This window comes from Blastococcus sp. VKM Ac-2987 (assembly GCF_026967805.1).
Lineage (GTDB): Bacteria > Actinomycetota > Actinomycetes > Mycobacteriales > Geodermatophilaceae > Blastococcus.
This window is the reverse complement of sequence record NZ_JAPVBG010000001.1, coordinates 1692958-1749202: the sequence shown is the minus strand read 5'-3', so window position 1 is coordinate 1749202 and position 56245 is coordinate 1692958. Positions and strand designations below refer to the sequence as shown.

53 protein-coding genes (2 of these 53 running past the window's edge) are annotated in these 56245 nt (G+C 75.2%); 23 read left to right on the top strand and 30 right to left on the bottom strand.

The window, feature by feature from the left end:
- A protein-coding gene (locus O2W17_RS08595; protein WP_269191980.1) for an FAD-binding oxidoreductase crosses the window boundary here: on the bottom strand, positions 1-199 show its beginning. 1454 nt of this gene lie to the left of the window's left edge; only the first 199 of its 1653 coding nucleotides appear in the window; its start codon is at positions 197-199; its stop codon lies off the left edge, out of view.
- A 38-nt stretch (positions 200-237) separates the two neighbouring features.
- On the opposite strand from O2W17_RS08595, the gene O2W17_RS08590 reads away from it, so the two are divergent.
- Positions 238-1743, top strand: a complete 1506-nt coding sequence (locus O2W17_RS08590; protein ID WP_269191979.1) for a glycerol-3-phosphate dehydrogenase/oxidase — start codon at positions 238-240, stop codon at positions 1741-1743.
- A gap of 149 nt (positions 1744-1892) precedes the next feature.
- Positions 1893-2687, top strand: coding sequence for a methyltransferase domain-containing protein (locus O2W17_RS08585; protein WP_269191978.1), 795 nt, complete (start codon positions 1893-1895; stop codon positions 2685-2687).
- A 3-nt stretch (positions 2688-2690) separates the two neighbouring features.
- Here O2W17_RS08585 and O2W17_RS08580 read toward each other — a convergent pair whose 3' ends face one another.
- Positions 2691-3773, bottom strand: coding sequence for an FUSC family protein (locus O2W17_RS08580; protein ID WP_269191977.1), 1083 nt, complete (start codon positions 3771-3773; stop codon positions 2691-2693).
- 266 nt (positions 3774-4039) lie between these two features.
- On the opposite strand from O2W17_RS08580, the gene O2W17_RS08575 reads away from it, so the two are divergent.
- From O2W17_RS08575 to O2W17_RS08560, 4 genes are read left to right on the top strand one after another with little or no spacing between them, the layout of a single operon-like run.
- Positions 4040-4669 carry an ABC transporter permease gene (locus tag O2W17_RS08575; protein ID WP_269191976.1) on the top strand — a complete coding sequence of 210 codons (630 nt, stop codon included), beginning with the start codon at positions 4040-4042 and terminating at the stop codon, positions 4667-4669.
- Positions 4662-5849: an ABC transporter ATP-binding protein gene (locus tag O2W17_RS08570; protein WP_269191975.1), complete on the top strand. Its 1188-nt coding sequence runs from the start codon at positions 4662-4664 to the stop codon at positions 5847-5849. Before O2W17_RS08575 ends, O2W17_RS08570 begins: the two co-directional genes overlap by 8 nt.
- On the top strand, positions 5846-6658 hold the full coding sequence (locus O2W17_RS08565; RefSeq protein WP_269191974.1) for an ABC transporter permease: 813 nt from the start codon (positions 5846-5848) through the stop codon (positions 6656-6658). The genes O2W17_RS08570 and O2W17_RS08565 overlap by 4 nt, the downstream gene beginning before the upstream one ends.
- Positions 6658-7635: a glycine betaine ABC transporter substrate-binding protein gene (locus O2W17_RS08560; RefSeq protein ID WP_269191973.1), complete on the top strand. Its 978-nt coding sequence runs from the start codon at positions 6658-6660 to the stop codon at positions 7633-7635. Before O2W17_RS08565 ends, O2W17_RS08560 begins: the two co-directional genes overlap by 1 nt.
- 84 nt (positions 7636-7719) lie before the next feature.
- On the opposite strand, the gene O2W17_RS08555 is transcribed toward O2W17_RS08560, so the two are convergent.
- The 3 genes from O2W17_RS08555 to O2W17_RS08545 all read right to left on the bottom strand — a co-directional run bounded on the left by O2W17_RS08555 (position 7720) and on the right by O2W17_RS08545 (position 9384).
- Positions 7720-8484, bottom strand: a complete 765-nt coding sequence (locus O2W17_RS08555; protein WP_269191972.1) for a MerR family transcriptional regulator — start codon at positions 8482-8484, stop codon at positions 7720-7722.
- A gap of 65 nt (positions 8485-8549) precedes the next feature.
- Positions 8550-8996 carry a YdeI/OmpD-associated family protein gene (locus O2W17_RS08550; protein WP_269191971.1) on the bottom strand — a complete coding sequence of 149 codons (447 nt, stop codon included), beginning with the start codon at positions 8994-8996 and terminating at the stop codon, positions 8550-8552.
- A 10-nt stretch (positions 8997-9006) separates the two neighbouring features.
- Positions 9007-9384: a hypothetical protein gene (locus O2W17_RS08545; RefSeq protein WP_269191970.1), complete on the bottom strand. Its 378-nt coding sequence runs from the start codon at positions 9382-9384 to the stop codon at positions 9007-9009.
- A 76-nt stretch (positions 9385-9460) separates the two neighbouring features.
- Between O2W17_RS08545 and O2W17_RS08540 the strand changes: the two genes are divergently transcribed.
- Both O2W17_RS08540 and O2W17_RS08535 read left to right on the top strand, forming a co-directional pair.
- Positions 9461-10030 carry a TetR/AcrR family transcriptional regulator gene (locus O2W17_RS08540; RefSeq protein WP_269191969.1) on the top strand — a complete coding sequence of 190 codons (570 nt, stop codon included), beginning with the start codon at positions 9461-9463 and terminating at the stop codon, positions 10028-10030.
- A gap of 61 nt (positions 10031-10091) precedes the next feature.
- Positions 10092-10979: a haloalkane dehalogenase gene (locus tag O2W17_RS08535; protein ID WP_269191968.1), complete on the top strand. Its 888-nt coding sequence runs from the start codon at positions 10092-10094 to the stop codon at positions 10977-10979.
- Positions 10980-10995: 16 nt separating this feature from the next.
- Here O2W17_RS08535 and O2W17_RS08530 read toward each other — a convergent pair whose 3' ends face one another.
- Entirely contained in the window at positions 10996-11592 is a 597-nt protein-coding gene (locus O2W17_RS08530; protein ID WP_269191967.1) for a TMEM165/GDT1 family protein, read from the bottom strand.
- A 106-nt stretch (positions 11593-11698) separates the two neighbouring features.
- Positions 11699-13111 carry a diguanylate cyclase domain-containing protein gene (locus O2W17_RS08525; RefSeq protein WP_269191966.1) on the bottom strand — a complete coding sequence of 471 codons (1413 nt, stop codon included), beginning with the start codon at positions 13109-13111 and terminating at the stop codon, positions 11699-11701.
- A gap of 313 nt (positions 13112-13424) precedes the next feature.
- Here O2W17_RS08525 and O2W17_RS08520 point away from each other — a divergent pair, with 313 nt between their 5' ends.
- Complete coding sequence (locus O2W17_RS08520; protein ID WP_269191965.1) at positions 13425-14549, top strand: MFS transporter; 1125 nt, start codon at positions 13425-13427, stop codon at positions 14547-14549.
- Here the strand turns inward: O2W17_RS08520 and O2W17_RS08515 are convergent.
- Positions 14513-15373 carry a helix-turn-helix domain-containing protein gene (locus O2W17_RS08515; protein WP_269191964.1) on the bottom strand — a complete coding sequence of 287 codons (861 nt, stop codon included), beginning with the start codon at positions 15371-15373 and terminating at the stop codon, positions 14513-14515. The genes O2W17_RS08520 and O2W17_RS08515 overlap by 37 nt on opposite strands.
- A gap of 27 nt (positions 15374-15400) precedes the next feature.
- Between O2W17_RS08515 and O2W17_RS08510 the strand changes: the two genes are divergently transcribed.
- Positions 15401-15871, top strand: a complete 471-nt coding sequence (locus O2W17_RS08510) for a VOC family protein (RefSeq protein ID WP_269191963.1) — start codon at positions 15401-15403, stop codon at positions 15869-15871.
- Between the two features lie 21 nt (positions 15872-15892).
- On the opposite strand, the gene O2W17_RS08505 is transcribed toward O2W17_RS08510, so the two are convergent.
- On the bottom strand, positions 15893-18574 hold the full coding sequence (locus O2W17_RS08505; RefSeq protein WP_269191962.1) for a diguanylate cyclase domain-containing protein: 2682 nt from the start codon (positions 18572-18574) through the stop codon (positions 15893-15895).
- Positions 18575-18675: 101 nt separating this feature from the next.
- On the bottom strand, positions 18676-20352 hold the full coding sequence (locus tag O2W17_RS08500; RefSeq protein WP_269191961.1) for a GGDEF domain-containing protein: 1677 nt from the start codon (positions 20350-20352) through the stop codon (positions 18676-18678).
- Between the two features lie 119 nt (positions 20353-20471).
- Here O2W17_RS08500 and pheA point away from each other — a divergent pair, with 119 nt between their 5' ends.
- Together pheA and O2W17_RS08490 are read left to right on the top strand one after the other, a co-directional pair.
- The gene (gene pheA, locus O2W17_RS08495; protein WP_269191960.1) at positions 20472-21410 is read left to right on the top strand and encodes a prephenate dehydratase; all 939 of its coding nucleotides are present in this window, start codon (positions 20472-20474) and stop codon (positions 21408-21410) included.
- A gap of 63 nt (positions 21411-21473) precedes the next feature.
- Complete coding sequence (locus O2W17_RS08490; RefSeq protein ID WP_269191959.1) at positions 21474-21752, top strand: hypothetical protein; 279 nt, start codon at positions 21474-21476, stop codon at positions 21750-21752.
- 6 nt (positions 21753-21758) lie between these two features.
- Here O2W17_RS08490 and O2W17_RS08485 read toward each other — a convergent pair whose 3' ends face one another.
- Both O2W17_RS08485 and O2W17_RS08480 read right to left on the bottom strand, forming a co-directional pair.
- Positions 21759-22628: a ketopantoate reductase family protein gene (locus O2W17_RS08485; RefSeq protein WP_269192057.1), complete on the bottom strand. Its 870-nt coding sequence runs from the start codon at positions 22626-22628 to the stop codon at positions 21759-21761.
- Between the two features lie 37 nt (positions 22629-22665).
- Positions 22666-24786, bottom strand: a complete 2121-nt coding sequence (locus O2W17_RS08480; RefSeq protein WP_269191958.1) for an MMPL family transporter — start codon at positions 24784-24786, stop codon at positions 22666-22668.
- 78 nt (positions 24787-24864) lie between these two features.
- Between O2W17_RS08480 and O2W17_RS08475 the strand changes: the two genes are divergently transcribed.
- Positions 24865-25338, top strand: a complete 474-nt coding sequence (locus tag O2W17_RS08475) for a MarR family winged helix-turn-helix transcriptional regulator (RefSeq protein ID WP_269191957.1) — start codon at positions 24865-24867, stop codon at positions 25336-25338.
- A gap of 84 nt (positions 25339-25422) precedes the next feature.
- Here the strand turns inward: O2W17_RS08475 and O2W17_RS08470 are convergent, their stop codons facing one another.
- The 6 genes from O2W17_RS08470 to O2W17_RS08445 all read right to left on the bottom strand — a co-directional run bounded on the left by O2W17_RS08470 (position 25423) and on the right by O2W17_RS08445 (position 30638).
- On the bottom strand, positions 25423-25776 hold the full coding sequence (locus tag O2W17_RS08470) for a GroES family chaperonin (protein ID WP_269191956.1): 354 nt from the start codon (positions 25774-25776) through the stop codon (positions 25423-25425).
- Between the two features lie 119 nt (positions 25777-25895).
- Positions 25896-26243 carry a metallopeptidase family protein gene (locus O2W17_RS08465; protein ID WP_269191955.1) on the bottom strand — a complete coding sequence of 116 codons (348 nt, stop codon included), beginning with the start codon at positions 26241-26243 and terminating at the stop codon, positions 25896-25898.
- Positions 26240-27664: a GuaB1 family IMP dehydrogenase-related protein gene (locus O2W17_RS08460; RefSeq protein WP_269191954.1), complete on the bottom strand. Its 1425-nt coding sequence runs from the start codon at positions 27662-27664 to the stop codon at positions 26240-26242. Before O2W17_RS08460 ends, O2W17_RS08465 begins: the two co-directional genes overlap by 4 nt.
- A gap of 54 nt (positions 27665-27718) precedes the next feature.
- Positions 27719-29179, bottom strand: coding sequence for a glycosyltransferase family 2 protein (locus O2W17_RS08455; protein WP_269191953.1), 1461 nt, complete (start codon positions 29177-29179; stop codon positions 27719-27721).
- Positions 29176-30255 carry a HEAT repeat domain-containing protein gene (locus O2W17_RS08450; protein ID WP_269191952.1) on the bottom strand — a complete coding sequence of 360 codons (1080 nt, stop codon included), beginning with the start codon at positions 30253-30255 and terminating at the stop codon, positions 29176-29178. Before O2W17_RS08450 ends, O2W17_RS08455 begins: the two co-directional genes overlap by 4 nt.
- Entirely contained in the window at positions 30252-30638 is a 387-nt protein-coding gene (locus O2W17_RS08445) for a response regulator transcription factor (RefSeq protein ID WP_269191951.1), read from the bottom strand. Before O2W17_RS08445 ends, O2W17_RS08450 begins: the two co-directional genes overlap by 4 nt.
- A gap of 133 nt (positions 30639-30771) precedes the next feature.
- Between O2W17_RS08445 and O2W17_RS08440 the strand changes: the two genes are divergently transcribed.
- The 5 genes from O2W17_RS08440 to O2W17_RS08420 all read left to right on the top strand — a co-directional run bounded on the left by O2W17_RS08440 (position 30772) and on the right by O2W17_RS08420 (position 38495).
- Positions 30772-33615 (top strand): hybrid sensor histidine kinase/response regulator, encoded by a 2844-nt coding sequence (locus O2W17_RS08440; RefSeq protein ID WP_269191950.1) that lies wholly within the window; start codon positions 30772-30774, stop codon positions 33613-33615.
- A complete protein-coding gene (gene serS, locus O2W17_RS08435; RefSeq protein ID WP_269191949.1) occupies positions 33612-34913 on the top strand; it encodes a serine--tRNA ligase in 1302 nt (433 codons plus the stop codon). Before O2W17_RS08440 ends, serS begins: the two co-directional genes overlap by 4 nt.
- Positions 34914-34992: 79 nt before the next feature.
- Positions 34993-35901 carry an HAD family hydrolase gene (locus O2W17_RS08430; protein WP_269191948.1) on the top strand — a complete coding sequence of 303 codons (909 nt, stop codon included), beginning with the start codon at positions 34993-34995 and terminating at the stop codon, positions 35899-35901.
- Between the two features lie 11 nt (positions 35902-35912).
- Positions 35913-36716 (top strand): HAD family hydrolase, encoded by an 804-nt coding sequence (locus tag O2W17_RS08425; RefSeq protein WP_269191947.1) that lies wholly within the window; start codon positions 35913-35915, stop codon positions 36714-36716.
- Positions 36717-36851: 135 nt separating this feature from the next.
- On the top strand, positions 36852-38495 hold the full coding sequence (locus O2W17_RS08420; RefSeq protein ID WP_269191946.1) for a methyl-accepting chemotaxis protein: 1644 nt from the start codon (positions 36852-36854) through the stop codon (positions 38493-38495).
- Positions 38496-38581: 86 nt separating this feature from the next.
- Here O2W17_RS08420 and O2W17_RS08415 read toward each other — a convergent pair whose 3' ends face one another.
- Both O2W17_RS08415 and O2W17_RS08410 read right to left on the bottom strand, forming a co-directional pair.
- A complete protein-coding gene (locus O2W17_RS08415; protein ID WP_269191945.1) occupies positions 38582-38854 on the bottom strand; it encodes a hypothetical protein in 273 nt (90 codons plus the stop codon).
- Between the two features lie 118 nt (positions 38855-38972).
- Complete coding sequence (locus O2W17_RS08410; RefSeq protein WP_331254276.1) at positions 38973-39521, bottom strand: bacterial proteasome activator family protein; 549 nt, start codon at positions 39519-39521, stop codon at positions 38973-38975.
- Positions 39522-39631: 110 nt separating this feature from the next.
- Between O2W17_RS08410 and O2W17_RS08405 the strand changes: the two genes are divergently transcribed.
- On the top strand, positions 39632-40855 hold the full coding sequence (locus O2W17_RS08405) for a cysteine desulfurase-like protein (RefSeq protein WP_269191944.1): 1224 nt from the start codon (positions 39632-39634) through the stop codon (positions 40853-40855).
- Between the two features lie 16 nt (positions 40856-40871).
- On the opposite strand, the gene O2W17_RS08400 is transcribed toward O2W17_RS08405, so the two are convergent.
- The 4 genes from O2W17_RS08400 to folP form a co-directional block, all read right to left on the bottom strand.
- Positions 40872-41864, bottom strand: a complete 993-nt coding sequence (locus tag O2W17_RS08400) for an NAD(P)H-quinone oxidoreductase (RefSeq protein ID WP_269191943.1) — start codon at positions 41862-41864, stop codon at positions 40872-40874.
- Between the two features lie 96 nt (positions 41865-41960).
- Entirely contained in the window at positions 41961-43556 is a 1596-nt protein-coding gene (locus tag O2W17_RS08395; protein WP_269191942.1) for a 4-coumarate--CoA ligase family protein, read from the bottom strand.
- Between the two features lie 87 nt (positions 43557-43643).
- Complete coding sequence (locus O2W17_RS08390; protein WP_269191941.1) at positions 43644-44069, bottom strand: PaaI family thioesterase; 426 nt, start codon at positions 44067-44069, stop codon at positions 43644-43646.
- Between the two features lie 165 nt (positions 44070-44234).
- Positions 44235-45071, bottom strand: coding sequence for a dihydropteroate synthase (gene folP / locus O2W17_RS08385; RefSeq protein WP_269191940.1), 837 nt, complete (start codon positions 45069-45071; stop codon positions 44235-44237).
- A gap of 52 nt (positions 45072-45123) precedes the next feature.
- Here folP and O2W17_RS08380 point away from each other — a divergent pair, with 52 nt between their 5' ends.
- Positions 45124-45627 carry a MaoC family dehydratase gene (locus tag O2W17_RS08380; RefSeq protein ID WP_442864529.1) on the top strand — a complete coding sequence of 168 codons (504 nt, stop codon included), beginning with the start codon at positions 45124-45126 and terminating at the stop codon, positions 45625-45627.
- Between the two features lie 86 nt (positions 45628-45713).
- Here O2W17_RS08380 and O2W17_RS08375 read toward each other — a convergent pair whose 3' ends face one another.
- The 4 genes from O2W17_RS08375 to O2W17_RS08360 form a co-directional block, all read right to left on the bottom strand.
- Positions 45714-46970 carry a serine hydrolase domain-containing protein gene (locus O2W17_RS08375; RefSeq protein ID WP_269191939.1) on the bottom strand — a complete coding sequence of 419 codons (1257 nt, stop codon included), beginning with the start codon at positions 46968-46970 and terminating at the stop codon, positions 45714-45716.
- Between the two features lie 127 nt (positions 46971-47097).
- Positions 47098-47382: an HU family DNA-binding protein gene (locus O2W17_RS08370; protein ID WP_269191938.1), complete on the bottom strand. Its 285-nt coding sequence runs from the start codon at positions 47380-47382 to the stop codon at positions 47098-47100.
- A 330-nt stretch (positions 47383-47712) separates the two neighbouring features.
- Complete coding sequence (locus tag O2W17_RS08365; protein ID WP_269191937.1) at positions 47713-47886, bottom strand: DUF1059 domain-containing protein; 174 nt, start codon at positions 47884-47886, stop codon at positions 47713-47715.
- Between the two features lie 63 nt (positions 47887-47949).
- Complete coding sequence (locus tag O2W17_RS08360; protein ID WP_269191936.1) at positions 47950-49047, bottom strand: EAL domain-containing protein; 1098 nt, start codon at positions 49045-49047, stop codon at positions 47950-47952.
- A 183-nt stretch (positions 49048-49230) separates the two neighbouring features.
- On the opposite strand from O2W17_RS08360, the gene O2W17_RS08355 reads away from it, so the two are divergent.
- Positions 49231-51987 carry a SpoIIE family protein phosphatase gene (locus tag O2W17_RS08355; protein WP_269191935.1) on the top strand — a complete coding sequence of 919 codons (2757 nt, stop codon included), beginning with the start codon at positions 49231-49233 and terminating at the stop codon, positions 51985-51987.
- An 18-nt stretch (positions 51988-52005) separates the two neighbouring features.
- On the opposite strand, the gene O2W17_RS08350 is transcribed toward O2W17_RS08355, so the two are convergent.
- Positions 52006-54057, bottom strand: a complete 2052-nt coding sequence (locus O2W17_RS08350; RefSeq protein ID WP_269191934.1) for an acyl-CoA dehydrogenase family protein — start codon at positions 54055-54057, stop codon at positions 52006-52008.
- Complete coding sequence (locus O2W17_RS08345) at positions 54054-54809, bottom strand: TetR/AcrR family transcriptional regulator (RefSeq protein WP_269191933.1); 756 nt, start codon at positions 54807-54809, stop codon at positions 54054-54056. The genes O2W17_RS08350 and O2W17_RS08345 overlap by 4 nt, the downstream gene beginning before the upstream one ends.
- Before the next feature lie 61 nt (positions 54810-54870).
- Between O2W17_RS08345 and O2W17_RS08340 the strand changes: the two genes are divergently transcribed.
- The gene (locus O2W17_RS08340; protein WP_269191932.1) at positions 54871-56163 is read left to right on the top strand and encodes an acetyl-CoA C-acetyltransferase; all 1293 of its coding nucleotides are present in this window, start codon (positions 54871-54873) and stop codon (positions 56161-56163) included.
- 79 nt (positions 56164-56242) lie between these two features.
- A protein-coding gene (locus tag O2W17_RS08335; protein ID WP_269191931.1) for a 3-oxoacyl-ACP reductase crosses the window boundary here: on the top strand, positions 56243-56245 show its start. It continues 1353 nt past the right edge of the window; the window shows 3 of its 1356 coding nt (coding positions 1-3); the start codon lies at positions 56243-56245; its stop codon lies off the right edge, out of view.

The window sequence follows — 56245 nt, the reverse complement described above, 5'->3', positions numbered from 1 at the left end:
GCGACTCCTCGGGCAGCCGGCAGGGGGGCAGGGCGATCTCGTCGACCGGTGCGGGCGGCGTGGACCGCGGTTCCCAGCCCAGCTCGCGGCCGAGGTACCGGCGGGCGGCCTTGGGCAGGGCGCCGTCGAGGCCCTCGTCCCCGGGGGAGGTGGGGCGCGGACCCCAGCCCTGGATCGTCAGTTCCGGCTGCTCGGGCACGGCTACAGTCTGCCGGTGCCGCAGCGCCGGGGGACCAGGTGATCGGCTCGCTGTCGCCCGCGCGCCGCGCCCGCGACCTGGCGGAGGCCGCCGCCTCGGCCGTCGACGTCGTGGTGGTCGGCGGTGGGGTAACCGGTGCCGGGGTGGCCCTGGACGCCGCGTCGCGCGGCCTCTCGGTGCTGCTCTGCGAGCGGACCGACCTGGCGGCCGGCACCAGCCGGTGGTCGTCGAAGCTGGTGCACGGCGGCCTGCGCTACCTGGCCCGCGGGGAGATCGGGCTGGCGCGGGAGAGCGCCCGCGAGCGCGCCGTCCTGATGGGGGCGACGGCGCCGCACCTGGTGCGCCCGCTGCCGTTCCTGGTGCCCGACGCGGCCGGCCGCGACGTCACCGCGCTGGCCGGGCTGGGGGGCCGGCTCGGCGACGCGGTGCGCGCCTCGGTGCCCGGCGGGCGCCGGTCGCTGCCCTCGACCCGGCGGGTGACGGCGTCCGACGTCGGGCGGCTGACCCCGGGGGTGCGGCCCGGCCGCGGCGGCGTCGTGTTCTGGGACGGGCAGCTGACCGACGACGCGCGGCTCGTCGTCGCCCTGGCCCGCACCGCGGCCGCGCACGGGGCGCGGGTGCTGACCGGCGCGACGGTGACCGGCGTCGACGGCGCCGAGGTGCACGTGACCACCGCCGAGGGGCCGCTGACCGTGCGGGCCGGGGCGGTGGTGAACGCGACCGGGGTGTGGGCGCAGCGGCTGGCCCCGGGGATCCGGCTGGTGCCCTCCCGCGGCTCGCACCTGGTGCTGCCGGGCGTGCGGCTGGGCTCGCCGTCGGCGGCGCTGACCGTGCCGTTGCCCGGCTCGCGGTCCCGGTACGTCTTCGCGCTGCCGCAGCCCGGCGGGCTGGTCCACCTCGGGCTGACCGACGAGCCGGTGGAGGGCCCGGTGCCCGACGACGACGCCGCGCCGTCCGACGCCGAGGTGCAGCAGCTGCTCGGCACGGTGAACCAGGTGCTCGCGGAGCCGCTGACCGGCGCGGACCTGGTCGGCGCCTACGCCGGCTACCGGCCGCTGGTGCTGCCCGGGTCGGCTGGGACCGGACCGGGCGACGCCACGGCCGACCTCTCCCGCAAGCACCTGCTGAGGTGGGACGGACCGGTCCTCTCCGTCGTCGGCGGGAAGCTGACCACCTACCGCGCGATGGCGGAGGAGGCGGGAGACGCCGTGGTCGCCCGGCTCGGCCGGGGCGCGGCGCGGTCGGTCACCGCGCGGCTGCCGCTGGTCGGGGCGGCGCCGCACCTCGCGCTGGTCCGGGTGCCGGCGCCCGCGCGGCTGGTCGCCCGCTACGGCACCGAGGCGCCGGCGGTCGAGGCGCTGGGCCCGGCGGCGGTGGTGGCCGGCCGCCCCGAGACGGTGGGCGAGCTGCGGTTCGCCGTCCGGCACGAGGGAGCGCGCACCGTCGCGGACCTGCTGGACCGGCGCACCCGCATCGGCCTGGTCCCCGGCGACCGCGAGCGCGCGGTGCCGGTGGCCGAGCAGGTGCTCGCCGAGAAGGGCTGACCGGCTCTCCTGCGCTCCCGGAGTGCTGCTCGCGCTCTGCGGGTCCTGCAGGCCCCGGGGAGGGCGAACTCGACCCCCGGAGTGGCCGTCCATCCCAACAAGTGGGAACACTGTTCCGAAGAGTGGGACGGCGGAGTAGGACTGTCGCCGTGGACACCTACACGCACGGCCACGCCGAGCCGGTGCTGCAGTCGCACCGCTGGCGCACCGCGGAGAACTCCGCGGCCCACCTGCTCCCGTCGCTGCGGCCCGGGCTGGACCTGCTCGACGTCGGGTGCGGCCCCGGGACGATCACCGCAGACCTCGCCGCGCGGGTGGCGCCCGGCCGGGTGCTGGGCCTCGACGTCTCCCCGGACCCGCTCGACGAGGCCCGGGCGTCCGCCGCCCGCGCCGGCGTCGCGGCGACCTTCGCCGTCGGCGACTGCTACGCCCTCGACCTGCCGGACGCCTCGTTCGACGTCGTGCACGCCCACCAGGTGCTGCAGCACCTCACCGACCCGGTCGCCGCGCTGCGCGAGATGGCGCGGGTCTGCCGGCCGGGCGGGCTGATCGCGGTGCGCGACGTCGACTACGCGGCCACCACCTGGTTCCCGGCCGACGCCGGGCTCGACCGCTGGCTGGCGCTGTACGGCCGGGTGGCCCGCCGGAACGGCGCCGAGCCCGACGCCGGCCGCCGGCTGCTCGCCTGGGCGCACGCGGCCGGGCTGCGCGACACGAGGGCGTCGGCCGGCACCTACTGCTACGCGACGCCGGACGAGCGGCGGTGGTGGGGGCGGTCGTGGGCCGGCCGGGCCACGGCGTCGGCCTTCGCCGAGCAGGCGCTGGCGGCCGGCCTGGCGACGCCGGCGGAGCTGCGGGGCATCGCCGACGCCTGGCTGCGCTGGGCCGACGCCGACGACGGCTGGCTCGGCATGCTGCACGGCGAGCTGCTCATCCGCGTCTGAGGCTCACGCCGCGGCCCGCAGGCCCTCCTGGGCGCCGAGCGCGGCCAGGCTGCGGCGGACCCCGACAGCCACCGCGCCGAGGGCGAAGAAACCCTCGTCGTCGGAGACCGTGCTGGTCCGGACGAGACCGACCAGCCGGTGCAGCGCGTCGACGGCGCGGGCGATCCGGGCGTCGCGCTCGCCGGGCGCCGTCCCCTCCCCGGCGCCCAGCACGCCGGCGAGCCCGTCCAGGGTCTCCGCGAGCACCCAGCCGGTCCCGGCGTCGGCGTGGTCGATGCCGCGCCGGTGCGGGTGGAACTCGACGACCAGCGACGTGAGGTCGTCGACGAGGACGGCGACGCGGTCGACCGCGCGGGACTCGTCCCGGATGCCCTCGGCGCGCCCCTTCCAGCGGCGGGCCCGCGGATTGGCCAGGCGGGCGCGCTCGACCTGGTGCTCGGCGGCGCGCATCCGGTCCAGCGCGCGGTCCAGCCGGCGGTTGCGCTCGGTCCACTCGGCCGGGTCGGGCACCTGCCCGTCGCGCAGGGTCCCGGCCATGTCCCGCAGGTGCTCGGCGAGGAGGGCGCGGGTGCCGGCTATCCGGTCGACGGCCTGGGTGAGCTGCAGCGGCGGGAAGAGCACGGCGGTGACCAGGACGCCGATGGCCGCCCCGATCAGGGTCAGGCCGGCGTACCGCAGCACGTAGGGCCCCGGCTGCCCCGCCCCCACGGTGATCATGAGGACCGCGGCGAAGCTGACCCAGGCCGCCTGGTCCCGCAGCAGGCGCCGCCACTGCTCGACCCCGATGGCCAGGGCGACGATGAGCGCGATCGTCAGGGCGTCCGGGACCGCGGGCGTCAGCTCGTAGACGGCGTAGGCCAGGGCGAAGCCCATCAGCATCGCGAGGACGCTCCGCCACGCCGCGCTCGCCGAGTCGGCGATCGTCGGGTGGACGGCGATGACCGCGCCGAGCGGGGCGTAGTAGGCGTACTCCGACAGCAGCGGCGGCAGCATCACGGCCACCTGCCAGGCCAGCCCCGCGGCGACGGCGGCGCGGACCCCCCGCTGTGCGGCCGGGCGGTGCAGCCACACCCATATGGCCCTCACCCGTCCCAGGATGACCGGTGCCGCCTCTCCCGTGCGCGCCGGGTCCCGAGCCGGACGCACCGCCGCCGGATGCGAGGACCGCCCGCCTCTCCGGGCGCCCCCGGGAGCCGCAGCCGCTACCGTGGTCAGGTCCAACCGGCCGCCGGTGCGCGTCCGCCACCGTGCGGTGCTCCACCCGGCGCACGATCCGTGGCCCGGACGACGAACGACGACGAGACCCCGACGACGGCGTCGGGTGGGAAGGCGTTGCCGCGATGTGGGAGTACGTGACCGAACGTGCCGATCTCATCGCCTTCCAGGCCGTCCAGCACGTCAGCCTCGTCGTCCAGTGCGTCCTGCTGGGCTCGCTGATCGGCGTCGCGGTGGCCGTGCTGGTGTACCGCAGCCCGAAGGCGACCTCCCTGGCCAACGGCCTGTCGGCGGTGGGGCTCACCATCCCCGCCTTCGCCCTGCTGGGCATCCTGCTGGCGCCGTTCGGGTTCGGCATCACGCCCGCGGTCATCGCCGTGACCTTCTACGCGGCGCTGCCCGTCCTGCGGAACGCGGTGGTGGGCCTCGCGGGAGTGGACCGGGCCACCGTGGAGTCGGCACGGGGCATCGGCATGACCCGCGCGGCGACGCTGATGCGGGTGGAGCTGCCGCTGGCCTGGCCGGTCATCCTCGCCGGGGTCCGAGTCTCCACGCAGATGGTCATGGGCATCGCCGCCATCGCCGCCTACGTGCTCGGGCCCGGGCTCGGCGGCTTCATCTTCTCCGGGCTGTCCCGGCTGGGCGGCGCCAACGCCCTCAACTCCGCGCTCACCGGGACGATCGCGATCGTCCTGCTCGCGCTCGTCCTCGACCTGCTGCTCGTGCTGGCGGGTCGGCTCACCACCCCCAGGGGGATCCGTGTCTGACACAGCATCCGCACCTCCGGCCGGAGCGGTGGGCGACGACGGCCGGCACATCAGCGGGGTGGCGATCCGGCTGGAGGGCGTCACCAAGCGCTACCCCGGGCAGGACCAGCCGGCCGTCGACGACGTCTCCCTGGAGATCGCGGCGGGGGAGACGGTGATGTTCGTCGGCCCGTCCGGCTGCGGGAAGACCACGCTGCTGAAGATGCTCAACCGGCTGATCGAGCCCAGCGGCGGGCGGATCCACCTGGGCGACGAGGACGTCACCGACCAGGACGCCGACCAGCTGCGCCGGCGGATCGGCTACGTGATCCAGGCGGGCGGGCTGTTCCCGCACATGACCGTCGGGACGAACGTCGGGATGGTCCCCCGGATGCTGAAGTGGGACAAGGAGCGCACCGCCGCCCGGATCGACGAGCTGCTGGAGCTGGTGGGGCTGGACCCGGCCGTCTACCGCGACCGCTACCCGCGGGAGCTCTCCGGCGGCCAGCAGCAGCGCGTCGGGGTGGCCCGCGCCCTGGCCGCGGACCCGCCGGTGCTCCTGATGGACGAGCCGTTCGGCGCCGTCGACCCGATCACCCGCCAGCGCCTGCAGGACGAGCTGCTGCGGATCCAGGAGGAGCTGGGTAAGACGATCGTCTTCGTCACCCACGACTTCGACGAGGCGGTGAAGCTCGGCGACAAGATCGTCGTCTTCGACGCCGGTGCGCGGGTGGTGCAGTACGACACCCCCGAGCGGATCCTGGCCGAGCCGGCCGAGGAGTACGTGGCCGACTTCGTCGGCGCGGGCGCCACGCTCAAGCAGCTCACCCTCACCCGCGTCGGCGACGTCGACCTCGTGCAGGTGACGACGGCGGTCGCGGGCTCGCCGTCGGCCGAGGCGGTGGCCGCGGCGCAGGCCGCCGGCGACGGCTTCGTCGTGGTGGTGGACGACCGCGGCCGGCCGATCAGCTGGCCGACCGTGGCGGAGCTCGCCCGGACGGCGACGGTGCCGCACGCGGTCGACGAGCGGCTCCCGGTCGTCGACCTGCGGTCCACCCTCAACGACGCGCTGGACACCATGCTGGCGGCCAGCCAGGGTGGGGTCGTGGTCACCGGCCGGCGCGAGGCCCTGGCCGGGGTGATGGCGGTGGAGACGGTGATGGCCGCCATCCAGCGGACCCGCACGGCGGCCGCCGGATGACCGCCGCCACCGAGGTGCGCGCCGACGGCGCGCCGGAGGGCCCCCCGGAGGAGACCGCCCGGCAGGCCGACGCATCCGCGTCCGGGGACGCCGGCTGGCGCGCGCTGCTGCTGCAGCCGGCGCTGGTGCTCCTCGGCGTCGTCGCCTTCCTCGTCTGGCGGTTCACCGCCGACCTCAGCGACACCGAGGCGCGGCAGCTCGGCGGGGAGGTGCTCGGGAACAGCATCCGCGAGCACCTGCTGCTGACCGTCGTCGCGGCGGTGATCGTGCTGCTGATCGCGATCCCGCTGGGCATCGCGCTGACCCGGCCGAGGCTGCGCCGGCTCAGCCCGCTGGTCATCGGGATCGCCAACACCGGGCAGGCCGCCCCCGCGATCGGGCTGCTGGTCCTGCTGGCCACCTGGCTGGGGTTCGGTTTCGGCACGACCGTCGTCGGGCTGGTGATCTACGCGGCGCTGCCGGTGCTGCGCAACACCATCGTCGGCATCCAGGGCGTCGACGCGCGCCTGGTCGAGGCCGGGCGCGGCATGGGGATGAGCGGCCGGGCGGTGCTGCTGCGCGTGGAGCTGCCGCTGGCCGTGCCCGTGCTGCTCGCCGGGGTGCGCACCGCCCTCGTGCTGCTCGTCGGCACCGCGACGCTGGCCACCTTCATCGACGGCGGCGGGCTGGGCGTGCTGATCAACACCGGGATCACCCTGTCGCTGGACTCGCTGCTCATCAGCGGGGCGGTGCTCGTGGCGCTGCTGGCGCTGGCCGTCGACTGGCTCGGCCGGGTCGTCGAGCACGTCGCCCGGCCGAAGGGGCTGTGATGCGCACACCGTTCGCCGCTGCGGCGGTCCTGGTGTCCACCGCGCTGGTGGCCGGCTGCGGCCTGGAGAGCGCCAACACGTTCACGCCGGAGGCGGAGCCGGGCGCGATCGAGCCGATCGCCGACGAGGGCGCCGAGGTCGTCGTCGGCACCAAGAACTTCACCGAGGCGCTGATCCTCGGCAAGATCGCCGTGATCGCCCTGCAGGTCGCCGGCTACGACGTCGTCGACCGCAGCGGCATCCCTGGTGCCGCGCCGGCCCGGGCCGCGATGCTCGGCGGCGAGGTCGAGGTGCAGTGGGAGTACACCGGCACCGGGTGGCTGAACTACCTGGGGATGCCCGAGGGCATCCCCGACCGGGAGGAGCAGTACGAGGCGGTGCGGGATGCCGACGCGGCCAACGGGCTCACCTGGCTGCCGCCGGCGCCGCTGAACAACACGTACGCCTTCGCGGTCCGCTCCGAGGCGGTCGCCGAGCTGGGCGGGGTCGACAGCCTCTCGGACATCGCCGCCCTGCCGGTGGAGGAGCGGACGTTCTGCGTGGAGTCGGAGTTCGCCACCCGGGGCGACGGGTTCGAGCCGATGCTCGAGCTGTACGGCATCCCGCTGGGTGATCCCCAGGGCGTGCCACGGGACAACGTCAGCGTCCTGGACACCGGTGCGGTGTACACGGCGACCGACGACGGGGCGTGCAACTTCGGCGAGGTCTTCACCACCGACGGGCGGATCGCGGCGCTGGACCTCACCGTGCTGGAGGACGACCTGGGCTACTTCCCGGCCTACAACGCCGCCCCGGTGGTGCTGACCGACGTCCTCGAGGCGAACCCGGGGATCGCAGACGTCTTCGCGCAGATCAGCCCGCGGCTCACCGACGAGGTGATGATCGAGCTCAACAGCCGCGTCGACGTCGGCGGCGAGCAGCCGGCCGACGTCGCGCTGGACTGGCTGGTGTCCGAGGGCCTGGTCACCCGCGGCTGACCTGCCGCGACCTGCTCCCGGGGTGTTCCTCCCGCCCCGCCGGTGCGGCAGGACCGGCAGAGCAGGAGGAACACCCCCGGAGCATCAGCCCTGGCGGGCCGCGTTGGCCTGGACGGCGGTGCTCACGTACTGCGCCAGGCCGGGCGCGATCCGCTCGTAGTACGCGGTGAAGCGCTCGTCCTCCACGTACATCCGCCCGAGGCCGGCGTGCATCTCCGGCGAGCAGTCGTAAAAGTTCCGGCTGATCTGCTGCCGGTGCTCCTCGGCGAGGTCCATCGCCTGCTCCGACGCGGGCGCGACGCCCGCGGCCAGCGCCCCGGCGAACCGGCGCTCGACGTCGTCGCCCTCGGCCTTGACCCGCAGCCAGTCCTCTTTCGTCATGGCGCGGGTCCGCTGCTGGGACTGCGCCCAGGCGTCGGTCCCGCCCCACTTCTCCTCGGCCTCGGCCGCGTACTCCTCGGGCAGCCAGTCGCCGAACACCTCGAACCGCTCCTCCGGGGTCAGTGAGATCCCCATGGCTCGTGCCTCCATCTCCTTCTCGACGGCCGCGACCATCGCCTGCGTCCGCTCCAGCCGGTCCCGCAGCAGCCGGTGCTGCCGGCGCAGGTGCTCGGCGGGATCGGCGGACGCGTCGTCCAGCAGGGTCGCGACCTCCTCGAGGGGGAACCCGAGCTCGCGGTAGAGCAGCACCTGGTGCAGCCGCTCCAGGTCGGCCGGCGCGTACTGCCGGTAGCCGGCGGCCGTCCGCCCGGACGGCGACAGCAGGCCGATCCGGTCGTAGTGGTGCAGCGTGCGCACCGTGACGCCGGCCAGCGCGGCGGTGTCGCCGACGCTCATCCCACCGTTCACCGGGTCCTCCCCTCCTCTGACAGGGAGAAGGCAACAGCCTGACGTCGCGTCAGGGTCAAGCGCCTTCACCGGGTCTTCTTCCCGGCGCGCAGCGACTCGACGGTCTTCTCGATCCGCGCCGCCCGGGTCCCGGGCTTCTTCGCCTCCTCCACCCAGCGCACCCACTCCTTCCGGTGGCTGGGCGCGAGGCCGGCGAAGAACGACCGAGCGGCGTCGTCCATCGCGGCGGAGAGGTCGTCGGGCAGCGTCACCTCGCGCGGGGCGGTATCGGGCTCGACGACGACGGTCACCTCGTCGCCGGCCGCGACGCCGGCGGCCGTCCGGTGCTCGGCGGACAGCGGGATCCAGGAGGCCCCGCCCATCGGCGCCACCGTGGTCCGGTAGGTGTGCCCGCCGACCGTCACCACCACCGGTGGTCGCCGGCCCGCATCGAGGGCCGCGACGACGTCGTCGGGCACCTGCAGGCCGGTCGCCGTCTTCCCGCTGAGCGTGACCGTCGTCCGGAACTCCATGCCGCGGAACCTAGGGCGTCGCGGGGGACCGGTCCACGGTCGGCACCTCGCCGGCGACCCCGGCCTGCTCGGCGTACCCGAACCCGACCAGGGCCGGCCGCCACCGGCGCATGGCCGAGCGGTGCGGCTCCGCGACGGCGAAGGCCCGGACGGCGGCCTCGTCGTCCCACCAGGAGACGGTGGTGAAGCGCCGGGCCAGCGGCTCCGCCCGCAGCACCAGCGAGCGTGCGCCGGTGCTGTGGATCGTCTGCGAGCGGATGGCCATCGAGGCGCGGAAGAACGCGGGCACGTCGCGCAGCCGGCGCAGGTGCAGGGACGTGGTGACGACGACGCCGGGACCGTCGCCGATGCGGTCGGCGGTCCAGGGCAGGTCGGGGATCAGCGGCACGGTGTCCTCCGGATCGAGTGCTTTACAGGCGTTAAGCAGCGTAGGCCCGCCGGTTAACACATGTAAAGTAGATTGCGTGCCCGCCCGAGACCTCCGCGCCGAGCTGATCGCCGCCGCCGCCCGGCTCGTCGAGCGGGCCGGCTCGCCGGACGGGGTGAGCCTGCGCGCCGTCGCACGGGAGGCGGGCGTGAGCGCCCCGGCGGTCTACGGCCACTTCGCCGATCTGGGCGCGCTGGTCGACGCCGTCCTCGACGAGGGGTTCGCGGCGCTGGGGGCAGCCGTCACCGAGGCCGTCGACCGGGAGACCGACCCCGCCGCCCGGCTGGTCGCCGGGTGCCGGGCCTACGTGCGCGCCGGACTGGCCGCCCCCGGCCGCTACCGGGCGATGTTCGGGCCCAGGCGGGTGGCCGGCGGCGCGCGGGCGTTCGGGCTGCTGGTCGAGGGCGTCGGCGCCTGCGTCGCCGCCGGCCGCTCGGGCAGCCGGGACCCGCAGGCGGACGCGAACCTGCTGTGGACGGCGCTGCACGGGATGGTGACCCTCCGGGCGGCCGCCCCGGACGTGCCGTGGCCGGCCTTCGACACCCAGCTCGCGCAGCTGGTCGGGCGGTTGGCCCTGCTGACCGGCCCCGACGCCGCCCCGGCCTGACACCGCCCCGGGCCGGTCCGCCGCCGGGCGGCGCCCGGCGGCCCCGTGGAAGGATCGCGGCATGGCCGACGACGTCTCCCCCGAGGACCCGTTCGCCCGCCGGCGCGTGCCGGTGGAGGGCGTCGAGATGGCCTACGTGGAGGTCGGCGAGGGGGATCCGATCGTCTTCCTGCACGGCAACCCGACGTCGTCCTACCTGTGGCGCAACGTCATCCCGCACGTCCAGCACCTCGGGCGCTGCCTGGCCCCCGACCTGATCGGCATGGGGGAGTCGGACAAGCTGCCCGATCCCGGCGCGGGCACCTACGACTTCGCCACGCACGCCACGTACCTGGAGGCGTTCCTCGCGGCGGTGGGGGTCACCGACCGCGTCACGCTGGTGCTGCACGACTGGGGCTCCGGCCTCGGCTTCGACTGGGCCGCCCGCCACCCCGACGCGGTCCGCGGCATCGCGTTCACCGAGGCGATCGTGGCGCCGGTGACCTGGGACGACTGGCCGCCGGGCGCCCGCAACATCTTCCAGCTCATGCGCGGGCCCGACGGCGAGGCCGCGGTGCTGGACAAGAACGTCTTCGTCGAGAAGATCCTGCCGGCGTCCGTGGCCCGCGGGCTCACGCCCGAGGCGCACGACCGCTACCGCGCCCCCTTCGCCCGGCGCGAGGACCGCTGGCCGACCCTCGAGTGGCCGCGCCAGCTCCCGATCGAGGGCGAGCCCGCGGCCGTGGTGCAGCGGGTGGAGCGGTACGGGGCCTGGCTGGCGGGCAGCGACGTCCCGAAGTTGTTCATCGACGCCGACCCCGGGTCGATCCTGATCGGCCGCCAGCGGGAGCTGGTGCGGGGCTGGCCGGCGCTCACCGAGGTCACCGTCGCGGGCAGCCACTTCGTCCCGGAGGACTCGCCCCACGAGATCGGCCGCGCGCTGGCCGACTGGATCCCGGCGCTGCGCTGACCCCGGGCCGACGGCCTCAGCCGAGCGCGCGCACGGTCTCCACGACCGCCACGACGGCGAAGACGAGGAACAGCCCGGCGGCGACCCGCCGGATCAGCGGGATCGGCAGCCGGTCGGCGAGCTTCTTGCCGAGGAACACCGCCAGCCCCGAGACGACGAGCAGCGCGGCCCAGGACCCGACGAACACCGACAGCGGGGCGTCGTAACGGGCTGCCAGCCCGGCCGTCGCGAGCTGGGAGAGGTCACCCCACTCGGCGGCGAAGAGCACGCCGAAGGAGATGGCGGCGGCGCGCAGGAACGACGTCTGCTCGCGGGTGTCGGCGGCCTCGCCGCCGTCTTCCGCGCCGCTGGTCGCGCTGCGCCACAGGATGATCGCCCCGACCAGGAACAGCAGCGCCACCACGCCGGTGACCAGGGCCTGGGGCAGCAGCGAGAGCAGCGAGCCGGCGGTGACGGCGATCGCCACCTGGAGGCCGAACGCCGTGCCGACGCCGACGAAGACCGGCAGCGGCGGGAACCGGGTGGCGAGCACGAGGCTGGCGAACAGCGTCTTGTCGGGCAGCTCCACCGGCAGCACCAGGACGAACGCGGTCAGGACGACCGACCAGATCACGGATGGCACTCCTCGCTCGGCACTGCCGGGCGGGGCTCGGGCAGTCGCTGTCGACGGGCAACGGTAGCGACCGCCGCCGGGGTGCCCGCACGCGGCGGTGGAGAGCTCAGCCGCAGCCGACGTCGGAGGTGGCCGCCGTCTCACCCGGGGCGCGGGGGCCGGGCACCCGGCCGCTGCGGCGGGCGGCCTTGACCCGGTACATCGCGGCGTCGGCGGCGGCCAGTGCGGAGTCGGCGGTGTCCTCCGGGCTGCACATCGTGATCCCGATGCTGATGCCCACCTGGTGCTCGTCGCCGGACGACCGCCGCAGCGGGGCGCCGAAGGCTCCGGCGATCCGGTCGGCGATCACCTGCGCGGCGCGCTCGGACCCGACCTCCGGGCAGAGGACGACGAACTCGTCGCCGCCGATCCGCGCCACGGTGTCGCCCGGCCGCACGGAGGCCGCCAGCCGCCGGGCGGCGTCGACCAGCACCTCGTCGCCGGCGGCGTGGCCGGCCGTGTCGTTGACCGGCTTGAACCCGTCCAGGTCGCAGTAGAGCACCGCCATGGCCTGCCGCGCGCGACCCGCGGCCGCGAGCGTCTGCTCCAGCCGGTCGAGCAGCAGGTTGCGGTTGGGCAGCCCGGTCAGCGGGTCGTGCAGGGCTGCCTCGCGCAACGCGTCCTCCAGCGCCCGCTGCGCGGTGACGTCGGAGAGGGTCACGACCGCCCCGAGCAGCTCGCCGGCGTCGTCGCGCACCTGCACGCCCGACGAGGCGACCCGCCGCAGCCCCTCCGGTCCGTCGATGCCTATCTCGACGTCGTCGATCCGGCCCTCGGCGTGGACGCGGGTCAGCGGCACCTCGGAGGGGAGCAGCGTGCGGCCGTCGGGGTCGGTGAGCCGGAAGGAGGCGGGGAAGTCCGCCGGGGCGATCGCCGGGTCGGCGTCGATGCCGTGCCACCGGCGGCTGGCCGCGTTGAACAGCGCCACCCGCCCGTCGCGGTCGCCGCCGACGACCCCGACCGGGAGCACCTCGAGCAACGCGCGGGTGAAGGCCGCGGACCGGGCCAGCTCCTGGTGCGCGATCTGGGTGGCGGCGGCGAGGTCGGCCAGCTCGCGGGCCTGCCGCCGCGCGCGGAACAGCGAGGCGACCAGCGCCGCTAGGTCGGCGAGCCGGTCGCGCTCGTCGGCGGTGAACCGGTGCGGTTCGTCGTCGAAGACGACCAGCGCTGCCACGGTGGCGCCGTCCTGCACCACCGGTGCGTACGCGAAGCCCCGCAGACGGGCACGGCTGCCGTCCACCCAGGCGCTGAAGGCGAACTCCGGTTCGGCCGACAGGTCGTCGACGGTGTGCACGCCGGGGCCGCGGGCGGCCAGCACCGCGCTCACCGAGGCGTCCCGGGGCCAGGAGACCGGGCTGCGGCCGTGGAGGGAGATCGCCCGGAGGACCGGGCTGTCCATGGTGATCACCGTTGCGTACCGCAGGCCCGGGATGGCGGCCGCCACCCGGACCAGGCCGTCGAGCTCCGGGTCGGCGTCCATGCCGGGGAGGGGTGATCCGGGCGCCGGCAGATCCGGTCGGGGTCCCGCAGGACCCAGTTCGGTCGTGCCGGTCATCGGTGCGTCCTTCCGGGGTGGACGGGCCAGGCTGGTCCGACCAGATCCGCAACGGCCGGATGCCCCGCCGCATTGAGACGTACCGGAACAGGTTCCCCCTCACGGGTCAAGAGACCCCGGCGTCGACCCGCCGGGAAACCCGCTGCGGACGGCGCCCGGCACCGGTACCGTCCCGGCCATGCGCCGACATTGATCCCGCTCCGTACCGCCCCCGGCCCGGGCCCTGGCCCGGCTGGCCGTGGGATGGGCCGCGCTCTCGGAGCTGGTGCCGCTCTACCCGCTCTACGCGCTGCTCTTCCTCGACACCGGGCTCTCCGACGCCCAGCTGTCGCTGCTGTTCGCCGCCTGGTCCCTGACGGCGCTGCTGGCCGAGGTGCCTGCCGGCCTGCTGGCCGACATGTGGTCGCGCCGGGGGTCGCTCGTGCTGGGCGGGTGCCTGCAGGCCGCGGCGTTCGCGCTCTGGACGGCGCTGCCCTCCTTCGGTGCGTTCCTGGCCGGCTTCGTGATCTGGGGCGTGGGCGGGGCCTGCACCTCGGGCGCCGCCGAGGCGCTGGTCCACGACGGGCTGGCCGACGTCGGGGCGGCGGAGAGCTTCGCCCGGGTCAACGGCGCCATGACGGCGGCCGAGCTGCTGGTGCAGGTGCCGACGGCGCTCGCGGCGACCGGCCTGTACGCCCTCGGCGGCTACCGGCTCGTCGGCTGGGTCAGCGTCCTCGCCTGCCTGGCCGCCGCCGCGCTGGCGCTGCGCTTCCCCGAGCCGCGGCCCGCCGGCGAGCCCGAGGAGGGCTCGCTGCGCACCGGGCTGGTCCTGGCGGTGCGCCGTCCGGCCCTGCTCGTCGCCGTCGTGGCCGTGGCGCTGGTGGGCGGGCTGGACGGGATGGAGGAGTTCTTCCCGGTGCTGGCCGTCGAGCGCGGGGTGCCTCCGGCCGCCGTCCCGGCAGCCGTGCTCGCCGTCGCGCTCGCGGGGGCGGCCGGCGCCGCGCTCGGCGGCCGGGTGGACCGGCCGCGGGCGGGCACCCTGGCCGTGCTGCTGGCGGCCTCGGGCGCCGGCCTGCTGCTCATCCGAGGAGCGCCGCCGGGGGTGGCGCTGGCCCTGCTGGCCGCGGCGTACGGGCTGTACCTGGCCGTGCTGGTGGCCGCCGAGGCGGAGCTGCAGCGGCGGATCAGCGGCCCGTACCGGGCGACCGTCACCTCGGTGGCCGGCGCCGGCACGGAGCTGGCCTCGCTGCTGGTCTTCCTCGCCTGGGCGGTGGACGGGATCTTCGCGGTGGCCCTCCTGGTGCTGGCCGTCGCGCCGGTGGTGGTCGGCGGCCTGGGCGCGGGCGCTCAGCGCTGGCCGGCAGCGCGGGCACGCCGCAGGTAGGCCGACGGGGTCTGGCCGACGACGGCGGAGAACTCGCGGCTGAAGTGCGCCTGGTCGAACCAGCCGAGCGAGGCGGCGAGCCCGGCGAGGTCGTCCACCGCCCCGGCGTCGATCAGCGCCGCGGCGTCCTGCAGCCGGTACCGGGCGAGGACGGCCTTCGGGCTCAGCCCCACGTAGCGGGCGAACAGCCGCTGCAGCGAACGGACGCCGGTCCCGGCGAGCGCCGCCACCTGCTCCACCCGGACCAGCTCGCGGTCGGTGACCATGCGGTCGATCAGCGCCCGCAGGTCCAGGTAGGCCCGATCCGGCTCGGGGGCGTGCGCGGCGAGCGCCGCGTCGAGCAGCGCGTTCCGGGCGGCGTCGTCCTCCTCGGCGAGCACGTCGCGCACCAGCCGCCCGGGGGCGGCCCCGAGCTCCTCCCCCAGCGGCGCCACGGCGTCCCGGGCGGGCAGCGCGCCGGTGAAGGCGGTGAACCCGCCGGGCCGGAACTTCACCGCCGTCACCCGGCCCACCCCGGACAGCTCCACCGAGAAGCGCCGGGAGACCACCCCGTGCACGAGCACGGCGGGCAGCGGGAAGCCGAAGCGCGGCGCGCTGCCGGACTCCACCGCCACGTTGACGCTGGGGTGGCTGAGCACGTCGGAGCGGAACGGCGGCAGCCCGGCGCGGTCCCAGCGCACCGACCAGTACCGCTCCACGAACGGCTCCAGCGCGGGGGCGACGGTGGCGTCGCGGCGCAGGCCGGCCACCTGGCCGGTCTCGGCCGGGCGGAGCACGCCGCGCAGGGTCGGCTCGACCGCTGTCGCATTCGTCCAAGACGCCATCCCGGCAGCGTAGGGACGATCCCCGGCATGTCCACGACCTGGAAGCCGCCGGGCTTCAGCACCCTCACCCCGTTCCTCGTCTGCACGCCGGCCGCCGACGCGATCGCGTTCTACTGCGACGTCCTCGGCGCCACGGTCGCGAGCCGGATGGACGGCCCCGGCGGCACGGTGCTGCACGCCGAGCTCCAGTTCCCCGACGGCCGGCTGCAGCTGTCCGACCCGAACGAGGCGTACGGCCTGGCGGCGCCGTCGCGGGATGCCGACCGGGTGAGCCGCTCCACCTGCATCTACGTCGCCGACGTCGACGCGGTGTTCGCGGCCGCCGTCGAGCGGGGGGCGATCGTGCGCGAGGCACCGGCCACCTTCGTCACCGGCGACCGCTTCGCCTCGGTCCGCGACCCGTTCGGCCACCGCTGGGCGATCATGACGCGGGTCGAGGACGTCAGCCCGGCCGAGGCCGAGCGCCGGCTGGCCGAGTGGGCCGGTGCCCAGGGCTGATCGCCGACGGCCCGGGGAGTGTCAGCCGCGGGAGCTGCGGCGGGCCACGCGGGCGGCGAACACCCCGGCCGCGTAGCCGTTGTCGATGGTGCTCACGGCCACGCCGGGCACGCTCGAGTTGAGCATCGTCATCAGCGCGCCCAGGCCGCCGAGCGCGCTGGGCTGCGCGGCCGAGGTGGGCACGGCGATCACCGGGACGTCGGTGAGCGAGCCGGCGACCGTCGCCAGCGAGGCGTCCATCCCGGCCACGACGACCAGGCAGTCGACCCCCTCGAACAGCGACCGCTCCTCGAGCAGCCGGCGGGTGCGGCCGGCGAGGTCGTCGATCCGCACGACCTCGGTGCCGGCCATCCGGGCGACGAACGCCACCTCGGCGGCCACCGGGGCGTCGGCGCCGCCCGCGCACAGCACCGTCGTGCGGCCGAGCGGCTCGGGCACCGGGCCGACCGCCGCCGCCATGGCCGCGACGTCCATCGTGGTGGCGCCGTCGTGCTCGGTCGCGAGCGCCACCAGGGTCTCGGCAGTGGCGCGCAGGACCAGCGCCGGGCGGTCCGGGTGCGCGCGGCGCGCCTGGCGGACCAGGTCGAGCACCTGCTCGGTGGTGCGGCCGGTGGCCCAGACGACCTCCGGCTCGACCGCGCCGGCCGGCGGGACCGGCAGCGCCGTCGGCTCTGGGGCGGCCGGCTCCGCGGGGGCCGGGACCGGCCCGAGCAGCGGTTCGCCGGGCCGCGCGGTGCCCAGCGGCGGGTGCGGGAACCCCAGCAGCGAGGCGAAGCCGGCGGCCTCCTCGCGCACGGCGGTGACGGCGCGGACGACGTCGTCCACCGGCTCGTCGGGCACCGGTACGACGGCGGCGGGACCGGCTGCCGCCGGGGCGCCGACGACCGGGTCGACCCGGGTCTGGGTCAGGGCGGAGAGCCGGACCACGCGGTCGCGGCCGCTGCGCTTGGCGTCGTAGAGCACGCCGTCGGCGGCGGCGAACAGCGTCTTGCGGTCGTCGCCGCGGGTCGCCGAGGCGATGCCGGCGCTGATCGTCACCGGGACGTCGAGGCCGAGCTCGGACCACGGGTAGCGGGCCACCGAGGCGCGGATCCGCTCCAGCGCCCGCTCGGCCTGCTCGGAGGTCGTCTCGGGCAGCAGGATCACGAACTCGTCGCCGGCCCAGCGGCACACCTCGTCGGTGTCGCGCACGCCGGCGACCAGCAGCTCGCCGATGGCGCGCAGCACGGCGTCGCCGCCCGGGTGGCCGATGGCGTCGTTGATCGACTTGAACCGGTCGACGTCGACGACGGCCAGCGCCGGCACGTCGCCCGCGGCCAGCAGGCCGTCCAGCCGTGCCTCGGCGTAGCGCCGGTTGGGCAGGTGGGTGAGCGGGTCCTCGTAGGCCTGCCGGCGCAGCTGCCCGGCGGCGCGCTCGGTCTCCAGCAGGCTCTTGCGCCGGCCGAACAGCTCCACCCAGCGGGTGCGCCGCTCGTCGACCCGGTCCAGCTCGTCGGTGAGGTAGGCCTGCAGGTACGGCAGCGCCCGCCCGGCGTCGTCGAGGTCCGCGTGCAGCGTGCACAGCTCCCGCAGGGCGGCCCGGCGCAGCCGGGGGAGGCCGTGCTCGGTGGCCAGGTCCAGCGCGGCGACCAGGTGCTCGTCGCCGGCCCGGCCGTCGCCCTGGCGGCGCAGCGCGCGGCCCAGGGCCAGCTGCGCCGAGGCGAGCCGGTCCCGGTCGGCGGCGGCCGCGGACAGCCGGACGGCGGCGCGCAGCGGCCCCGTCGCGGCGGCCTGCTCGCCCAGGCCGACCAGCGCCCAGCCGTGCACGACCTGGGCCGGGACGACGCCCGCGGCGTCCGGCGGCAGCTGGACCAGCGCCTGCTCGGCCAGCTGCCGCGCCTCGGCGAAGTAGGGGGCGGCCGACTCGGGGGCGCCGTCGTCGAGCAGGCCCTCGCCCAGCTCGGCGCACAGCTCGCCGAGCCGGGTGGCGGCGACGGCGACCAGCACGTCCGGGTCGGGGTCCTCCGGGCCCAGGACGGCCGGGTCGGCGGCGGCGGCCTGCGCGGTCTCGTGCGCCCGGCGCTGGTAGTCCAGCGCGAGGGGCATGAGCTCCAGGTCGGCGAGGACGCCGGCGAGGGTGCCGAGCGTGTCGACCAGCAGCGTGGTCGGCGGCAGCGCCGGGTCGAGCAGGCTGGCCGCCTCGACCGCCTCGTCCATGGCGGCGTCGATGCGCCGGGACAGCAGCTCGATGCGGGCGTGCCGGGCGAGGCCCGCGGCGCGCTGCAGGTCGTCGTCGGCGGCGTCGAAGGCGGCCTTGGCCGAGCGGACCAGCGCGATCGCGAGGGCCGCACGGGAGGCCGACTCCGACCGCGGGTCGGCCGCCGCGCCGTCGGCCGGGCCGGTGCCGTCGATCAGCTCCGCGACGCCGGCGTGCAGGTCGAGGGCGGGCTCGGGCGGTGTGCCGGACGGATCGGGGGAGACCGGGTCGCCGACCAGGGTGAAGCCGGCGACGCGCAGCCGGCGGACCAGGAGCTCGGCGCGCAGGGTGTCCGCCCACGCCCGGCCGAGGGACGCGGGAGCGTCGTCGGGCGCGTCGGCGGCCGGAGCGGCGGCGACGTAGGGCGAGGGATCGCGCTCGACCCCGGCGAGCAGCTGCTCGGCGTCGTCGAGCTGCCAGTTGCTGAGGGCGGCGGTCACCCGGTGGTGCAGGGCTCCCGGGGGCACGAGCGCACTGTGCATGTCGTTACGCAGCGTGTCGAGGAGGTCACTGGAGACGCGCCGCCCGTCGTCCGTCGCGTCCCTCCCGTCCCACGCGTGCGGAACGCTCACGCGCTCGCCCCGCGGTCCGCGGGAGCCGCGTCGGCGGGGCCGTGCGCGCGCACCCGGTTGCGGCCCAGCCGCTTGGCCGAGAAGAGGTGGAGGTCCGCGGTGTCGAACAGCGCCCGCCAGCCGACGACGGTGCCCGGCTGCCCGTCGGGCACCGCGGGGGCGGTGGCCACCCCGATGCTCACCGTCACCGGCCCGGACAGCCGCAGATCGGTCCAGTCGGCCTCGGCGACGGCGGTCCGCAGCCGCTCCATCACCACGACGGCCTGCGCCTCGGTCGCCGTCGGCAGCACGACGAGGAACTCGTCGCCGGCCCAGCGGTAGACCTCGTCGCCGGTGCGGCTGTGCTCGCGCAGCAGGTCGGCCACCCGGCGGAGGACGGCGTCGCCGTGGGTGTGCGAGGTGTCGTCGTTGACCTCCTTGAACCGGTCGACGTCGACGACCGCCAGCGACAGGGGCTCCTCGCCCAACCGCAGCGCGCCGAGCCGCCGCTCCGCGCTGCGCCGGTTCCCCAGGCCGGTGAGCGGGTCCTCGAGGGCGTGCCGGCGCAGCATCGCCGCCTGGCGCTCGGCCTCGCGCAGCCGGCTGCGGCGGACGAACATCTCCGCCCACAGCTGCCGGCCGCGGGCGTGCGAGCGGCCGGTGTCGGCGCGGTAGGCCATCAGCCAGTGCAGGGCCTCGGCCGGGCGCCCCAGGTCGGCGTAGTCCTGGCCGAGCTCGAGCAGGCTCTGCCGGTAGCGGCGGCGGTCCCCGGTCGCCGCGAAGGCCCCGGAGGCGTCGACCAGCAGGTCGATCGCCTCCTCGCCCACCGCGGTGTCCCCGTCCCGCCGGGCCAGGGCGGCGAGCAGCCGGGCGAGCACCTGGTCGGTGTAGCCGCGCAGCCAGAGGCCGCCCTCGCGCTGCAGCGAGCGGCGGACGCGGCGCAGCGGGCCGACCGCGGCGTCGAGGTCGCCGCTGCACATGAGCGCCCAGCCGTGCACCACGTCCAGCAGGTCGGTCTCGGCCTGCTCGGCCGCCCAGTCCAGCGCCCGGGCCTCGGTCGCGCGGGCGATCGCCTCGCGGGCCAGCTCGGCGGCGCGGTCGGTCTCGCCCCGGCGGCGCAGGGTCTGGGCGAGCTCCACGTGCTGCCGGGCGGTCAGCAGCAGCAGCCGCCCGCGGTCACCGACGTCGGGCAGCGCGGCGGCCACCTGGAAGCCGCGCACGGCGTGCGCGACGGCGAGCTCCTCCAGGTCCAGCCCCGACAGCGTCATGGACAGCCAGCGGTGCGCCTGCAGCAGGGCGCGGGACGGCTGCGCGGAGGGGCCGTCGGTGAGCAGGCTGGCGTCGACCGACAGCAGCATCGCGTGGTCGAGGTGGTCGGTGGCCATCTCGATGTGGGCGAGGTAGGCCACCAGCAGGGCGGTCTCCGACGACACCGGGCACTCGTCCAGCAGCTCCCGCGCGGCGGCGACCCCGGCCGCCCGGCCGTCCTCGTCCCCGTCGAGCATGGCCCGCCGGGCGTCCGTTGCGTGCCGCCACGCGGTCCACGTCGGCTCCCCGTTCCCGGCGAAGGCGTCGCCGGCGGCGTCGACGAGCGCGAGGAAGGCCGCGGGGTCCTCCCGGTCGCTGGCGTCGAGCAGCCGCCACAGCACGGCCTGGAGCGCGCCGGGGGCGACACGGGCCGGACCGGGGGTCACGCATCCCTCCACTCCGGGGTAGGCGGCCACGGGGGGCCGGTGCTGCCGGCCCCCGCACCCGTGTCCCGGGTGGGGCGACCGCCTCGTTCCGTGCGCACTACCCTCGTCGGATGCCCGGGATGCCACCCAGTCCGTCTCCGACGCGGTTCGCCTATCTCGGGCCCGAGGGTACCTTCGCCGAAGCCGCGCTGAGCAGGGCGATCGCCACTCCGGAGGGACGGCGGGACCCCCAGCCGAGTGTCGCGGCGGCGCTGGGCGCCGTCCGGTCGGGGGACGCCGACGCCGCGCTGGTCCCCCTGGAGAACTCCGTCGAGGGCTCGGTGCCCGCGACCATGGACGGCCTGGCCGACGGCGAGCCGCTGGTGATCACCCGCGAGGTCTTCCTCGACGTGGCGTTCGTCCTCGCCGTCCGCCCCGGGACCGCGCTCGCCGACGTCCGGTCGGTCGCCAGCCACCCGCACGCCCTCGCGCAGACCGTCGGGCGGCTCCGCGACCTGCTGCCCGGGGTCACCCCGCTGCCCACGACGTCCACGGCGGCGGCCGCGGCCGCGGTGGCCGCCGGGCAGGTGGACGCCGCGGTGTGCGCGGCGATCGCGGCCGACCGCTACGGGCTGGAGGCCCTCTTCGACGACATCGCCGACCACGCGGGCGCCGTCACCCGGTTCGTGCTGGTGCAGGCCCCCGGTCCGCTGCCCGCGCCGACCGGCAACGACAAGACCTCGCTGACGGCCGTCGTCGGGGACCGCACCGGCGCCCTGCTGGAGCTGCTGCAGGAGTTCGCCGTCCGCGGCATCAGCCTGACCCGCATCGAGTCGCGCCCGACCCGGCAGCGGCTCGGCGTCTACTCGTTCTCCCTCGACTGCGAGGGGCACGTCGCCGACCCGCGGGTGGGGGAGGCGCTGGCCGCCCTGCACCGGATGTGCGACGACGTCCGCTTCCTCGGCTCCTACCCGCGTGCCGACGGCCGGGACAACCGGCCGGTGGGGGACACGTCGTCGGACGCGGCGTTCGCCGACGCGGAGACGTGGCTGGCCCGGGTGCGCGCCGGCGAGGTCTGACCCTCGTCGTCCGCCGCGAGTGCGCGGTCGAGGCCGCTCGGGCCGACGCCCCGCGAGGTCGAGGTGGGTGTGCTGCAGGGCGTCTACGTGCTGTTCCTCGCCCCGTGGTTCTTCCTCGCGATCGGGGTCGTGATGGGCGCGGCCAACTGGAACTCCCCGTTCGCTGCGCTGCTGATCGTCGCCTGGGGCGGCTACCCGTTCGTGGTCCTGGCGACGACGGGAGCCGCCTGGGTGCTGTTCGCGACCGGGCGGCTCGCCGCGGCGCGGTGGACCAACCGGGTGCCGCTGGTCTGGGTGGCCGCGGGGACCGCCCTGCTGACCTGGATCCTCGTCGCCGGCTGACCGCGCTCAGCCCAGGCGGGCGCGCAGCTCCTCGACGAGGCGCCGGGTGACCGGGACCTCGACGCCGTGCCGGTCGGCCGCCCGGAGCACCGCGCCACCGATCGCCTCCAGCTCGGTGACGTTCCCGGCCGCGGCGTCCCGCTGCATCGACGAGCGCATCCCGTCGGGCAGCGACCAGGCGAACTCGCGGGTGGCGGTCGCGTCGCCGGCCGCGCCCTCCGCCCGCGCCACCGCCGCCACCTCGGCGATGACCGCGGCGAGCTCCCCGCCCCGCTCGTCGCGCACCGTCCCGAGGGGCGCGTCCGCCGCCGTCGTCAGCAGCGCCATCGGGGCCAGGAAGGACAGCTTGTCCCAGAGCAGACCGGCCTCGTCCGGGCGGACGACGACGTCGACGCCCGCGGCGGACAGGGCGTCGGCCAGCGGCTCGGCGCCCGGCGTCAGCTGGACGGCGCACAGCTCGCCCTCGTGCCGGATCTCGCCCGGTGCGGGGCGGGAGGCGAACACGCGGATCGTGCCGGCGATCACCCGCGCGGCCGGGTAGCGCTCGCGCAGCGCCGCGAGGTGCTCGACCCCGTTGAGCAGCGGCACCACCACGGCGTCGCCGAGCACGTCGGCCGGCACGCGGTCGAGCGCGTCGTCCAGTTGGGTCGCCTTCGTCGTCACCAGCAGGGCGTCGACCGGTCCGTCCAGCCGCTCGGCGCCGCGGACCGGCGCCACCAGCTCCCCGAAGCGGTCGCTGGTGACGGCCAGGCCGTGCCGGTCGAGGTGCGCGGCGGTCACCGGCCGGGCCAGGCAGGTGACCGCGTGCCCGTCCCGCGCCAGCAGGGCGGCCAGCAGCCCGCCGACACCGCCGGGCCCGAGGACGGCCACGCGCATCGTCTCCACGTGGCCAGCGTGCCCGACGCCGGTCGCCCTACACCCGCTCGAGCTCCCGCTCCGCCGCGGGCTCCGTCGGCCCCTTCGCCAGCCGGCCGGGCCACCACACCCGGTCACCGATCAGGTGGACGGCGGCGGGCACCAGCAGCGTCCGGACGACGAACGTGTCGAGCAGCACGCCGAAGCCGACCAGGAACCCGAGCTGGGTCAGGAGGACCAGCGGGAGCACGGTCAGCGCGCCGAAGGTGGCCGCCAGCACCAGCCCGGCGCTGGTGATCACGCCACCGGTGACCGCCAGGGCCCGCAGCACGCCGACCCGCGCCCCGTGCCGGACCGACTCCTCCCGGGCCCGGGTCATCAGGAAGATGTTGTAGTCGATCCCCAGCGCCACGAGGAACACGAACCCGATGAGCAGGATCTGCGGGTCGCTGCCCGGGAACCCGAACAGGTGGTCGAACACCAGCCCGCTGACGCCGACGGTCGCGGCCGTGCTCAGCGCGACGGTGAGCACCAGCAGCAGCGGGGCCACGATCGCGCGCAGCAGCAGCGCCAGCACGACCGTGATCACCAGCAGCACCAGCGGCACGATCACCGCCAGGTCGCGGGCGGCGGTCTCCTGGGTGTCCAGGTCGCTGGCCGTGGAGCCGCCGACGAGGGCCTCGGGGTCGACGTCGCGCACCGTCGTCCGCAGCTCCGCGATCGTGTCCTGCGCCGCCTCGCTGTCCGGGGCGTCGGCCAGCGTGGCGTCGATCCGGACCAGGCCGTCGGCCACGACCGGCTCGCCGCCCGGCCCGGGGCGCCCCTCACCCGTGAACGGGGCGACGCCGGCCACGCCGTCGGTCTGCGCGACGGCGTCGGCGACGTCCGGCCAGCCGTCGGCGGGGGTGATGATCACCGCGGGGCTGGCGGCGCCGGCCTCGTAGTGGCGGGCCAGCGCCTCCTGGCCCGCGCCGGACTCCGAGCCGCCGCGCACGGCCTGCGAGAGCGGGATCCCGCCGGCGTCGAACGCGGGGAGGAACAGGGCGAGGACCAGCAGCGCCCCGGCGCTGCCGAGCAGGTACCGGCCGGGGCGGCGGCCGACCGATGCCGACACCCGCTCCCAGCCCCGCCCGGTGGCGTGCTCCTCGCCGTGTTCCGGCCGGAAGGGCCAGAACGCCGCGCGGCCGATCAGCACCAGCACCGCCGGCAGGAAGGTGAGCGCGGCGAGCATGGCGAAGGCGATGCTGACCGCGGAGATCGGGCCGAGCCCGCGGTTGGAGCCGAGGTCGGAGAAGAGCAGGCAGAGGACGCCGAGGATCACCGTGCCGCCCGAGGCCAGGATCGGCTCCCACGACTGCCGCAGCGCCACCCGCATGGCGGTGTACCTCGACTCCTCGCGCCGCAGCTCCTCGCGGTACCGGGCGACCAGCAGCAGGCCGTAGTCGGTGGCCGCGCCGACGACGAGGATCGAGGCGATGCCCTGGCTCTGGCCGTTCACCGCGATCCAGCCCTGCTCCGCCAGGAAGTACGCCACCGCGAGCGAGACGGTCAGTGCCAGGCCGGCGGTGCCGATGACCAGCAGGGGCAGCAGCGGGCTGCGGTAGACGACCAGCAGGATCAGCAGGACGACGCCGAACGCGGCGACCAGCAGCAGCCCGTCGATGCCGGAGAAGCCCTCGGCGAAGTCGGAGAAGATGGCGCCCGGGCCGGTCACGTAGGCCGTCGTGCCGTCGATGCCCGGAAGGGCGCGCAGCTCGCCGATGACCTCGGGGAGCGCCTCGCCGAGGTCCGGGTCGAACGGCAGCACCGCCTGCACGGCCTCGCCGTCCTCCGACGGGATCACCGGCGACGGCCGGCCCGCGAGCGCGCCGGCGTCCTCGGCGAGGGCGGCCGCCTCGTCGACCCGGGCCTGGGCCTCGGCCAGCGCGCCGGGGTCGAGGGCGCCGTCGTCGCTCTCCCAGAGCAGGAGCACCGGCAGCGTGCGTTCGGTGCGGAACTGCTGCTGGAGCTCGGTGACCCGGGTCGACTCCGCACTGTCGGGGAGGAATGCCGAGGAGTCGTTCTCCGAGACCTCGGCCAGCTTGCCGCTGTACGAACCCAGCGGGCCGGCGAGGACCAGCCACGCCAGGGCGATGATGGCGGGGACCAGCCAGCGGAGGGCAGAGGTGCGGCGAGGCATGATTTCCCTTGAAGCTCGATAATCTCGATCGTCGAGAGATTACGACGGACGGCGATGAAGTGCGAGGGGAGGTGGCGCGTGGGTGATGCTGGGGAGCGGCAGGAGCTCGCACTCCTCCTTCGGCGGCTGACCGTGGAGCTGGATGCGGTCGGGCAGAGATTCGCCCAGGCACACGGGCTCAACCGCACCGACGTCCGTGCGCTGGTGGCGATCATGGACGCCGCCCGCCGCGGCGAGGCGCTCACCGCCGGGCGGCTGGGCGAGGCGGTGGAGCTGCGGTCGGCATCGGTGACGGCGCTGGTGGACCGGCTGGAGAAGGTCGGCCACGTACGCCGCTCCCGCGACGCCGAGGACCGGCGGCGGGTCGTGCTGGAGATGTCGGACTCGGCGATGGCGGCCGGCGCGGAGCACTTCGGCGGGCTCGCCCGCGACCTCACCGCCGCGATGGAGGGCTACACGCCCGAGGAGCTCGCCGTCGTCCGCCGGTTCCTGGTCGAGATGACCGACGTGATCGTCGAGCACGCCCGCGCGACGGAGCCCCCCGAGGCATAGGAGGCTATGCCCCCATCCTGGGCTGCCCGATCACAGGCAAAGCCTCCTATGCCTGGGTGATAGCGGGGCCGACCGCGCACTCGGTCACAGGTAGAGGCCGGTCGATTCCTCGATGCGCTCGGCGGCGACGGCGTGCACGTCGCGCTCGCGGAGGATGATCAGGTCCTCGCCGTGCACCTCGACCTCGTGCTGGTCCTCGGGTGAGAAGAGCACCTGGTCGCCGACCTTCACCTGGCGCACGCTCGGCCCGATGCCCTTGGCCTCGCCCCACACCAGCCGCTTCGCCACCTGGGCGGTCGCGGGGATCAGGATGCCGCCGCTGGAGCGACGGTCGCCGTCCTCCTTGCGCAGCGCGACCAGGATGCGGTCGTGCAGCATCTTGATCGGCAGGCCGCCGCCCCGGGCCGTGGCTGACTCGGAGGCGAAGTTGTCGGGCACGTCGATCCACGCTACCCGCCGCGCTCGCCGCCGCCGCAGGCGTGCAGGACGCCGCGCCGCGGGTCCCCGCGGTGGGCTTCCGGGGGAACGCCGGGGTGGGTGTCCGCGGGAAAGCTCCGTCAGCCCCAGCCGAGCTCGTGGAGGCGGTCCTCCTCGATGCCGAAGTGGTGCGCGATCTCGTGCACGACGGTGATCGTGACCTCGTCGACCACGTCGTCCGCCGTCTCGCAGATGTCGCAGATCGCCTCGCGGTAGATCATGATGCGGTCCGGCAGCGAGCCGCCGTAGTCCCAGCCCCGCTCGGTCAGCGCGTAGCCCTCGTAGAGCCCGAGCAGCTCCGGCTCCTCGGGGTTCCGGTCCTCCACCAGGACGACGACGTTGTCCAGCAGCGCCATCAGCTCCGGCGGCACCTGGTCGAGGGCGTCGGCGACCAGCCCCTCGAACACGGGCAGGGGGAGCGGCGTCACCAGCTCGTCGGCAGCGGCCGGCCCTCCTCGTAGCCGGCCGAGCTCTGCACCCCCAGGACGGCGCGCTCGTGCAGCTCGTCGACGGTGCGCGCACCCGCGTAGGTGCACGAGGACCGGACGCCGGCCACGATCTGGTCGATCAGGTCCTCGACGCCGGGCCGGGCGGGGTCCAGGTACATCCGGGAGGACGAGATGCCCTCCTCGAACAGGCCGGCCCGCGCCCGCTCGAAGCCCGACTGGGCCGCCGTCCGCGCCTTGACCGCGCGCGCCGACGCCATGCCGAAGGACTCCTTGTAGAGGCGGCCGCCGTCCTCGTGCACGTCCCCGGCGCTCTCGTAGGTGCCGGCGAACCAGGAGCCCACCATCACGTTCGCCGCGCCGGCCGCGAGCGCCAGCGCGATGTCGCGCGGGTGCCGCACGCCGCCGTCGGCCCAGACGTGCTTCCCGAGCGAGCGCGCCTCGGCGGCGCACTCCTCGACGGCGGAGAACTGCGGCCGGCCGACGCCGGTCATCATCCGGGTGGTGCACATGGCGCCGGGGCCCACGCCCACCTTGACGACGTCGGCGCCGGCCTCGATCAGGTCGCGGGTGCCCTGCGCCGTCACCACGTTGCCGGCCACGACCGGCACGGAGCCCGCGACGGAGCGCACGGCGCGCAGCGCCTCGATCGCCTTCTCCTGGTGGCCGTGCGCGGTGTCGACCACCAGCACGTCCACGCCGCCGGCCAGCAGCGCGGCGGCCTTGCCCGCGACGTCGCCGTTGATCCCGACGGCGGCGGAGGTGAGCAGGGCGCCGTCGGGGCCGGTCGCCGGCGTGTAGATGGCCGAGCGCAGGGCGCCCTTGCGGGTGACGACGCCGACCAGCCGGTCGCCCTCCACCACGGGCGCGGCGCTGATCCGCTCGCCGGAGAGGACGTCGAAGACCTTGGGCAGGTCGGTGCCGGCCGGGATGGTCAGCGGCTCGCGGGTCATCACCTCGGACAGCTGGGTGAACCGGTCCACGCCCTGGCACTGGCCGTCGGTGACGACGCCGACCGGCGAGCCACCCTCGACGACGACCACGATGCCGTGCGCCCGCTTGGTCAGCAGCGACAGCGCCTCGCCCACGGTGGAGGTGGGGGACAGGGTGATCGGGGTGTCGTAGACCGGGTGCCGGGTCTTGACCCAGGACACGACCTCGGTGACGACGTCGATCGGGATGTCCTGCGGCAGCACGGCGAGCCCACCGCGCCGGGCCACGGTCTCGGCCATCCGCCGGCCGGAGATCGCGGTCATGTTGGCGACCACGATCGGGATCGTGGTGCCCACCCGGTCGGGCGTGGTCAGGTCGACCTCGAGCCGGGACCCGACCGTCGAGTGCGCCGGCACCATGAAGACGTCGGAGTAGGTGAGGTCGTGGTCGGGGCGCTGCAGGAACCGCATGTGCTCCAGTGTCCCTGACGCGCCTCCCCCGAGGGGGTCCCGCGGCCGAGCGCCCTACCGCGGGGCCGGGACGAGCAGCTCGGCGGACGGCGCGTCGTCGCGTGCGAACCCGACGCGGGGCATCGCCGTCCACACCGGATCGCGGCGGGTGAGCGCCGCGACCAGGCCGCGCAGCCGGAACCAGGCGTGCGCCTGGCGGTACCCGACGTTCTCCACCAGGCCGGCCACGATCAGCGTCAGCACGTCCCGCCCGCGCTGGTAGCGGTGGTAGGTGAGCTCCTCGACGGCGACGGCGGTGGTGGACAGCAGCGTCCCGACGGCCATGGCCAGGCCCACCATCACCGCGGCGATCCCGAGGTCGAGGATCCCGAGCCCGGCGGCCACGGCGACCGCGGCCAGCCCGAGGATCTCCACCACCGGTCCCAGCAGCTCGAAGAGCAGGAAGAACGGCAGCGCCATCGTGCCGATCGGCCCGAAGCGCGGATTGCCGATCATGCGGCGGTGCTTCCACAGCAGCTGCGCCAGGCCGTGCGACCAGCGCTGCCGCTGCCGGGCCAGCACGCGCCAGGTCTCGGGCACCTCGGTCCAGCACACCGGCTCCGGGACGAAGACGACGCGGTGCGGTGCGCCGACCCGCCGCTGGTGCTCCAGCAGGCTCACCACCAGCTCGGCGTCCTCGGCCAGCGACCGCGGGTCCAGCCCGCCGATCTCGAGCAGCAGGTCGCGGCGGAACAGCCCGAACGCCCCGGAGATGATCAGCAGGGCGTTCGCGTCGGCCCAGCCGGTGCGGCCGAGCAGGAACGAGCGCAGGTACTCGACGCCCTGGATGCGCACCAGCCAGTTGCGCGACAGCCGCGGCTCCAGCACGGTCCCGCGGTCGGTCAGCGCACCGTTGGCCGCGCGGATCACCCCGCCGGCGGCGATGACGTCGGCCGGGTCCTCCACGAAGGGGCGGGCCACCCGCAGGAGCGCGTCCTCCTCCAGGAGCGAGTCGGCGTCGACCATGCAGACCAGCGGGTGGCGGGCGACGTTGAGGGCGGCGTTGAGGGCGTCGGACCGGCGGCCGACGCTGGTCTTGCGGATGACCACCAGGGGGTCGCCGGTGGTGGCCCGGTGCACGGACAGGATCTCCCCGTCCACCGGTAGCTCGGCGGTGCGCCGCGGGTTGATCTCGGCCAGCTGGTAGCGCTCGGCCACCAGCTCGAACGTCCGGTCGGTCGACCCGTCGTCGACCAGGACCACCTCGAGGGCGGGGTACCGCTGGCCGAGGGCGGCCTGCAGCGTGTCCAGGATGCCGGCCTCCTCGTCGTGCGCCGGGACGAGCAGCGACACCGCCGGGGTGAGCGGGCTGGCGAAGATCTCGCCGTAGCCCTCGGCGCCCTTCCAGCGGCGCGCTTCGGCGACCCGCCGGGCGCCGAGCAGGACCAGGGCCAGCATGCTCAGGTCGAGCAGCAGCGTGTAGCCCAGAACGGTCCAGCTGGCGGTCAGGACGACGTCGTGCAGCACCTCGGTCACCGGGCACCCGCCGGCTGCGGGCGGGACGGGGTGGTGCCCAGCTGGTCGAGGGCGGCCCGGGCCACGTCCGCCACGGCACCGGGCCCGGAGGCCACGTCCTGGAGGGCGGCCCGGCCCTCCCGGCCGAGCCGCACCAGGGCGTCGGCGCAGGCGGCGCGGACCGCGACGTCGGACGCGGCGAGGCCGGCGAGCAGCGGAGCGGTCGCGACGGGGTCCCCGATCCGGCCCAGCGCCTCGGCGCTGGTGCGCTGCAGGGAGGCATCGGCGGACCCGCTGAGCGCGCGGACCAGCGGCTCGGTCGACGTCGGGGAGCCGATGCGCCCGAGCGCGCCGGCCGCGGCCCGCCGGACGCCGGTCCCCTCGCCGGTATCGCGCAGCAGCCCCTCCAGCAGCGGTGCGGCGGAGAGGTCGCCGTGCACGCCCAGGAGCTCGGCCACCAGCTGCCGGGCGGGGCCGTCCCCGGCGACCAGCGCCTCGCGGAGCACGGGGAGGGACGAGGTGCCGAGGTCGAGCAGGGCCATTCCCACGACGCCCTGCGGCAGGGCGCGGGCGCCGGAGGTGGCCCGCAGGAGGGGGGCGACGGCGGCCGGTTCGCCGGCCTTGCCGAGCGCGCGGGCGGCCGCGCAGCGCACCTCCAGTGACCGGTCCTGCAGGCGGGCGGCCATCGTCGCGATGTGCTGCCCACCGGCGGCGGAGCCGAGCAGCGCGACGGCGCGGCCGCGGCGCCAGGACCTGCGCGCGGAGAGGTCGGCGACCGCGCGGGCGACGACGCCGCGCTCGGCGAGCACCTGCCGGAGCACCTGGCGGTCGCTGCCGCGCAGCTGGGGCAGCAGGTCGAGGACGATCTCGTCCAGGCCGGCCGGCGCTCCGGCGATGTCGATCCCGGCGGTGCCGTCGGCCGGGTCGTCGTCGAGCAGGGCGTGCACCAGGGGCATCAGCTCGCGCGTGCGCCGGGCGTCGCGGGCCGAGCGGCGACCGCGGAGCAGGTGCGCCGTCGCGACCGTGGCCAGCAGCACCACGATCAGCACGGTGACGCCGGCGCCGGCGAGGAGCGCCGGACCGACGGGCGGGCTCATTCGCCGATGCTGCCCGGAGGCAGGGCGGCGGTGACGCGGCTGACCAGCTCCCGGGTGCTGAACGGCTTGGCGACGAAGTCGGTCGCCCCGGCGGCGAACCCGCGCTCGAGGTCGGGCTCCTGGGCCTTGGCGGTCAGGAGCAGGACCGGCGTGCGGGCCAGGTCGGCGTCGGCGTCGGTGCGCAGGGCGCGGCAGACCTCCAGGCCGTTCATGCGCGGCATCAGCCAGTCCAGGACGACCAGGTCGGGGCGGAGCTGGCGGGCGGCGGCCAGGCCGGCCTCGCCGTCGGCCTCGACCGACACCTGCAGCCCGAGCCGGCCGAGGCGGAAGGCGACGAGGTCGGCGATGACGGGGTCGTCGTCGACGACGAGCACGTGGGTCATGGGGTTCCGTTCGCCGGTGGTGGGACCCCCTCCGCATCGGCACGTCCGCCGGGCAACTGAAGCGCCTCCGCGAGCGGACGATCCGGTGCCGTTCCGCCTCAAGCAGCGGGCGCACCGGGCCGACATCTGAGGCGTGCCCCTCCGCTCGCGTCCCCTGACCGACGCCGACGACGCCCGACCGCTCCGGGTGCTGCTGCGCCGGCCGATGCTCGTGGCGCTGGCCGCGCTGACGACGGTGGCCCTGACCACGCTGGCGCTGGCCGTGGCGGTGGTGAGCGTGCTCGGGCCCCGTGTCGACCGGGCCAACGAGATGCTCGCGGCGGTGCAGGACGGGCACATCGCGATGCTCGACCAGGAGACCGGCCTGCGCGGCTTCCTGGTGACCCGGGAGGTGCGCTTCCTGCAGCCCTACTGGAGGGGCGTCTCCGACCTGCGGCGCACCGACGCCGCGCTCGACCGCATCGCCGGGGAGGACCCGGGTCTGGCCGTGCACGTCCGGGAGCTGCAGGAGGCCCAGCAGCGGTTCATCACCGGCTGGGTCGAGCCCGTGCTGACCACCCAGCCGGCGATCGGCGACACCGTGGCCCTCGGCGAGCTGCTGAGCCGGGAGAAGGCCCTGTTCGACCACTACCGGACGGTCGAGGGGCACATCCGCGAGCTCATGGAGGAGCGCCGGGAGCAGGTGGGCGTCCAGCGGAGCGCCATCGTGCTCGGCGGTGCGGTCCTCGGCCTGGTCGTGGCCCTCGCCGTCGCGCTGGCCGTGCGGCGGGCCGGCCGGCGGCTGGCCGGCCAGCTGCTGCCGCCGACGCAGCGGGTGCGGGAGACCCTCGCGTCGCTGGCCTCCGGCGACCTGGACAGCCGCGCCACCGAGACCGGCCCGGCGGAGCTGCGCGACATCGCCGGTGACGTCAACGCCCTCGGCGTCGCGCTCCGCGAGCGCAGCGACCTGGTCGCCGCGCGGGAGCGGGAGCTGATGGGCGCCCGGGACGAGGCCGAGCGGGCCGGGCAGGCCAAGACCGCCTTCCTCGCCACGATGAGCCACGAGATCCGGACCCCGCTCAACGCCGTCCTGGGGCTGACCGACCTGCTGCTGACGACCTCGCTCACCGACGAGCAGCGCGGGCACCTGGAGACCGTCTCGCACAGCGGCGACAGCCTGCTGGCGCTGATCAACGACATCCTCGACTTCTCGAAGATCGAGGCGGGGGAGCTCGACCTCGAGCAGGCGCCGTTCGACATCGCCGGGCTGGTCTACGACGTCGCCCAGCTGCTCGCGCCGCAGGCCGCCGGCAAGGGCCTGGACCTGCTGGTCGACATCCCCGGTGACGGCTCGTGGCGCGCCGTCGGGGACGGCGCGCGGCTGCGCCAGGTCCTGACCAACCTCGTGGGCAACGCGGTCAAGTTCACCACCGCCGGGCAGGTCGTGGTCAGCCTGGCCGGCGAGGAGTCCGGCGGCGTGCTGGCCTGCCGGCTCGCGGTGAGCGACACCGGGATCGGGATCCCGGCCGGCCAGCGGCACCGGCTGTTCCGGTCGTTCAGCCAGGGCGACGCGTCGATCACCCGCTCCTACGGCGGTACCGGCCTCGGCCTGGCGATCAGCCAGCGGATCGCCCGGGCGATGGGCGGCGACATCACCGTCGACAGCCGCGAGGGCGGCGGGTCGACCTTCACGGTGGCCGTCCGGCTGGCGGTCGCCCCGGCGGCCCCTGAGGACGACCCCGGCGGCAGCCTCGCCGGGCGGCGGCTGCTGGTGGTGGACGACAACGCCACGAACCTGCGCATCCTGGAGCACCAGCTGGGCCGCACCGGCGCCACCTGCGTCCTCGTCGACAGCGGCGCCGCGGCGCTGGCGGCGCTCGAGGACGGCTCCTTCGACGCCTGCCTGCTGGACCTGCACATGCCCGGCATGGGCGGTGAGGAGCTCGCCGCGCGGCTCCGGGCGCACCCCGTGGCGGGCGCGATGCCGCTGGTCCTCCTCAGCAGCGCCGCGCACATCCCCTGCGACGGCGCCGTGACCTTCGACGCCCGGCTGCACAAGCCGGTGCGCCCGGAACGGCTGGCGCAGACCCTGCAGGCGGTCCTGCAGCGGGCGGCGGGCAGCCGGGCGGACGGCTCCAGCGGTGCGGTCCCGGCCCTGTCCCGGCCGGCCGGGCAGCGGCTGCGGGTGCTCGTCGCCGAGGACCACGCGGTCAACGCCCACCTGATCGGCCTCTACCTGCGCCAGCTCGGCCACGACTCCGTGCACGTGGAGAACGGGGCGCTCGCGGTGGAGGCGGTCCGGCGGGACAGCTACGACGTCGTCCTCATGGACGCGCAGATGCCGGTGATGGGCGGGGTCGCCGCGACGACGGCGATCCGCGCGCTGGACGTACCGCAGCCCGTCGTCGTCGCCGTCACCGCCAGCGTCCTGGCCAGTGACCGGACGGCGTTCCACGCCGCCGGCGCCGACGAGTTCCTGACCAAGCCCGTCCGCATGGCGACGCTCGGCGACGCCCTGGAGCGGGTGGCCGCCGGCCGGCCGGGCGGGATCGCCGTCGCGGCGCAGGTGGCCCCGGCCGGCGACGTGCCCGGTGACGTGCCCGGCGACGTCCTGGACCGCGAGACGGTGGAGGAGCTGCGCGACCTCGGGGAGGACGGCTTCGCGCACCTCTACCGCAGGTACGCCGACGGGCTCACCGAGACGGTGGCGGCCCTGCTGGCCGCCGACATCACGACGGCCGACCCGCACGACGAGAACGGCACCCCCCGGCTGGCCCACCGGCTCAAGGGCAGCAGCGCCGCCATGGGCGCGCTCCGGCTGGCCGAGATCTGCCGGCAGCTCGAGGAGGCGGATGCGGCGTCCCCGGGCCGGGACGACGCGCTGACCGCGCTGCGGGACGAGAGCCGGCGGGTGCACGAGGCCGTGGCGGCGCTGCTCGGCGGTGAGCAGGCGCGCGCCGCGGGCCCGGGCGGCCCGGCACCTACGATCAGGGCGTGATCGACCTCCGGCTCGTGCGCGAGAACCCCGACCTCGTCCGTGCCAGCCAGCGCCGCCGGGGGGCCGACGAGTCCCTGGTCGACGCGCTGCTCGCCGCCGACGTCGCCCGGCGCGAGGTGGTCAAGCGGGCCGACGACCTGCGCGGCGAGCAGAAGAGCGCCTCCCAGGCGGTCAAGAAGGCATCCCCGGACGAGCGGCCCGCCGTCCTGGACCGGGCGAGGGCGCTGGCCGCCGAGGTGAAGGAGGCCGAGGAGGCGCAGCGCGCCGCCGACGCCACGCTGCGCGAGGTGCACGTCCGCATCCCCAACGTGGTGGCCGACGAGGTGCCGCCGGGCGGCGAGGACGACGCGGTCACCCTGCGCACGGTCGGCGAGGTGCCCGCGTACGACTTCGCGGTGCGCGACCACATCGAGATCGGCGAGCGGCTCGGCGCCATCGACATGGAGCGCGGCGCGAAGGTGTCCGGCTCCCGCTTCTACTTCCTCACCGGCCCCGGGGCGCTGCTGGAGTTCGCGCTCGCCCAGCTGGCGATCTCCCGGGCGGTCGCGGCCGGCTTCACCCCCGTCATCGCCCCGGCGCTGGTCAAGCCCAGCGCCATGGAGGGCACCGGCTTCCTCGGCGAGCACGACGAGGAGGTGTACCGGATCGAGCGGGACGACCTGTACCTCGTGGGCACCTCCGAGGTCGCGCTGGCCGGGATGCACCAGAACGAGGTGCTGGACCTCTCCGGCGGGCCGCGGCGCTACGCCGGCTGGTCGTCCTGCTTCCGCCGCGAGGCCGGGTCCTACGGCAAGGACACCCGCGGCATCATCCGGGTGCACTGGTTCGACAAGGTGGAGATGTTCAGCTTCGCCCGGCCGGAGGACACCGCAGCCGAGCACCTGCGGCTGCTCGCCTGGGAGGAGGAGTTCCTCCAGGCCCTCGAGCTGCCGTACCGCGTCGTCGACATCGCCGCGGGAGACCTGGGCACCAGCGCCACCCGCAAGTACGACATCGAGGCGTGGTTCCCGACGCAGGGCACCTACCGGGAGCTCACCAGCACCTCGGACTGCACGACCTTCCAGGCCCGCCGGCTCAACATCCGGTACCGCGACGACGACGGGAAGGCGCGGACCGCCGCCACGCTCAACGGCACGCTCTGCGCCATCGCCCGCACCATCGCCTGCCTGCTGGAGGTCCACCAGCGCGCCGACGGCTCGGTGCACGTGCCGGTGGCCCTGCGCCCGTGGCTCGGCGGCGTCGAGGCGCTGACGCCGGGCATGACCCTGGCGGCGCCCGTCCCGCCCGCGACGGCATGAGCCCGACTCCGCGCCCCGGTCCGCTCCTCGCTCGCAGACCTCACTGCGATGCTCCCGGAGCTGTCGTCGGGCGGTCGGCATGAGCGCGCACCCGCCGAAGGCCCTGCAGGCCTACGGCGTCCTCCCCGGCGCCGACCAGGTCGTCGAGCTGGGCGACCTCGGGTCGTGGCGGCCCAAGCTCGTGGCCAGCGACCTCGACGGCACGCTGCTCGACGCCACGGGCGAGGTGAGCCCCCGCACCCGCGCGGCGCTCGCGGCGTGCTGGGACGCCGGCATCCCGGTGGTCGGCGTCACCGGGCGCGGCCCGCGGCTGCTGGAGAGCGTGCGCGCCGCCCTCGACGGGCGCGGCGTCGCCGTCCTCGCCCAGGGCGGGTTCGTCGTCGACCTGGAGCGGGACGAGGTGCTGCGCACCGTCGCCCTGCCGCGGGCCCAGGCCCAGAACGTGATCGAGCGGATCGAGGCGGTGACCGGCGAGCTCGTGGTGGCCGTCGAGGACGCCGCCCAGCAGCGCGAGGCGCGCGGCGCGCTGCGGGTGCAGCACGGCTTCGACTGGCCCTACCCCGAGGACGCCCAGCTGCTGGCCAAGGACGACGTGCTGCCGGCCGAGGCCGTGCTCAAGGTCTTCCTGCGCTCGCCCACCATCGGCCAGGACGAGCTGCTGGCGCTCGCCCGGTCCGTCGTCGATCCGGCCGACGCCGAGCTCACCCACGCCGGCCTCGGCTTCATCGAGGTCCTGCCGCCCGGCATCACCAAGGCCACCGGCCTGGCGATCGCGCTGGAGCGGCACGGGGTCGGCTTCGGCGACGTGCTGGTCTTCGGCGACATGCCCAACGACCTGCCGATGCTGACCGCCGTCGCCGCGGCGGGCGGCCGGGCCGTCGCGGTCGCCAACGCACACCCCGCCGTGCGCGCCGTCGCCACCGGGCTGACCAGCGGCCACCGCGCCGACGGCGTCGCCCGCTACCTGGAAGAGGTCCTCGGTGTCTGACCGGATGCGCGATGTCTGACTGGAAGCCCCGCCTGATCGCCAGCGACATGGACGGCACGCTGCTGCGCCGGGACGACACCGTCAGCGAGGCGACGGTCGCCGAGCTGGGGCGCTGGCGGGCAGACGGCGTCCCGGTCGTCCTGGCCACCGGCCGCCCGCCGCGCTGGATGCACCGCATCCGCGAGGTGCTCGGGTACGGGACGGCGGTGTGCTGCAACGGCGCCGTCCTCCTGGACCTGGAGAGCTTCGAGATCCTCTCCGAGGAGCCGGTGCACCCCGACGTCCTCCGGTCGGTCACGGACGAGCTGCGCCGGCGGCAGCCGGACACCTGGTTCGCGGTCGAGTACGGGCTGGAGTTCCGTCACGAGCCCATCTACCAGCCGCGCTGGGACGTCGACGCGCCCGGGGTCGCGGAGGCGACGCTGGAGGAGATGGTGCTGCAGCCGGTGGCGAAGCTGCTGGCCCGGCACGAGACGCTGCCGCGGGACGAGTTCGTGGAGCTGGTGCAGGAGGTCATCGGCGGCCGGGCCACGGTCACGCACTCCTCGACCGACGCCCTGGCGGAGATCTCCGCGACGGGGGTGACCAAGGCGTCGGGCCTGGCGACGGTCGCCGAGCGGCACGGCGTCGGCCCCGGCGAGATCGTGGTCTTCGGCGACATGCCCAACGACATCGCCGCCTTCGAGTGGGTGCGCGACGGCGGCGGACGCGCGGTCGCCATGGCGCACGCCCACCCCGACCTGCTCGCCGTCGCCACCGACGTCACGGGCACCAACGACGACGACGGCGTCGCCCGGTTCCTGAACTCCCTGTAGGCAGACGGCGCTGCCGGTCCGCCCGGCCGTCGCGCGGCGCTCCCCCGGGAGGACTCGGCTGGATCTCGTGCACCTCGTGCCGATGAGAACGGTGACGCCCGGCGTCGACCGATCAACCCGAGGGAGCGAGCTGGCATGGAGCACGTGCAGGACCCCGCATCCGCGTCGATGACGACGTCGGACGACCAGGAGCCCCGTCGCGGGCTGTCCGCCATCGGTCTGCGCGGCCGCCTGCTGGGTTCGATCCTCGTGGTGGCGCTGACCACCGTCGGCGTGGGCGCCTTCGGCATCCAGCGGATGTCGACGCTCAGCGACCAGGCCCAGCTGGTGTACGACAAGGGGGCCGTGCCGCTCGAGGGGCTGCAGGAGCTGGAGTCCGACTGGTGGCGGCTGTCGACCAACGTCGCGCGGGCCGCCATCCCCACGCTGCCGCCCGAGACGATCGCCAAGGCGCAGCGGGGCACGGTCGACGCGAGCGAGGCCCTCGCCGCGGACATCGCCGCGGTCGGGGAGATGCCGCTGGACCCGGCGTCCCGGGCGGCGTACGAGTCGTTCGCGACGGCGACCCAGAACTACCTGGCGGCCCTCGGGCAGCTGCAGGCGACGAGCGCCACGAACCCCGCCGGCATGCCGGCGCTGCTCCGGACGATGAACGAGAACGAGATCGTCATCGCGGAGTCGCTGGTCGAGGCGACCGAGGCCGCGGCGGCAGCCGCGCGCGCGACGGCGACCGAGGCGAAGGACGCCTACGAGACCGCCCGCACCCTCACCCTGGCGATCATCGTGGCCGGGCTGGCCATCTCCGTGGTCCTCGCCCTCGTGGTGGCCCGGGGCGTGACCGGCCCGGTGCAGCGGATCCGCGAGGTCCTCGGTCAGGTCGCCGCCGGTGACCTGACCGTCCGCGCCGGCCGCACCGGTGGCGCCGAGCTGGGCGAGATGGCCGAGTCGCTGGACCGCACCCTGGACGCGATCGGCAACGTGCTGCTGCTCGTCAACGACTCCTCCACCCGCCTGGCGGCCGCCTCGCAGCAGCTCAGCGGTGCGGCCGAGGGCATGCGGCACAACGCGCAGACCGCCGCGGGCCAGGCGGACGACGTCGTCGCCTCGGCCGGTGCGGTCGCCTCCAGCGTGGACACGGTGGCCACCGGGTCCGCGCAGATGGAGTCGGCCATCCGGGAGATCGCGCACAACGCCACCGAGGCGGCCCGCGTGGCCGGCCAGGCCGTGTCGGTCGCGGAGAACACGACGAAGACGGTCGGCAAGCTCGGTGACTCCTCGCAGGAGATCGCCACCGTGATCAAGCTGATCAACGGCATCGCCGAGCAGACCAACCTGCTGGCGCTCAACGCCACCATCGAGGCCGCCCGCGCCGGGGAGGCCGGCAAGGGCTTCGCCGTCGTCGCCAGCGAGGTCAAGGAGCTGGCGCAGGAGACCGCCCGGGCGACCGAGGACATCTCCAAGCGGGTCGAGGCCATCCAGGCCGACACCGCCGGCGCGGTGGACGCGATCGGCCGGATCAGCCAGGTCATCGGCGAGATCAACGACTTCCAGGCGACCATCGCCGCGGCGGTCGAGGAGCAGACCGCGACCACGAACGAGATGAACCGCAACGTGGCCGAGGCCGCCAGCGGCACGCAGGGCATCGCCGCGGCGATCTCCGGGCTGGCCGCCGGCACCCAGGAGACCAACCAGCGGGTCGAGGACGCCCAGCGGGCGGCCGGCGAGCTGGCCCGCATGAGCGGCGAGCTGCAGGAGGCGGTCGGCCGCTTCCGCATGTGAGCCGGACGCCCGGGACCGCCCGGGGCCCACGACGACGACGGCGCCGTCCTCCCACCAGGGGGACGGCGCCGTCGTCGTGCGGTCGGTCAGGTCAGGATGTTGTAGGCGATCACGATGTTGACGATCGCCACGACGATCGCCACGGCGCCCGTGACCAGGCCCGCGGTCGCCTGCCCGGTACGGCCGCCGCCGCGGCGGGCCGCGGCGCCGAGCCCGACGGCCACGACGCCCAGCGCGAGGCCGACGATCGCGAACAGCAGCGCGAAGACGATGCCCGCGATGCCGGTCACCAGCGAGGCGATCGCCAGCCCGTTCTGCCCGCTGCGGGTACCGGGTGCGGTCGACGTTCCAGAAGTCATGGGTCCTCCAGCGGTCAGCACCGGACCGTCCGGTGTCGGAGCCACTGGTGGGCACCGTCACGGTCGGTGAACCCCGCCCGCCGCGGGGAGCACCCGACCGGGTGACGGTGCTCCCCCGTCAGAGGTACTGGCCGCCGCCCGGGCGGAAGTCGTGCTGCTGGCCCGGCGCCTGCCCGCCGGGCAGCGCCTTGCGGCGCAGCTCCTCGAGCTGGGCCCGCGCGGCCATCTGCTGGGCGAACACCGCGGTCTGGATGCCGTGGAAGACGCCCTCGAGCCAGCCGACCAGCTGGGCCTGCGCGATGCGCAGCTCGGCGTCCGACGGCGTCTCGCCCTCGTTGAAGGGCAGCGTGATGCGGGCCAGCTCCTCGCGCAGCTCGGGGGCCAGGCCCTGCTCCAGCTCCCGGATCGAGGAGGCGTGGATGTCCCGCAGCCGGTTGCGGCTGGCGTCGTCCAGGGGAGCGGCGCGGACCTCCTCCAGCAGCTGCTTGATCATCGTGCCGATCCGCATGACCTTCGCGGGCTGTTCCACCAGCTCCCCGGGGTTCAGGCCGCCGTCGCCGTCGTCGTCGGCTCCCTGGGGTACGGGCATGGTGCCGACCGGGCGCCCGTCGGGCCCGACCACGACCACCTGCTGGGGACGTTCGCTGCCGTTCTCCGCTGCCGTCATGCCCTCCATCCTGCCCCGTGCCGGGGACAGCGGACCGGGCGGCCGGGCGAGCCGGTCGCGGCTCCGGGACGGCGGAGGGCACGGGCCCACCACGAACTAGGGTGCGGCGCATGTCTTCGGGGGCGGGCCGGCTGGACGTCGCGCGGGTGCGCGGGCTGTTCCCGGCGCTCTCCGACGGCTACGTGCACGCCGACGGGCCGGCCGGCTCGCTGGTTCCCGAGAACGTCGCCCACGCGGTCGGCTCGGCGATGCGCATGCCCGTCGCGGACCGGGGCGGGGTCTTCCCCGCCTCCGGCCGGGCCGAGGCGCTCGTCGCCGGGGCCCGTGCGGCGGTGGCCGACCTCGTGGGCGGCCGGCCCGGCGGGGTCGTGCTCGGGTCGAGCACGACCGCGCTGACGTACGGGCTGGCCCGCGCCCTGGCCCGCACCTGGCGCCCCGGCGACGAGATCGTGCTCAGCCGGCTCGACCACGACGCCAACATCCGGCCGTGGCTGCAGCTGGCCGCGACGGCCGGGGTGCAGGTGCGATGGGCGGAGGTGGACATCGAGACCGGCGAGCTGCCGGCGTGGCAGTACGCCGAGCTGCTGAACCGGCGCACCCGCCTGGTCGCCGTGACGGCCGCCAGCAACGCGCTGGGCACCCGGCCCGACGTCGCCGGCATCGCCGCACAGGCGCAGGCGGCCGGCGCGCTCGTGTACGTCGACGCCGCCCACGCGGCGCCGCACGTCTTCCTCGACCAGGCGGCGATGGGGGCGGACTTCGTGGCCGTCTCGGCCCACAAGTGGTGCGGGCCGCACGTCGGCGCGGTGGTGGCCGATCCGGAGCTGCTGGAGCAGCTGCGGCCGGAGAAGCTGCTGCCCTCGTCGGACCGGGTGCCCGAGCGGTTCGAGACGGGCACGCCCCCGTTCGAGCTGTACGCCGGCGTCGCCGCCGCGGTCGACCACCTGGCCGGCCTCTGCGGCGAGGGTGGCAGCACCCGGCGGGACCGGCTGCGCGCGTCGATGGCCGCCGTGGCCCGGCACGAGGGCGACCTGTTCGGCTGGCTGGACCAGGCGCTGCGGGCGATGCGGCACGTGCAGGTGCTCGGTGCGCCCGAGCGCTGCACCCCGACCCTGTCGTTCACCGTCGCGCACATGCGCCCGCGGCAGGTGGCCGCCGAGCTGGCCCGGGCCGGGATCTGCGCCTGGGACGGCGACTTCTACGCCCGCGAGCTCTTCGACGCCCTCGGCGTGAACGAGACCGGGGGAGCGGTGCGCCTGGGCCTCATGCACTACAACACCGCCGACGAGGTCGGCCGGATCATCGACGCCGTCGCCGGCCTGCGCCCCCGCTGAGCGCCGCGGTCCGCGCTCAGTCGCCGGGAAGCAGCAGCACCTTGCCGACGTGCTCGCTGGCCTCGACCACCCGGTGCGCCTCGGCGGCCCGGGACATGGGCAGCCGCCGGTCCACGATCGGCCGGACGACGCCGCGCTCGACGTCGGGCCACACGTCGTGCCGCACCGCAGCGACGATGTCGGCCTTGCCGCCGGGTCCGGTCGCCGGCCGGGAGCGCAGCGCGGTGGCGTGCACCGAGCCGCGCTTGCGCAGCAGGGCGTTGATGTCGAGCTCCGCCCTGGCGCCACCCTGCATGCCGATGATCACCAGCCGGCCGCCGTCGGCCAGGGCGGCCACGTTGCGGGCCAGGTACTTCGCGCCCATGTTGTCCAGGACGACGTCGACCCCCCGGCCGCCGGTCGCCTCCGCCACCCGCTCGACGAAGTCCTCCTCGCGGTAGTTGATCCCCACCTCGGCGCCCAGCTCGCGGCAGACGTCGAGCTTCGCGGCGGTGCCCGCGGTGGTGAGCACGCGGGCGCCGGCGCGGGCCGCCAGCTGGATCGCCATGGTGCCGATGCCGCTGGAGCCCCCGTGGACGAGGAAGGAGTCGCCCTTGCGCAGGCCGGCCAGCTGGAAGACGTTCGACCAGACGGTGCAGACGACCTCCGGGAGGGCGGCCGCGGTGGCCAGCTCCACGCCGGAGGGCTTGGGCAGCACCTGGACGGCGGGGACGGCGACCCGCTCGGCGTACCCGCCGCCGGCCAGCAGTGCGCACACCTCGTCGCCGACCGACCAGCCGGTGACGCCCTCGCCGATCTCGCTGAGGATGCCGCTGCACTCCAGGCCCAGGATGTCGCTGGTGCCCGCCGGCGGCGCGTAGAAGCCCTGCCGCTGCAGCAGGTCGGCCCGGTTCACCGCGGTGGCGGCGACGTCCACGATCACCTCGCCGGGGCCGCAGACCGGATCGGGCACCTCGCCCCAGCCGAGCACCTCGGGGCCACCGGGTTCGCTGATCGTCACCGCGCGCATGCCCCCGACCTTAGGGAGCCCCGCGGGGGAGCTGCCCACCGAGACGCGCGACGGCGCCGCGCCCTCCGGGGAGGGACGCGGCGCCGTCGGCCGTGCTCAGCGGTTCTTGAGGTCCTTGCGCAGGATCTTGCCGGCCGCCGACTTCGGCACCTGCTCGATGAACTCGACGAACCGGATCTTCTTGTGCGGGGCCACCTTCTCGGCCATGTAGGCCTTGACGGCGTCCTCGGTCAGCTCCGAGCCGGGCGCGCGGACGACGAACGCCTTCGGCAGCTCCTCGCCGCTCTCCTTCTCCGGCACGCCGATGACCGCGGCGTCGGCGATCTCCGGGTGGTTGATCAGCACGGCCTCGAGCTCGGCCGGGGCCACCTGGTAGCCCTTGTACTTGATCAGCTCCTTGACCCGGTCGACCACGGTGTAGCAGCCGTTCTCGTCGACCACGGCCACGTCACCGGTGTGCAGCCAGCCGTCGGGGTCGAGGGTCGCCGCCGTGGCATCGGGGTTGTTGAGGTACCCCTTCATCACCTGCGGCCCGCGCACCCACAGCTCGCCGCGCTCGCCCTCGGCGGCGTCCTCGCCGGTGGACGGGTCGATCAGCCGGCACTCGGTGTTGGGGATGGCGAAGCCGACCGAGCCCTTGGGCACGTCGATGGAGGCCCCCGGCGGCTGGGCGTCGATGTCGGGGGTGGTGTGCGAGACCGGGGACAGCTCGGTCATCCCGTACCCCTGGCCCACCACGACGCCGCTGTCGGCGCCCTTGCGCAGCCGCTCCTGGGCGGACAGCGCGAGCTGCTCGTCGAGGGGGGCGGCCCCGGAGAGGATGGAGTTCAGCGAGCTGAGGTCGTACTGGTCGACCAGCGGGTGCTTGGCCAGGGCCAGGAGGATGGGCGGCGCCACGAAGGCGCGGGTGATCTTCTGGTCCTGGATCGTGCGGAGGAAGTCCTCCAGGTCGAACCGGGGGAGGGTCACCACGGCGCCGCCCAGCGCCAGGCCCTGGTTCATCAGCACGGTGAGGCCGTAGATGTGGAAGAACGGCAGCACGGCGATGATCCGCTCGTCGGAGCCGGTCTTGAGCAGCGGCAGGCACTGCGCCACGTTCGACACCAGGTTGCGGTGGGTGAGCATGACGCCCTTGGGCAGGCCCGTGGTGCCGCTGGAGTAGGGGAGCGTCACCAGGTCGTTGGCCGGGTCGATGTCCACCTGGACCGACGGCGCGTCGGCGCCGAGCAGGTCGAACAGGTTGGCGTGCCCCTCGGCGCCGTCCAGGACGATGATCTCGTCCAGCGGCGTCTTCTCCACGGCCGCGGTGGCGCGGTCCATGAACAGCCCGATGGTGATCAGGATCTTCGCGCCGGAGTCCTTCAGCTGGAAGGCGATCTCGTCGGGCGTGTAGAGCGAGTTGATCGGGCTCATGACGCAGCCGGCGGCCGCGATGCCGTGGAACACCACCGGGAACCAGGGGGTGTTCGGGCAGAAGACGGCGACGACGTCGCCCTTGCGCAGCCCGCGGGCGTGCAGGTTCGCCGCGACCCGGTCGACGTACTGGGCCAGCTGGCCGTGCGTGATGACGTCGCCCTTGAGGCCGTCGATCAGTGCCGGTGCGTCGGGCTTCTCCCGGCCTGCTGCCAGGACGAACTCGGGGACGGAGACGTTCGGGATCTCGACGTCGGGATAACGGCTGGCCAGAGCCACAGGTGTTCCTCCTCGAACGGTGTGTGGCGCCAGTCTCACATTCCCGGTGCTCCCGCTCACAAGGGGGTTACCGGCCGGTTCGCCCGATCAGCGGGGCCACAGCACCGACTGCGTGCAGCGGAACAGCGCGATCGTCTTGCCGCTGTCCGCGTTGCTGACCACGGCGTCCCAGACCTGCGTCGTCCGCCCGGCGTGCACGTTGGTCGCCGTGCAGGCGATCCGCCCCTCGCGCGCGGTGCTCAGGTGGTTGCTCTTCAGCTCGATCGTGGTGAAGCCGCTGGACCCCTCGGGGAGCAGCGCCCGGGTGGGCAGCCCGCAGCTGGTGTCGGCCAGCGTGACGACGGTGCCGGCGTGCAGGTACCCGTTGGGTGCGAGCAGCTCCGGGCGGATGTCGAGGTGCGAGGTCAACGTCCCGGGCTCGTGGCTGTCGACGACGATCCCCAGCAGGCCCGGGAAGGTGCCCGGCAGCAGGCGGTTGAGCTCGTCGGCGGTCAGGAACCCGGTGGCGGACATGGGGAGGAACGTAGCGGGGGGCGCCGGCCGGCCCGCGACGAGACGTGCTCACCGCGCGCGCTCGTGGCTCACCGCCCGGGGTCCTGGCTCACCACCTGGGGTCCTGGCTCACCGTCGACCGTGAGCCAGGACCCGGAACGATCAGGTCACCAGATCATCACGGGGTCAGGCCAGGCCGCGGACGGTGCGCACCGGCGGGCGGGTGCCCTGGATCGAGGCGACCATGTCCAGCGTCTGCCGGGTGGGCGCGACGTCGTGCACCCGGAACACCCGGGCGCCCAGCCAGGCGCTCACCGCCGTCGCCGCCAGCGTGCCGGTGAGCCGCTGCTCGAGCGGGACGTCGAGCGTCTCGCCGACGAAGTCCTTGTTCGACAGCGCCACGAGGACCGGCCAGCCGGTGGCGGTCAGCTCGCCCAGCCGCCGGGTGGCCTCCAGCGAGTGCCGGGTGTTCTTGCCGAAGTCGTGGCCCGGGTCGATCACCACCCGCTCCCGGTCCACGCCCGCGGCGACGGCCGCCTCGGCCAGCGCCGTCGTCCGGGCGACGATGTCGGCGACGACGTCGTCGTAGGCCACCCGGTGCGGCCGGGTGCGGGGCGGCAGCCCGCCGGCGTGCGTGCAGACGATGCCGGCGCCGGCCGCGGCCGCGACGGCGGCGAGCGATGGGTCCACCCCGCCCCAGGCGTCGTTGACGACGTCAGCGCCCGCGGCGAGCACCTCCCGGGCCACCTCCGCCCGCCAGGTGTCGATCGAGATCGGCAGGGCCGGGTGCGCGGCCCGGATCGCGGCCACCAGGTCGACGGTCCGGCGCACCTCCTCGGCGGGGGAGACCTCCTCGCCGGGGGCGGCCTTCACCCCGCCGACGTCGACCATGTCCGCGCCCTCCGCGACGACCCGGTCCACCCGCTCGACGGCGGCGGCCAGCTCGTAGGTGGCCCCGCGGTCGTAGAACGAGTCGGGGGTCCGGTTGACGATCGCCATGACGACGAACCGTCCGTCGGGCACGTCGAGGGCTCCCAGTCGCAGCAACCCGCTCCCCGTCCCATGGTGGTGTGTGGTGGAGTCAGCCAACCAGACCGTGCACGAGGAGGCAGAGCAGATGGCGCAGACGACGGCCGAGGGCGTCGAGGGGGTCCAGGGCCTGGTGGGTCAGCACCTGGGCTACAGCGACTGGGTGACGATCACGCAGGAGCAGGTGAACCAGTTCGCCGACGCGACCGGTGACCACCAGTGGATCCACGTGGACCCGGAGCGGGCGAAGAAGGAGAGCCCGTTCGGCGGGCCGATCGCGCACGGCTACCTGACGTTGTCGCTGGTGCCCGACCTGATGCCGCAGATCGTGGAGATCACCGGGTTCCGCATGGGCGTCAACTACGGCACGGAGAAGGTGCGCTTCCCCTCGCCGGTGCCGGTGGGCGCGAAGGTGCGGGCCGGGGCCACGCTCGAGGCGGCCACCCCCTTCGAGGGCGGCGTGCAGATGAACCTCGCCGTCACCATGGAGATCGAGGGCGGCACCAAGCCGGCGATGGTCGCCACCGTCGTCTACCGCCGCTACCTGTAGCCGGCGCCCCCAGCCAGGCATAGGAGGCTTTGCCTACGGATCGCACCCTGGAACCGTAGGCAAAGCCTCCTATGCCCTGCGGGGGATCAGTCGACGATGGACTGGTTGACCAGCTGGCGCAGGTAGTTGCGGATCGGCAACGTGCTCGAGGGCAGCAGCTGCGTGTAGAAGCTGACGGTGAGGTCCTCGACCGGGTCGACGTAGAACGCCGTCGACGCCGCCCCGCCCCAGCTGTAGTCGCCGACGCTGGAGACGACGCCGTAGCGCGCCGGGTCGATGATCATCGAGAACCCGAGGCCGAAGCCCACCCCGCGCAGCGGCGTCTCGGCGAACAGCGGCCGGCCGAAGGTCTCCAGGTCCTGCCCGCCCGGGATGTGGTTGCTGACCATGTGGGACAGCGTGCGCGGCCCGAGCAGCCGGCCGCCGTCGTACGTCCCGCCGCGGCGGAGCATCTCGATGAAGCGCAGGTAGTCCCCGGCGGTGGAGACCAGTCCGCCGCCGCCGGAGAGGAACGCGGGCTTCTGCAGCGCGGCCTGCCCCATGGCGTCGAGCGGGGCGAAGCCGGTGGCGGCGCCGCCGGGCTGCCCGGGGGTGGCGGCGTAGAGCCGGGCCAGGGTGTCGGGGTCGTCCTCGGGACGCAGCCCGAACGACGTCTCGGCCATGCCGAGCGGCGCGAAGATGCGAGACTCGAAGAACTCGTCCAGCGGCTGCCCGGAGACGACCTCCACCAGCCGGCCGAGCACGTCGGTGGAGACGCCGTAGTTCCACTCGCTGCCCGGCTGGAAGACCAGGGGCACCGAGGCCCACTGCCGGCACACCTCGGCGGAGTCGGCGCCCGGCGGGGTGCCCCACTCGTGGCCCATCGCGCGGTACATGGCGTCGACGGGGTGTGCGTGGTGGAAGCCGTAGGTGAGCCCGGACATGTGGGTCAGCAGGTGCCAGATCCGGATGGGCTCGACCTGGGGGCTGGTCACCGGCTTCATCGTCGACCCGGCCACGTACACGCGGGTCTCGGCGAACTCCGGCAGCCACCGCGCGATCGGGTCGGTGAGCTGGAAGGCGCCTTCCTCGTACAGCATCATCGCCGCGACCGAGGTGACCGGCTTCGTCATCGAGAAGATGCGCCACCGGGTGTCCAGCTCGACGGGGCGGCCGTTCTCCACGTCGCGGGAGCCGTAGCGCCCGACGTGCACCAGCTCGCCGTGGCGGGCGACCGTGACCAGGAAGCCGGGCAGCTGGCCGTCCTCCACGTAGCGGGCGAGCCGATCGTCGATGCGTCCCAGGCGGGTGGGGTCCATGCCCACCTCGGCCGGGTCGGTGACCACCTGCAGTTCGTCGCTCACGCACACCTCCGGGTCCCGGGCGCCGTCCGCCGCCGGGCGACGCCTCGACCGGCATCCTGACTCACGCCGTTGTGAGCCCGGACACACGGGGTCGGCGCGCCCGCCCGGCGGCGGACCCGACCTGCGCTCAGACCGGGACGGAGCTGGCGGCCTTCTTGAGGTTCGAGCCGGCGGTCACCTTGACGGTGTTGGCCGCGGGGATGTCGATGGTCTCGCCGGTCTGCGGGTTGCGGCCGCTGCGGGCGGAGCGCTGGGTCCGCTCGACGGTGAGGAGGCCCGAGACGGCGACCTTCTCCCCGCGGGTGATGGCGTCGACGAGCTCGTCCTGCAGGCCGGCGAGGACCGAGTCGACCGTCGAGGCCGGGACGTCGGCGCGCTTGGCGATGGCGGAGACCAGTTCGGCCTTGTTCATGTGTGCAACCTTTCCGTAGGCGGTGGCGGGTGCCGTGATCTCGGCACGCAGCCGGCTCCTTCCCCCTGACGCGCGGAGCGCGGGCGGGGTTCCCCGATGCTCGCGCGGGTGGCGCGGGGCACGAGGAGCGCCCGGTCTCGCGGGAGGCCGGGCCGGGGGCACGGTGTCATGCCGCCCGCCGGTCTGGCCAGCGGGGGGTGCCGGGAAGCCTGCAGGTGACACGTCGGTCACAGCAGTCCCGGGCGTGCGACGGGGCCGGCCGGCGCCGGCGAGGGCGTCAGGCGCCCGGGGGCGGGACCGGCCGGGCGCATGCCCGCGCCGGCGCCGGGCTCAGCGGGTCCGGATCTCCGGGAGGACCAGCACGTCCGAGCCCGAGCCGGGTTCGGCGGCCCCGTGCGCCTCGACCGCGTGCCGGCGGGTCTGCACCAGGATCCCGTCGTCGTCGGCAGCGGTGAACGAGGCGGCGCAGCCGGGGATGATGTCGCCGCAGTGGAAGGTCTTCACGGGTGGGGCGCTCCTTGCCGGATCGAGGGCCGGTCACCCGATCGGGTGACCGTCGTGGGGAGGTCAGCGCGCGGCGCGGGCCGCGGTGGCGAGGTCCTCGATCCGCAGCAGGCCGAGGACGTCGCCGGTCGGGTCGGTGCAGACGACGGGGTCGAACCGCTGTGCCGGGGGGCGGGTGAGCGCCCGCCGGAGGGTGTCGTCGATGCCGGTCGACGGGTGCACCCGCAGGGAGACGGGGGAGGTGTAGACCTCGCCCGTCCGCGGGTCGCTCAGCAGCAGGGCGGCCGGTTCCCCGTGCGGGCCGACCAGCACGGCGGGCGCGACCGCGTGGGTGTCCTCGCCGGCCTCGTACCGGCGCACGGGGCGCAGCAGGCTGGCGACGCTCTCGGTCAGCCGGGCGCGGGCGACCTGGGTGCGCACCAGCCGGGCGACGTCGGGGTCGAGCGGCCGGAACTCCGGGGCCGGGCGGCCGAGCAGCCATCCCTGGGCGAGCGGGACGCCGAGCCGGGCGAACGCGGCCAGCTCGGCCGTGGTCTCCACGCCTTCGGCGAGCAGCCAGGCGTCGATGCGGCCGGCGAACTCCCCGATCATCTCGGCCAGCGCCATGCGGACCGGGTCGCTGTCCACGTCGGCGACCAGCGCCCGGTCGAGCTTGACCAGCTGAGGGCGGACGGCGGCCAGCTGCTGGAGCCCGGAGTAGCCGCTGCCGGCGTCGTCGACGGCGATCAGCGCGCCGCGCTCGCGCAGCGCGTCGGTCTGCCGGCGCAGGCACCCGAGGTCGTCCACCTGGGTGTGCTCGGTGAGCTCGACGACCACGCGGTGGAGGTCGGCGCGGACCGACAGCGCCTCCTGGACGACGTCGGCGCCGAGCAGGTGGGGGCTGACGTTGACGGTCAGGAACGTGCCGGGCGGCAGCGCGTCGACGGCGGCCATGGCCCGGTGGATGGCCAGCGCCTCGAGCTCGGCGGAGATGCCGGCCTCGGCAGCGGCGGCGAACCACACGTCGGGCCCGGCGGCGCCGGGGAAGCGGGCCAGGGCCTCGTAGCCCACGATCGTCGCGGCCGCGAGGTCCACGATCGGCTGGAAGACCAGGGTCAGGTCGTCGGCGTCGGCGAGCAGTGGCCGGCAATCCGGGAGGCGCACCGTGCGCGTGCCGAGCATGCAGGGGGTATCGGCGCGGGGCCCGCGGAGCTTGATCCCGGCTGCGCGGGCTCACCCCGACGGGGGCCCGCGGCGCGCGACCCGCATCCCGCGGGACGTCGATCCCGTCCCGCGCGGCCGGGCGTGCCAGCATGTGCACTGGTGCGCGCCCGGCCGGGTGCGGCGAGCCGGGTGGAGGAGTGCGTGGCCACGTCTGCTCCCACCCTCCCCGCGGGCTCGCCGGCCGACGACCCGCTGACCGATCCGCTGCGGATCGCCGCGGCGCGGCGGCTGCTGCTGGAGGTCCGCGGCCCGGCCGCCTTCGACCGGCTGTCGGGGCTCGCCGCCCGGCTGCTGGGGGCCGCGCACGCCAAGGTCACCCTCTTCACCGACCACGACGTCGTCGTCGGCGGGTACGGGCTGCCGGCCGGCGTGGTGGGCGGCCCGGCGCTGCTGACCGGCGCCCTGTCCGCGATCACCGTGCGCCAGGGCCGGCCGCTGAGCATCGCCGCCGCCGCCGAGGAGGAGCGGGTCGCCGACCTGCCCGCCGTCACCTCCGGCCAGGTCGGGTCCTACCTGGGGGCCCCGCTCATGGCCGCCTCCGGCCAGGTGGTCGGGGCGCTGGCGGTCTACGACTCCGCGCCGCGCGCCTGGAGCGGGGACGCCGCCGAGCTCCTGGAGCAGCTGGCCGCCTCCGTCGTCGCCGAGCTGGAGCTCTCCGCCGCCCAATCGGCGGTCGGCACCTCCGCCGCCTGGCTGGAGGTGGCCCTGGAGGCCGGCTCGGTGGGCATCTGGGAGCGCGACCTGCGCACCGAGGCCATCCACTGGGACGAGCGGTGCGCGGCGTTGTTCGGCCTGGACGCCGCGGTCGACCTCGACTCCCTGGACGTCGTGCTGACCGAGCACGTGCACCCCGACGACCACGCCGCCATCGAGGAGGCGATGCGGGTCGCCATCGAGGAGCGCAGCGACTACACCGTCGAGTTCCGGGTGAACCGGCCCGACGGCGCCGTCCGCTGGGTGCTCGCCCGCGGCCGCGTGGTGACCGACAGCTCGGGTGCGCCGGCCCGGGTCCTCGGCACGGTGCTGGACACCACCGACGCCCGCGGGCAGGCGCAGCAGCGGCTCACCGCCGTCCAGCGCGCCGCGGCCATCGCCGAGGTGGCGGCCGAGCTGGCCAACGCCGCCCGCCTGGACCAGCTCGCCGACGTGGTGCTGCGCGGGGCCCAGGTTCTCGGCGCGCAGTCCAGCGGGCTGGCCATCTTCGACTCACCCGGCGGCTCGCTGCGCCTGCACATGACGGCCAATCTGCTGGCGGCCGTCCGGGACGGCCGTCCCGACGTGGCCCTGGCCGACGGCGTCGAGCTGCCCCTGGACGACGCGCTGCCGGCCCAGTACGTGGCCCGCCACGGGCACCGGCTGCTGCTCGGCGACCACGCCGATGCGGTGACCCGGTTCCCCGCGCTCGCGCCGGTCGCCGACCTGCTGGGCCTGCGCTCGGTGGCCGCGCTGCCGCTGCGGGTCGAGGGGCGGGTGCTGGGCGCGTTCGTCGTCGTCTGGACCGTCGACCACGAGTTCGCCGGCGACGACGTCGAGGTGCTCGAGGCGCTCGCCGCCCAGATCGCGCTGAGCGTCTCGCGGCTGCAGGCCGACGCCGCACGCGCCGACGCGGTGGCGGCGATGGCCCAGGCCAACCAGCGGCTGCGGCTGCTCGCCGACGCCGGCCGGGTGCTCTCGGGCACGCTGGACATCGACCAGCAGATCCGGCAGCTGGCGCAGCTGGTCGTCCCGGAGCTCGCCGACTGGTGCTGGATCGTGGTCACCGACGAGCAGGGCCGGCTGCACGGGGTGGCCAGCAGCCACCGCGACCCGTCGCGGCGGGAGGAGCTCGAGGCGTTCGTCCGCTCGATGGTCGCGGTGATGACCGAGGACTCCGCGGCGCGGCGGGTCACGGCCACCGGCCGCCCGGTGGTGCTGCCGGCGATCGACTGGGAGCGGGTGCAGCGGGCGCTGCCCGATCCCGCCGCGCGCGAGCTCTTCGCCCGCCTCGGCGCCTCCTCCGGCGTCGTCGTCCCGCTCCTCGCACGCGGGCAGGGGCTGGGTGCCCTCGGCCTGTTCACCCGCGAGGAGCGCGGACCGCTGGGTGAGGCCGAGGTGGACACCGCCGTGGAGATCGGCCGCCGGGCCGGTCTGGCGCTGCACCAGGCGCGGCTCTACGGCCAGCAGCGCGACCTGGCCGACGTGCTGCAGCGCAGCATGCTCACCGAGCCGCCGCAGCCGGACCACTGCGAGATCGTCGTCCGCTACGTGCCGGCCGCCGAGGGCGCCGAGATCGGTGGCGACTGGTACGACGCCTTCCTGCAGCGCGGCGGGACGACGGTGCTCGCCATCGGCGACGTCGTCGGCCACGACACCCGCGCGGCCGCGGCGATGGGCCAGGTCCGCGGCCTGCTGCGCGGGATCAGCTACTCCAGCGGCGGCTCACCGGCCGAGGTGCTCAGCGAGCTCGACCGGGCCGTCCAGGGCCTGGCGCTGGACACCATGGCCACCGCCCTGGTCGCCCACCTCGAGCCGGAGCCCGGCGACGAGGCCGGCCGGATGCGGCTGCGCTGGGCCAACGCCGGGCACCCGCCGCCGGCCCTGCTGGCCTCCGACGGCAGCGTGCTGCTGCTGGACGGCAAGCAGGCCGACCTGCTGCTCGGCGTCGCGCCGGAGACGGTGCGGGAGGACCACGTGGCCGTCCTCGCCCCCGGGTCGACCGTGCTGCTCTACACCGACGGGCTGGTGGAGCGGCGCGACCGGGACATCGACGCCGGGACCGAGCAGCTGCTCGAGGTGCTCGGCGAGTGCGAGGGGCTGCCGCTGGACCAGGTGTGCGACCGCGTCCTCGCGCGGATGATCCTGCCCGACGCCGAGGACGACGTCGCCGTCCTCGCCGTCCGGCTGGTGCCCGAGGGCTGACCCGGTGCGGGCGGCGCGTCACTGGCCGGGCGGGACGTCCAGGTCGGTCGCGGTTCCCTCGGGGGTTTCCGCGCCGGTGGCCGCGCGCAGCTCGGCGTCGCGGGCGGCCATGGCCTCCTGCCGGGCCGGCTCCTCGTCCAGGATGGCCGCGGCCTTCCAGTCGGCCGGGATGGCGAAGGCGTCGACCAGCGTGACCATGTGCGGCCGCAGCTCCTTGACCAGCGAGTTCACCGTGGCCGTCAGCGTCTTGGCGCGCGCCGGCGAGAGCTGGCCGTGCTCGAGGAACCAGCCCTTGTCGGCCTCGATGGTCGACAGCGCGTAGAGGTCGCACAGGGTGTCCAGCAGCTTCTTCGCCGCGGGGTCGGCGATGCGGTCCACGCCTTCGACGAACGCCTCCAGGACGACCCGGTCGATGTGCGCCTCCGCCGTCTTCAGGACGTGGTCCTGGACGTCGTTGAAGACGTCGAACGGGGCCATGCCGTCGGTGGTGGAGTTCTTCCGCAGCCGCCGGATGGCGCCCTCGAGCGCGTGCTTCTCGCGGAACTCGAGCATCTTGGCCTGCCAGCCGCGGTCGAGCATCGGCACCTCGTCGTCCCGGCCGGGGACGGCGTCGACGAGCCGCTGGAGGAGTGCGCGGGCCGCCGTCCGCTCCAGCACCGTCTCGCGGACCATGTCGGCGACGAAGCCGACGCGGCCCCAGCCGTCCAGCGAGCCGAAGGCGTCGCGGTACCCGGTGAGCAGGCCCTTCGCGACCAGCTGCAGCAGGACGGTGTTGTCGCCCTCGAAGGTGGTGAAGACGTCGGTGTCGGCCTTGAGGTGCGGCAGCCGGTTCTCCTGCAGGTAGCCGGCGCCGCCGCACGCCTCGCGGCACATCTGGATGGTGCGGGTGGCGTGCCAGGTCTGGGCCGCCTTCAGCCCGGCGGCGCGGGATTCCAGCTCCCGCTGGGCGACCTCGTCGACGTCCTGGCCGTGCTCGTGCACGGCGGTGTGGATGTCGTGCATGGTCCCGGTCAGCTCCTCCTGCGCGAAGGCGAGCGCGTAGGAGGTCGCCAGGGCGGGCAGCAGCTTGCGCTGGTGCACCAGGTAGTCGTTGATGACGACCTCGCGCTCCTCGCCGGGGGCGGCGAACTGGCGGCGGACCTCGCCGTACCGGACGGCGATGTCCAGCGCGAGCTTCGTCGCCGAGGACGCCGAGCCGCCGACGCTCACCCGGCCGCGCACCAGGGTGCCGAGCATGGTGAAGAAGCGGCGGGTCTCGTTCTCGATCGAGCTGGTGTACGTGCCGTCCTCGGCGACCTGCCCGAACCGGTCCAGCAGCATGTCGCGCGGCACGGACACGTGGTCGAAGCCCAAACGGCCGTTGTCGACGCCGAGCAGCCCGGCCTTGGGGCCGTCGTCGCCGATCGTGACGCCGGGCATCGGCGCGCCGTCCTCGTCGCGGATCGGCACCAGCCAGGCGTGCACGCCGTGGTTCTGGCCCCGGGTGACCAGCTGCGCGAAGACGACGGCCATCCGGCCGTCCTCGGCCGCGTTGCCGATGTAGTCCTTGCGCGCCGCCGCGTGCGGGGTGTGCAGGTCGAAGGTCTGCGTCGCGGGGTCGTAGGTGCACGTCGTGCGCAGCTGCTGGACGTCGGAGCCGTGGCCGGTCTCGGTCATGGCGAAGCAGCCGGGCAGGTCGAAGCTCATGATGTCGCGCAGGTAGGCCTCGTGGTGCCGGTGGGTGCCGAGCAGCTGGACGGCGCCGCCGAACAGCCCCCACTGGACGCCGGCCTTGACCATGAGCGACAGGTCGGTGAAGGCCAGCATCTCGATCGAGGTGACCGAGCCGCCGGCATCGGCCTCGCCGCCGTACTCCTTGGGGAAGCCGAGGGTGACGCGGCCGGACTCCGCCAGCTTCGCCGTCATGCGGGTGACCCGCTCCCGGGCCTGCGCCATCGTCTCGCCGTAGACCGGCAGCATGTCGGGGTCGTGCAGCTTCTCCCGTGCCTCGCGGCGCACGTGCGCCCAGCGGCCGTCGAGGGCCTCCTGGAGGCGGGCCGGGTCGACCGTGGTGGGCAGGGTGCTCGTCACAGTTCCTCCTTGCGGGGTTCGGTGGTCACGACGCCGGAAAGTCCGGCCCAGGCGAGATCGGTGAGGTGGGCGGCGAGGTCGCGGCGCGGCATCGGGCGGCCGGCGCGCAGCCACCAGTCGGCGGCGGCGCGGACCAGCCCGACGACGGCGTGGCCCCAGGGTGCGGCGGCGACCGGGTCGCGGCCGGCCTGCTCCAGCGCCGGGGCCAGGATGGCGGCCGCCTGGTCGCCGACGAGGTCGGACAGGCCGGTGATCGGGTCGTCGGTGTCGGCCGTGCCGGACTGGCCGTGGACGACGAAGCGGTAGAGCTCGGGATCGGCCTCCAGGAAGGCCAGGTAGGCCTCGACGGCGGCGCCGAGCATGTCCCGCGGCTGGTCGGAGCTGCGCATCGCCGCCCGGAGCGTGGGCAGCAGCTGCTCGGCCACCCGGGTGCAGACGGCGACGTGCAGGTCGCTGCGGTCGGCGAAGTGCCGGTAGACGACGGTCTTGCTCGTCCCCGCCTCGGCCGCGATCTCGTCCATCCCCACGCCGGCGCCGTGCTTGCCGACGGCGACGACGGCTGCGTCGACCAGCGCGGCGCGGCGGGCGCGACGGTGCTCGTCCCAGCGGGAGTCCCGCCGGTCGCGCGCGGCGGCCCGCTCGAGGGCCGGCTTCGGCTGGCCGCTGACGCCGTCGGGTGCCACCTGCTCCGCCGGCGTCCGGTGGTCGGTCACCGTCGTCTGCTGCGGGAGCTGCACCGCCTCGGGTTTCACGGAACCCACGGTACCGGGTACTGTGGGTACCGGCCAGTCCCACCCGAGCTCGGAGGTCCTGATGGCTACCCAGAACCCGGCCACCCGCAAGGCCGCGATCGTCGGCGGCAACCGGATCCCGTTCGCGCGGTCCAACTCCGCCTACGCGCAGGCGTCCAACCAGGACATGCTCACCGCCACGCTCGACGGGCTGGTCGCCCGGTTCGGCCTGCAGGGCGAATCGGTCGGCGAGGTCGTCGCCGGCGCCGTCCTCAAGCACGCGCGTGACTACAACCTGACCCGCGAGGCGGTGCTCGGCTCGAAGCTGGCGCCCACCACGCCGGCCTACGACGTCCAGCAGGCCTGCGGTACCGGGCTGGAGGCGGCCGTCCTCGTCGCCAACAAGATCGCCCTGGGGCAGATCGAGGCCGGCATCGCCGGCGGCGTCGACACCACCTCCGACGCCCCGCTCGCCGTCAGCGACGACCTGCGCCGGGTGCTCATCTCGCTGAACAGCGCCAAGACCATGGGCGACCGGCTCAAGGCGCTGGCGAGGATCCGCCCCGGGCAGCTGGTGCCGGACATGCCGCGCAACGCCGAGCCCCGCACCGGCCTCGCGATGGGCGACCACGCGGCGATCACCGCGGAGGAGTGGCAGATCGGCCGTGAGGAGCAGGACGAGCTCGCCGCCCGCTCGCACCAGAACATGGCCGCCGCCTACGACCGCGGCTTCTTCGACGACCTGGTGACGCCGTTCCTCGGCCTGACCCGGGACAACAACCTGCGCCCCGACTCCAGCGTCGAGAAGCTGGCGAAGCTCAAGCCGGTCTTCGGCACGGGCGACGGCGCCACGATGACGGCGGGCAACTCCACCCCGCTGACCGACGGCGCCTCCGCCGTCCTGCTCGCCTCCGACGAGTGGGCCGCCGCGAAGGGGCTGCCGGTGCTGGCGCACCTGGTCGACGCGCAGACCGCCGCCGTGGACTACGTGCACGGCGGCGAGGGCCTGCTCATGGCGCCGGTCTACGCCGTCCCGGTGCTGCTGGCCCGCAACGGCCTCTCGCTGCAGGACTTCGACTTCTACGAGATCCACGAGGCGTTCGCCTCCACGGTGCTCGCGACGATGAAGGCCTGGGACGACCCGGCGTTCTGCAAGGAGAAGCTGGGCCTGGACGCACCGCTGGGCGCCATCGACCGCGCGAAGCTCAACGTCCACGGCTCGTCGCTGGCCGCAGGGCACCCGTTCGCCGCGACCGGCGGCCGGATCGTCGCCTCGCTGGCGAAGACGCTGCACGAGGCGGGCCCGGGCAAGCGCGGCCTGATCTCGATCTGCGCCGCCGGCGGTCAGGGCGTCGTCGCCATCCTCGAGTCCTGACCCGGTAGCCGCCGCCGGGTCGACCCGGGCGCGGCCACCGAGCGCACGCCCCATCCCATCCGTGGAAGGAACATCTCCAGTG

What these genes read in the sequence shown, in the direction of transcription:
- O2W17_RS08565 (WP_269191974.1), top strand. Translation starts at nt 5,846, where the DNA reads ATGACCGCCGCCACCGAGGTGCGCGCCGACGGCGCGCCGGAGGGCCCC.
- O2W17_RS08560 (WP_269191973.1), top strand. Translation starts at nt 6,658, where the DNA reads ATGCGCACACCGTTCGCCGCTGCGGCGGTCCTGGTGTCCACCGCGCTG.
- O2W17_RS08550 (WP_269191971.1), bottom strand. Translation starts at nt 8,996, where the DNA reads ATGGAGTTCCGGACGACGGTCACGCTCAGCGGGAAGACGGCGACCGGC.
- O2W17_RS08535 (WP_269191968.1), top strand. Translation starts at nt 10,092, where the DNA reads ATGGCCGACGACGTCTCCCCCGAGGACCCGTTCGCCCGCCGGCGCGTG.
- O2W17_RS08525 (WP_269191966.1), bottom strand. Translation starts at nt 13,111, where the DNA reads ATGGACGCCGACCCGGAGCTCGACGGCCTGGTCCGGGTGGCGGCCGCC.
- O2W17_RS08515 (WP_269191964.1), bottom strand. Translation starts at nt 15,373, where the DNA reads ATGGCGTCTTGGACGAATGCGACAGCGGTCGAGCCGACCCTGCGCGGC.
- O2W17_RS08510 (WP_269191963.1), top strand. Translation starts at nt 15,401, where the DNA reads ATGTCCACGACCTGGAAGCCGCCGGGCTTCAGCACCCTCACCCCGTTC.
- pheA (WP_269191960.1), top strand. Translation starts at nt 20,472, where the DNA reads ATGCCACCCAGTCCGTCTCCGACGCGGTTCGCCTATCTCGGGCCCGAG.
- O2W17_RS08485 (WP_269192057.1), bottom strand. Translation starts at nt 22,628, where the DNA reads ATGCGCGTGGCCGTCCTCGGGCCCGGCGGTGTCGGCGGGCTGCTGGCC.
- O2W17_RS08480 (WP_269191958.1), bottom strand. Translation starts at nt 24,786, where the DNA reads ATGCCTCGCCGCACCTCTGCCCTCCGCTGGCTGGTCCCCGCCATCATC.
- O2W17_RS08460 (WP_269191954.1), bottom strand. Translation starts at nt 27,664, where the DNA reads ATGCGGTTCCTGCAGCGCCCCGACCACGACCTCACCTACTCCGACGTC.
- O2W17_RS08450 (WP_269191952.1), bottom strand. Translation starts at nt 30,255, where the DNA reads ATGAGCCCGCCCGTCGGTCCGGCGCTCCTCGCCGGCGCCGGCGTCACC.
- O2W17_RS08445 (WP_269191951.1), bottom strand. Translation starts at nt 30,638, where the DNA reads ATGACCCACGTGCTCGTCGTCGACGACGACCCCGTCATCGCCGACCTC.
- O2W17_RS08430 (WP_269191948.1), top strand. Translation starts at nt 34,993, where the DNA reads ATGAGCGCGCACCCGCCGAAGGCCCTGCAGGCCTACGGCGTCCTCCCC.
- O2W17_RS08425 (WP_269191947.1), top strand. Translation starts at nt 35,913, where the DNA reads ATGTCTGACTGGAAGCCCCGCCTGATCGCCAGCGACATGGACGGCACG.
- O2W17_RS08420 (WP_269191946.1), top strand. Translation starts at nt 36,852, where the DNA reads ATGGAGCACGTGCAGGACCCCGCATCCGCGTCGATGACGACGTCGGAC.
- O2W17_RS08415 (WP_269191945.1), bottom strand. Translation starts at nt 38,854, where the DNA reads ATGACTTCTGGAACGTCGACCGCACCCGGTACCCGCAGCGGGCAGAAC.
- O2W17_RS08410 (WP_331254276.1), bottom strand. Translation starts at nt 39,521, where the DNA reads ATGACGGCAGCGGAGAACGGCAGCGAACGTCCCCAGCAGGTGGTCGTG.
- O2W17_RS08405 (WP_269191944.1), top strand. Translation starts at nt 39,632, where the DNA reads ATGTCTTCGGGGGCGGGCCGGCTGGACGTCGCGCGGGTGCGCGGGCTG.
- O2W17_RS08400 (WP_269191943.1), bottom strand. Translation starts at nt 41,864, where the DNA reads ATGCGCGCGGTGACGATCAGCGAACCCGGTGGCCCCGAGGTGCTCGGC.
- O2W17_RS08390 (WP_269191941.1), bottom strand. Translation starts at nt 44,069, where the DNA reads ATGTCCGCCACCGGGTTCCTGACCGCCGACGAGCTCAACCGCCTGCTG.
- O2W17_RS08370 (WP_269191938.1), bottom strand. Translation starts at nt 47,382, where the DNA reads ATGAACAAGGCCGAACTGGTCTCCGCCATCGCCAAGCGCGCCGACGTC.
- O2W17_RS08360 (WP_269191936.1), bottom strand. Translation starts at nt 49,047, where the DNA reads ATGCTCGGCACGCGCACGGTGCGCCTCCCGGATTGCCGGCCACTGCTC.
- O2W17_RS08340 (WP_269191932.1), top strand. Translation starts at nt 54,871, where the DNA reads ATGGCTACCCAGAACCCGGCCACCCGCAAGGCCGCGATCGTCGGCGGC.